The following is a 54119-nucleotide window of genomic DNA, read 5'->3' as shown; positions in this document are numbered from 1 at the left end:
TAGGCGGCGCCGGTGCGCACGCCATGGGCGACCGCATCGCCGTCCACGAACGCAGGCGAGATCGCCGAGGCGGTCTGGACGTAGCGGCGATAGGCGCTGGCCTGCTCGATCAGCTTGGGCGACAGGGCCACCGGCGGCGGCGCCGGGGGCGGGGTGATCACGGGCGGCGGCTCGGCGCAGCTGGCGAGCACGGCGGCCGCGGCGATCGCGGCCGCGGCGAGCGCGCGGCGAGCTTGGACGCCCAGTTGGACGAAGGACGGCATTGGGAGGCTCCCCCCTCTTACGAGTGGTCGAATCTTAGCACCTGCCCCCCGGCCAACGTGCCCTAACTTGGTAAACTCTTGCTGAGCAAGCGTCGCTGCAAGGGCAGGTTGTCTCAGTCGAAGAGTTTGGAGACGGACTCTTCGTTGGCGATGCGGCGGATCGCCTCGCCGATCAGGGCGGCGCAGCCCACCGTCCGGATCTTCTCGCAGGCGCCGACCTCGTCGGAAGCCTCGATGGAATCGGTGATCACCAGTTCCTTCAGCACCGAGTTCTTCACGCGCTCGGCGGCGATGCCCGACAGCACGCCGTGGGTGATGTAGGCGGACACCTCGGCCGCGCCGGCGTCCATCAGCGACTGCGCCGCCGAGCACAGCGTGCCGGCCGAATCGACGATGTCGTCGAAGATGACCAGCCGGCGGCCGGTGACGTCGCCGATGATGTTGGCGACTTCCGACTTGCCCGGGCCCGAGCGGCGCTTGTCGACGATGGCCAGGTCGGCGTTCAGCCGGCTGGCGACGGCCAGGGCGCGCACCACCCCGCCGACGTCGGGCGACACGATCAGCAGCTCGTCGGCCTTGGCGTAGTTGGCCTTGATGTCGGCGGCCATCAGCGGCGCCGACTGAAGGTTGTCGGTCGGGATGTCGAAGAAGCCCTGGATCTGGCCCGAGTGGAGATCCATGGTCAGCACCCGGTCGGCGCCCGCCCGGGTGATCAGGTTGGCCACCAGCTTGGCCGAGATCGGCGTCCGGCCGCCGGTCTTCCGGTCCTGCCGGGCGTAGCCGAAGTAGGGCATCACGGCCGTGATCCGCCGGGCCGACGCGCGCTTCAGCGCGTCGATGCAGATCAAGAGCTCCATCAGGTTGTCGTTGGCCGGGTAGCTGGTCGACTGGAGCACGAAGACGTCCTCGCCGCGGACGTTCTCGTCGATGGTGACCCACACCTCGTTGTCGGGGAATCGCTTCACCTGGGCCCGCGTCAGGGGCAGGTCGAGGTGGGAGGCCACCGCCTGCGCCAAGGTGCGGTTGGAGTTGCCGGCCAGCAGCTTCATCGGACCCCCAGATGCCTTGATGCGCGCGCTTGTAGCAGGGGCGGGCCGAGAGTCTAGCTACGCCAGCACGATCGCCGACAGGAGCCGTCCGTAGTCCGGCTCGCCCCGTTTGAAGGCGCGCCGGTTGGAGAAGAAGAGGTCCTCTTCGGCGCAGGTGTCGCGGCCGATCCACTCGCACCGGCGAACGCCGGCCGCCTTCAGCCTGGCCAGCACGAAGCCCGGCAGGTCGAACATGCGCTTGTCGTCCGTGAGCCCGGAATGGAAGAACTTCGCATAGGCGCTGTCGGCCTGCAGGAAGCGGTGGGCGAACTCCAGGCCGACCTCGTACGACTGAGGCCCGATGCAGGGGCCGACGGCGGCGCGGATGTTGTCGCGGCGGGCGCCCAGGCTCTCCATCCGGGCGATGGCGGCCTCGGCGACGCCGGTGAGCGCGCCCTTCCAGCCGGCGTGGGCGGCGGCGACCACGCGGGCGTCGGGGTCGGCCAGCAGGATCGGTGCGCAATCCGCCGAGAGCGCCCCGCAGATGACGCCCGGCGTGGCGCTGACCACGGCGTCCGCCTGAGGCGGGCCGGCCGGCCAGGGGCCGTCCGTCACGAGGGCGGTGGGCGAGTGCACCTGGTAGGCGGTCACCAGCGTCCCCTTCAGATGCTCGGCCGCGCGGCGGCGATTCTCCTGTACGGCGGCGGGATCGTCGCTCGAGCCCACGCCCACGTTCAGACCGGCGTAGATCCCCTCGGACACGCCGCCCTGGCGGGTGAAGAAGGCGTGGCGGATCCCCGGCAGGTCGAGCAGGGACGAGGTGAGGACGGGCAGCGCGCTCAAGTTCAATCCTCTTCGAACGCCGGCGGCGTCCAGCCGGGCGAATGGATGCAGCAGGCCTTGAACAGCTCGCCCATCTGGTCGGCGGCGACGAGGCGGTTCAGCTGACGACCGATGACGGGCGCCTTGTCCGGCCGGGCGCGGACCAGGGCCTCGGCGCGCTCGCCGATCCCGAGGCGGGCGAGGAGCGCGGCCTGGGTGAGGATCGCCGTCTCGGCGCCCTCCCGCCCCGCGGCGGTCATCACGGCCGGGAAGTCGGCGTGGACCGTGAGGTCGGCCTCGCCGGGACAGGCCAGGACGTCCACCCTCTCGTGCCGCTTCAGCGCCTGCAGCGTGTCGCCGAAGCCCGGCATGTCGCGACCGTAGTCGATCAGCAGGGCGGCCCCGCCGTCGCGGACGAGACGCGCGCCGAGTTCGGAGCCCAGCGCCTCCTGGGCGGCGGACTGCTCGAAGACGGACCCTTCTCGCGCGTCGGGCAGCAGGCCGGCGGCCGGCGTCTGCGAGAGGCCGAAGGCGAGGCCGCCGTCTTCCCCCAGGCCCACGAGCTGTTCGGCCCAGCCGGTGGCGGTGCGGACGAACTGGCGGACCGGCAGGCAGTCCAGCAGCTCGTTGGCGACCAGGATCAGCGGCGCGCCGCCGGGGACCTCGTCCAGCGACTTCGCCCAGCGGACCTGGTCCCCGAGCTTCGCCGCCTGGAGGTCCTGGAGCGGGCCGGAGGTCTCGACCAGCCAGACGTCTGCGGCGTCCAGGAAACCGGGCGCCATGCGGCCGGCCCGCAGGATGTCGCTCATCAGCGTGCCGTCGCCCGGGCCCATCTCGACGAGGCGGACCTCGGAGGGCCCGCCCCGGAGCTGCCAGGCGACCGCGGCCCAGACGCCGATCAGCTCGCCGAACATCTGGCTGACCAGGGGGGCGGTGACGAAATCGCCGCCTTCGCCCAGCGCCGGACGCGTGGCGTAGTAGCCGAACTCCGGGTCGTGCAGGCAGGCGGTCATGTACTGGGCGACCGTCAGCGGGCCGCCGGCGGCGATCTGCGCCGCCAGCTTGTCACGCAGGGGCATTGGCCTCGCGCGCGGTCGGCAGCGCCTCGCGCATCCCCCGCCAGATCAGCCACAGGCCGAACATCAGCATCGGGATCGACAGGTAGATGCCCATGGTCAGGCCGAGCGGCAGGTTCTCGAGGCCGGCGTCGGGCTGGCGCACGTTCTCCAGGCTGATGCGGAAGAGGGCGTAGAAGGTGACGAACAGGCCCATCACCACGCCGCGGCGGTTGAGCAGCTTCGCGCCGTGCGTCGCCCAGCGGAGGATGAGGAAGAGCACGACGCCTTCCAGGGCCGCCTCGTAGAGCTGGCTGGGGTGGCGCGGCTCCAGGCCGGCGGGGCACCAGCCCAGGGTCTCCTGGATGCGCTGGTTGCAGAAGACGACGGCCCAGGGGACGTCGGTGGTGCGGCCCCAGAGCTCGCCGTTGATGAAGTTGGCCACGCGGCCGAAGAACAGCCCGATCGGCACCACGGCCGCGACGACGTCGCCCAGCCGCCACAGGTCGATCCTGTTGCGGAGCGAGAAGAGGATGATCGCCAGGAAGACGCCCAGCGCGCCGCCGTGGAAGCTCATTCCGCCGTTCCACACCTGGAAAATCTCGAGCGGATCGGTCCAGATGAGCTGCGGCGTGTAGAAGAAGACGTGGCCCAGGCGGCCGCCGATGATGATGGCCAGCGTCACCCACAGGATGAAGTCGTCCACCTGCTCGACCGTGACCGGCGGCGGGCGGTGCGTCCACAGCTTCGGGTTCTTGACGATGGCGACGGCGTAGCGCCAGCCCAGCAGGATGCCGGCCACATAGGCCAGGGCGTACCAGCGGATGGCGATGGGGCCCAGCTGGACGAGAACAGGATCGAACTCGGGAAACGGCACGGTTTTGGCAGCTCCGGCGTTGGTACTGCGGGTGTTAGACGAGAAGCCCTTCGCTTTCGACCCCCGAAGGGCCATATAGAGGACGAGGGACGGCCTCCGCCGCCTCAGAACGACACAGAATGCAGACCCAGAACCCGATCCTCGACGAACTCGCGAAGCTGACCACCGCCGCCATGGGCATGGCCCAGGCCGCCGGAGACGAGGCCAAGGCGGCGTTCCGCAGCCAGGCCGACCGCATCGCCGCCGAGCTCGATCTCGTACGCCGCGAGGATTTCGACGCCCTGAAGGCCGAACTCGCGGCCCTCCGGCTGGAAGTGGAGGCGCTGCGCGCCGAGAAGGCCGCGCCCAAACGGGCGGCCAAGGGCGACGCAGCCTGACCCTTCCTGTGCACAACCCGCCCGTCGCGGCCGACCGTTGCAATATGAGCATGACGTCCGGCGCACGAAGCAGATTACTTTCAGTATCGCTGGCGATTCGGGGGCGGATCTCCGCTCCCCGCCCGCAGCGAAAGGGGTTCTGAATTGGACACCTCCCTGTCGGACGAAACCGTCCTGCTCTCCAACGATCCTCTCGATGTGGTCGAGCACGTGCTCACCGCCGAGAACCTGCCCTTCGACCGCACCGAGGACGGCGACCTCGCCTTCACCCTGGCCGGCGACTGGAAGGACTATGAGCTCTGGTTCGCGTGGCGGCCCGAGGGCGACACGCTGCAGCTCTGCCTCTCGATGGACCTCTCGGTCCCCACCGAGCGGCGGCAGGCGGCCCAGGAGCTGATCGCGGCGATCAATCCCCGCGTCTGGCTCGGCCACTACGAGCTCTGGGAAGACGGCGAGATCATCTTCCGGCACGGCATGGCGCTGATGACCGGCGAACAGCCCAGCCTGGCGCAGGCCGCGGCCATGATCGACGTGGCGGTGGAGGCGGGCGACCGCTTCTTCCCGGCGTTCGACTTCATGCTGCGCGGCGCCAAGAGCCCGCAGGAGGCCATCGCCGCCTGCATGTTCGAAACCGTCGGCGAGGCGTAAGACCGCTCGCGCATCGGGGACCGCGCCGCTAGGTTCGGGCCCGATGATCACACCTATCCTGATGCTGGGCGCCGGCCGCATGGGCGGCGCCATGCTGGACGGCTGGCGCGCCGCGGGCGCGTTCCAGGCCTCCGACCTGCTGATCCGCGATCCCAACTCCGGCCCGTCGGCGACCGCCGCGGCCGAGGCCGGCGCGATCCTCAACCCGCCGGACGCCGAACTGGCCCGCGCGCGGACGGTGGTGCTGGCGGTGAAGCCGCAGCTCTGGCGTGAGGCCGCGGCCGAGACGGCCTCATGGCTCGCCGAAGACGCGGTGATCGTGTCCATCGCCGCCGGCGTGAAGGCGGCCGACATCTCCCGCGAGTTCGGCGGCCGCCCGGTGGCGCGCGTGATGCCGACCACCGCCGCCGCCATCGGCCAGGGCACGGCCAGCCTCTACGCCGACGACCCCGCCGCGCTGGCCCGCGCCCATGCGCTTTTCGAGCCCCTCGGCGCCGTGGTCGACCTTGTCGACGAGGGGCAGATGCACGCGGCGACGGCGGTGTCCGGCTCGGCGCCCGCCTATCTCTACGCCTTCATCGAGGCCCTGGAGGGCGCGGGCGCGGCGGCGGGACTGTCGGCCGCCGACGCCCGGCGCCTGGCGCGGTCGACCCTCACGGGCGCCGCGGCCCTGCTGGCGAAGACCGGCGAGGACCCGGCGGAGCTGCGCCGGCAGGTCACCTCGCCGGGCGGCACCACCGAGGCGGCGCTGAACGTGCTGCTGCAGGCCAGGGGCGGGCTGCCCGACCTGCTGCGCGAGGCGGTCGGGGCGGCGGTGCGGCGCTCGAAGGCGCTCGGAAGCTAGCTGCGCTTCCAGGTCTGGGCCTGGCAGACCACCAAAACGCAGCCCTCCACCTTCAGCGTGCCGTCGGTGTTGATGCGCAGCTTGGAATCGTAGGTCTTGCCGCTCTGCGGGTCGTAGATCTTGCCGCCGGTCCACTTGCCGGGGCCCGCCGGCTTGAAGTTGTGGATCATCATCAGGCCGACGAGCGGCCGGCCGCGAAGCTGCGGGTCAGGGTTCTCGGCATCCTTCATGCCTGCGGTGCGCACCCAGGTGATGACCCCGCACATGCGGCCGTCGCGGCTGGGGCAGGGACCGATCTTGACCTTGGCCGTGCCGGCCTGGGTGAGCCATTCGCCTTCCACCGGATCGGCGGCGAAGGCGGGCGCGGCGGCAGCGATCGAGAGGGCGGCGGCGAGCAGGACGGGACGCATGAGGTTCCTCCGATTGTGGCCTAATCTACCCCGGCAGACGCACGACGGCGCGCAAGCCGCCCAGCGGCGATCGGTCGAGGGTGATGTCGCCGCCGTGGCCGCGGGCCACGTCGCGGGCGATGGCCAGGCCCAGGCCCACGCCCTTGGTGTTCTGGTTGCGGGACTCGTCGAGGCGGGAGAACGCCTTGAAGGCGTCCTCGTGCCGCTCGGGCGGGATTCCCGGGCCGTCGTCGTCCACCACGATCTCGAGACCGCCCTGCGCGCGGCGGCGGGCGGCGACCTCCACCCGCTGGCCGTGGGAGGCGGCGTTCATGACGAGGTTCGACAGCGCCCGCTTCAGGGCGTTGGGACGCACGCTGGCGGCGAGCTGCGGATCGGCGGTCACCGTGACCTGGGCGCCGGCCCGCACCGCCCCCTCGCTGACCTCGTCGATCAGCCGGCGCAGCGGCACTTCCTCCAGCGCCTCGCCGCCCTCGCCGCGGGCGAAGGCGAGATACTCGTCGATCATGTGCTCCATCTCGGCGAGGTCGCGCTTCATCTCGCCGGCGCCCTTCGTCTCTTCCAGGGCGAGCGCCAGCTTCAGGCGGGTCAGCGGCGTGCGCAGGTCGTGGCTGACCGAGGCGAGCAGGGCCGTACGCTGGTCGATGTGGCGCTGGATGCGGGCGCGCATGTCGAGGAAGGCTCGCGCCGCGCGGCGGACCTCCTTGGCGCCCTGGGGCTTGAAGCTGGGCTGGTCGACGCCGCGCCCGAAAGCCTCGGCCGCATTGGCCAACCGCTCGATGGCGCGGACCTGATTGCGGATGAAGAGGATGGCCAGCGCCGTCAGCAGCACCGTGGCCACGGTCATCCAGAGCACGAAGATGTGCCCCTGGGTCGCGAAGGCGCGGTCCCTCGGCGCCAGCACGCGCATGACGCCGCCCGGCACGCCGACGCGGATGTCCACGTAGGCAGGGTAGCGGGTGGTGTCGAACCAGAACGGATCGTCCAGGCGTTCGGAGAGCGCCCGTTCCAGCGACCGGTCGATCGGCGCGAAGAACGGCTCCCAGATGACCGGCGGCTCCCGCCGCCTGGCCGGCAGCGTACGGTCGGGCTGAAAGGCGATGGAGAGGCCCATCGACTCTTCCGCCCGGCGAGAAAGACGCGCGAAGACCTCCGGCCGCGGATCGTCCTTGTAGCTCTCGACCGCCCAGGCGATGTCGCCCGCCAGACCCTCGGAGAGGCGGCTGGTGACGGTCTGCCAGTGGGCGTCGAAGAAGACGTAGGTCACGGCGATCTGCATGATCGCGATGGGCAGCACGATGATGAGCAGGCTGCGCCCGAACAGCGTCGTCGGCAGCCGCCGCCTCAGCCAGCGCCCGATGCTCCGCGTGACAGGCGACGACGTCATCAGTCGGGGACGAGGCGGTAGCCGACGCCGCGCACGGTCTGCAGGTAGCGGGGAGCCTTGGGGTCTTCCTCGATCTTGCGCCGCAGGCGCGTGACCTGGACGTCGACGGCCCGACCCGACGGATCGACGCTGTCGCGGGCGAGCTCCAGGCGGTCGACGGGGTCGTGGGGCGTCCGGGCGAGCTGGCGCAGCAGGGCGATCTCGGCCTCGGTCAGGCGCACGGCCTCGCCGTCGCAGGTGAGCTCGCCGCGTTCCGGATCGAAGCGGCAGCGGCCGAGCGACAGCGTATCGCCGGGCGACGGCCGATCCTGGGCGCGGCGCAGGATGGCCTCGATGCGCAGCAGCAGCTCCTCGGGCTCGAACGGCTTGGGCAGGTAGTCGTCGGCGCCGAGCTTCAGGCCTTCGATGCGGTCTCCGGAGTCCGCGCGGGCGGTCAGCATCAGCACGGGGGTCTTGCCGGCGGCGCCCCGCTGGTCGCGCAGCCAGCGGGTCAGCGAGAAGCCGTCCTCGCCCGGCATCATCACGTCGAACACGGCGAGGTCGAAGTCGAGGGTTTCGAGCAGCCGCCGGGCGGGCGCCCCGCCCGAGGCCGCCGTGACCCGGAACCCGGCGCGGCTGAGGTAGGCCTTGAGCAGGTCGCGGATACGGTCGTCGTCGTCGACCACCAGCAGGTGGCGGCCGCGCGGATGGGACTGGCCGAGGCTCATGCTAGAGGCCTCCTCCGGCGTTGGGGCTGCGCGTGCGGCCGCCGGCGAGCGCCGCGAGGATCCGGCGGGCCGCGGCGACACCGTCCAGGCCGCCGACCCGGTAGGCGCGGGACAGCTGGGTGCGCAGGCGCTCGGCGATGGCGGCCTCGAAGGTGAGGCCCGCCGGGGTCAGGACCGCGGTGCGGCGACGGCCGTCCAGGTCGCCGGCGGCCTTCTCCACCAGCCCTTTGGCGGCGAGGTCGACGAGGATGCGGCTGGCGGCCTGTTTCGAAAGGCTGGTGAGATGCGCGAGCTCCTGGACGCCGATGCCGGGACGCCGGCGCAACAGGAAGGCGGCCCGCCAGTGCGAGCGGCCAAGGCCCAGGTCCTGGTCGGCGAGGCCCTGATCCACGGCGGCCCAGACCGCCGCCTCGGACAGCATCAGGAGCTCGAGACCCGCGTCGAGTTCGTCTTCGCGGAGGATCAGGCGCGGATCGGCGGGCGCGTTCACGCCGCCACCATAAGCCGCGCGCCCCCGTCGAGGCTAGGTCAGGCGAGCCAGGTGTCGGGCCGCGGGTAGGCCTCGTCCCGTGCAAGGTAGATCACCCCCACCACCAGGCGGATCGCGTACCAGACGCCGAGCAGCGCCCAAATCGCCCAGGCCAGGAACATCATCGGGAACCCGATGAGGATCAGCGACAGCGGGATGCCGACGACGAACAGCGCCGCGCCGATCAAGGCCCAGCCGATGCCCATCCAGAAGGTGCGGATGAGGAAGGCGTAGTGGGTGCGCATCTTGGGACCTGCGCTGTCCCGCTGCACATAGGCCAGGATGAGGCCGATGATCACCGTGACGCCGGTGGCGTAGGCCAGAAAGTAGAGCGCGTAGGTCACGGCCGGCATCGTCCGGTCTTCCGCGGCCCCGTAGTCCAGGCGATCCGTCATAGGTGAAGCCTCCCGTCCCGATGCTCCGATCATGCCTCAACCGCGGCGCGAGGGAAGGGGGCGCTTGAACAGCTCCTCCCCCGCTGCGCGGGGGAGGAGCGGGGTCATGGGCGCTCCAGTACGATCTCCACGCCGGCGCCGACGGCGTCGGGGGCGAGGGCCAGCGGCTTCTCGATGCGCACGCGGGCGCGGCGGACGCGCGCATCCTCCAGGCAGCGCTGGGCCACCCTGTGGGCGAAGGTCTCGACAAGGTCGATGTGACCCCCGGCGGCGACGTCCTGCGCCGCCTTCAGGATGGTCTCGTAGTTCACGGTGTCGGCCAGGCGGTCGCTGTCGGCGGTGGGTACGTCCAGCTCGACATCGACGATCAGAGGCTGCACGCGGCCGATCTCGTGCCGATAGACGCCGATCTCGGCCTGCACCTTCACGCCGGTGACGAAGACCCGGCTGGCCGCCAGCTTGAACCCGCTCATGACAGGTGCTGTCCCGAATCGACGGCGATCATCTGCCCGGTCACGGCCGAGGCGTCGATCAGGTAGCGCAGCGCCAGGCCGATCTCGTCCGGCGGCACCGGCCGCTTCAGCAGGGTGGCGGCCGCTTCGGCGTCGAAGGCCGCCTGGTCCTGGTGGATCGAGGGCAGCGTGGGCCCCGGACCGATCCCATTGACCCGGATGCGCGGCGCCAGGTCGATGGCCAGCATGCGGGTCGCCTCCCAAAGCGCCGCCTTGCTCAGGCTGTAGGAGAAGAACTCGGCGGTGGGGTTCAGCACCCGCTGGTCGAGGATGTTGACGATGAGGCCTTCGCGCTCGGCCGGCAGCCGGCGGGCGAAGGCCTGGGCCAGAACCAGGGGCGCGCGCAGGTTGGTCTCGAGGTGCAGGTCCCAGGAGGCGCGGTTGAAGTCCGAGAAGCGGTCTTCCTCGAAGACGCTGGCCGAGTTCACCAGCAGGGTGACGGGGCCCAACTCGGCCTCGGCCTCGCCGACCAGGGCGACGGTGGTCGATTCCTTGCGCAGGTCGCAGGCCAAGAGCGTGGCGCGGCGGCCCCGGGCGCGGACGTCGGCGGCCGCGGCCTCGGCGGCGTCGTCGATCGTGCGGACATGGATGGCGACGTCATAGCCGGCCTCGGCGGCCGTCGCCGCCAGCACCCGGCCGATCCGCCGGGCGCCGCCCGTCACCAGCGCGGCGCCGCGGCTGGCCATCTCAGGCCGTTCCTGAGCGCCTTAGTCCAGGCGGCCGAACTCGTAGATGTTCAGCGCGGCGATCACGACGAGGAAGGCGAGGATGCTGTAGATGCCGATCACGGTCAGGCTCCCGAATGTTCGTCCGCGGCTTTACCGAGCGCAGGGGCCGCCCGCAAGCCGACTTGTCCAACGGCCGAAGTCGCGCTCAAGGTTCAGGCGACAACCGCCGGAGGTCGCCGCATGCCCTCGCCGATGATCCCCGTCGACGCCTTCGAGAAGATCGCGCTCGGCATCGACAGACCCGAAGACGTGGTCGTGAGCCGCGACGGCCGCGTGTTCGCCTCCGACCACCAGTGCGCCGTGGCCGAGCTCCTGCCGGGCGGGGCGTTCCGCCGCCTCGGACCGAAGGGCGGGGCGCCCAACGGGATCAACATGGACGCCCAGGGCCGCATCGTGATCGCCAACTTCGGCATCTACGACCGCGAGGACGGGCCGCTGCAGCGCTTCGACCCCGCCACGGGGGAGCACGAGACCCTGCTGACCGAGGTCGAGGGCCGCCGGCTGACGTCGGCCAACTACCCGGTCGTCGACCGCGCGGGGAACATCTGGTGCGCCAACTCCACCCACGCCGAAACCTGGCCGCAGGCGCTGGACGGGCGTGCGGACGGCTTCATCTTCGTGCTGCGGCCCGACGGCTCGGCCGACGTCGTCGCCGACGGGCTGAAGTTTCCGAACGGGCTGGCGCTGTCGGCGGATGAGAAGGACCTGTTCTGCGCCCAGACCAGCGGCGCGGACGTCCTGCGTTTCCCCGTGCTGGCCGGCGCGCGGCTCGGACGCGGCGAGCGGTACGGACCGATCCTCGGCCGGCTGATGCGCCCCGGCGAGGACGTCGACGATCATGGCGGCGACCTCGGCTACACCGACGGCGTCGGCTTCGACGCCGATGGGAACCTCTGGGTCTGCCTGCCGGCTTCGAACAAGGTGGTGGCGATCACGCCGGCGGGCGCGGTGGAGACGGTGATCCACGATCCCGGCGGCAAGATCGTCAACCACCCGACCAACATCACCTGGGGCGGCGCCGACCTGAAGGACCTCTACATCGGCTCGATCCGGGCCGACTATGTCCTGAAGGCCAGGTCGCCGGTGGCGGGCCAGCCGCAGATTCACCAGCTGTGACGTAGCGTCGGGGGCTTCCCGCCTCCACGCCGATGATTAAAATGGTTGTTTGAACGGTCGGGGCTTCACGTCCCGCGACGAGAAAGAAAGTCCAGGAGGACCGCATGCGCGAGTACCTGAAGTTCTACATCGACGGCCAATGGGTCGACCCGGTCGAGCTGAAGACCCTCGATGTCGAGAACCCCGCGACCGAGCAGGTGGTCGGCAAGATCGCGCTGGGCTCGGCGGCCGACGTCGACAAGGCGGTGAAGGCGGCCCGCAAGGCGTTCGAGACCTGGTCGCAGACCAGCCGTGAGGAGCGCCTGGACGTGCTGCAGCGCATCCTGGCCGAGTACCAGAAGCGCTTCGGCGATCTGACGGCGGCCGTCACCGAGGAGATGGGCGCGCCCGCCTCCCTCGCCCAGCGCGCCCAGGTGCCGTCCGGCATGGGCCACCTGGCCACCGCGGCCAACATCCTGAAGGACTTCAAGTTCGAGGAAGACCGCGGCGAGACCCTGATCGTGAAGGAGCCGATCGGCGTCTGCTCGTTCATCACGCCCTGGAACTGGCCGCTGAACCAGATCGCCTGCAAGGTGGCTCCGGCCATCGCCACGGGCTGCACCATGGTGCTGAAGCCCTCGGAAGTGGCGCCGTTCTCGGGCCAAATCTTCGCCGAGATCATGCACGCGGCCGGCGTCCCGGCCGGCGTCTTCAACCTCGTCCACGGCGATGGCCTGGGCGTGGGCGTGCCGCTCTCGACGCACCCGGACGTGGACATGGTCTCGTTCACCGGCTCGACCCGCGCGGGTATCGAGGTGGCCAAGAACGCCGCGCCGACCGTCAAGCGCGTCCACCAGGAGCTGGGCGGCAAGAGCCCGAACATCGTGCTGGACGACGACGCCTTCTCAAAGAGCGTCGCCCGCGGCGTGATGCACGTGATGACCAACTCGGGCCAGAGCTGCAACGCGCCCACCCGGATGCTGGTCCCGTCCAAGCGCATGGACGAGGCGATGGCCGTCGCGAAGGCCACGGCGGACAACGTCACCGTCGGCGACCCGAACGGCAACTTCAACATGGGCCCGGTGGTCTCCAAGACCCAGTGGGAGAAGATCCAGGGCCTCATCCAGAAGGGCGTCGACGAAGGCGCGACCCTGGTCACGGGCGGCACGGGCCGTCCCGAGGGCCTGGAGAAGGGCCACTACGTGAAGCCCACCGTCTTCGGCAACGTCACCAGCGAGATGACGATCGCCAAGGAAGAGATCTTCGGCCCCGTGCTGTCGATCCTGGGCTACGAGAGCCTGGAGCAGGCGATCCGTATCGGCAACGACACCGAGTACGGCCTGGCCGGCTATGTGAACGGCGCCGACCTCGCCAAGGCGCGCGACGTGGCCCGGCAGATCCGGGCCGGCCAGGTGTCGATCAACGGCGCCTCGGACATGACGGCGCCCTTCGGCGGCTACAAGCAGAGCGGCAACGGGCGCGAGTGGGGCGACTTCGCCTTCCACGAGTTCCTGGAGACCAAGGCGATCATGGGCTACGCGCCCAAGGCCGCCGAGTAGGCGTCACCGTCTGCGAGACAGCGAAGGGCCGCCGCGAGGCGGCCCTTTTGCATTGGGGCCTAGTCCGCTCGCCGCCGGCTGTCGGACCAGGCCAGCACCGCCATGCCCCACAGGGCCGCGATGAGCGAGCCCGCCACCACCCCGATGCGGGCCTTGGCCTGGACCCCCGCCTCGGCGGGGAACGCGAGCCCGCCGATGTAGAGGCTGAGCGTGAAGCCGACGCCGCTCAGCGCCGCAATCCCGTAGAGGTCCAGCCACTTCGCGCCCATCGGCCGCCTCGCCCACTTCAGCCCGATCGCCAGGACCGCGGCGCCGAACACGCCGAGCTGTTTGCCGAGCGCTAGGGCGAGACCGAGACCCAGGGCGACGGGCGCGGTCGGGGTGTCGGGCGGCAGGCCCCGCAGCGGGAAGCCCGCCGCGGTCAGGATGAAGAGCGGCAGGATCAGGAAGGCGACGTAGGGGTGCAGCGCCGCCAGGAGCTGGTCCAGCACGCCCGGGCCGCCGGGCCGCTTCGGCTGCAGCGGGACGAAGACGGCGGCCAGGACGCCGGCCAGCGAGGCGTCGAGCCCGGACTTCACGACGAAGCCCCACAGCAGCAGGTAGCCCGCCGCCCAGAACGCATAGGGCGCGGCGCGCCAGCGCGACATCGCCGCCAGCACCAGCCACGTCGCCAGCGCGCCGCCGAGCATCGCCGGCCGAAGAGTCTCGCTGAAGACCAGGGCGATCAGGACCACGCTGATCAGGTCCTGCACGATGGCGATCGTCAGCAGCAGCACGCGCAGCGGCGGCGGCAGGCGTGGGGCGGCGATGGCTACCAGCGCCAGGGCGATGGCCGCGTCCGTGGGGGCCGCGGCGGGCCAGGCCTGGGCCACGCCGTCCTCCCCGAGGTTCACGGCCAGGAAGACCGCGGCCGAGGCGGCCACCCCGCCCACCGCGCAGAGGACCGGCAGCAGGAGGCGCCGCGGGTTGGAAAGCTCGCCGCGGACGATCTCCTGTTTGATCTTCAGGCCCACGACCAGGAAGAAGATCGGCATCAGCGCCGTGCGCACCCAGCCCGCGAAGGTCAGGGTTTCGGCGAAGGGGCCGATCCGCATCGGGACGGCGTGGCCGACGAGGGCGGCGTACTCGGAGGCCCAGGGCGAGTTCGCCCAGAGGATCGCCGCGGCCGCGATGCCGGCCAGCAGCAACCCCGATCCGGTCTCGGTGCGCAGGAATTCGAGGGTGGACCGCGAGGCCATGCCGCTGCCTAACAAGCGCGGCCGCCCGGCTCCAGCGCAATCGAAGGTGGAAGCCCGGCGGCGTCCGATCGGCTAAGCTGCGCCCGGGCGGCGCCGAAGACCGTCAGGAGGGATGTTCATGAGACTGAGCCAGCCGCGCTTTGCACCCCTGTCGGACACCGAGCTGACGCCCGAGCAGGAGGCGGCGCTCGCACCGGTCCGGGCGGGCACGATGGGCGTGCTCAACATCTTCCGCACCCTGGCCCGGGCTCCGAAGGCGCTAACCCGTTTCAACGAGTGGGGCTCGTATGTCCTCTCGCGCCGCAACGACCTTCCCGCGCGGGAGCGTGAGATCGTCATCCTGCGGGTCGGCTACCTCTGCCGCTCAGGGTACGAATTCGTCCAGCACACCCGCATCGGGCTGGACTGCGGCCTGACCGAGGACGAGATCCAGCGGATCAAGCAGGGCGCCGGGGCCGGCTGGAGCGCCGCCGATGCGGCCCTGATCCGCGCCACCGACGAGCTGCACGCCGACCAGTTCATCACCGACCCGACCTGGACCGAACTCGGACGCCACTTCAGCGACAAGCAGCGCATGGACCTCGTGTTCACCGCCGCCCAGTACACCCAGGTCTCGATGATCCTGAACACCTTCGGGGTGCAGCTGGACGAAGGCCAGACGCTCGATCCCGACCTTAAGGCCTACTGAGCTTCAGCAGCGGGGTTGCTCCTGGTTTCGTGAGGCAGGGTCCGGCCGATTGGCGTTGGCGGGGCGGCCAAGCGTCGGTATGCAGGGCCCATGTCGCCCACGACCCGACGCTCCGCGCGCCCGGCCTCGGCCTTCCGCAAATTCTTCAACCAGGAAGCGTCGGGCGGCTACGTTCTGATGGCGGCCGCCGCGGTGGCGCTGATCGTCGCCAACTCGCCGCTGGCCGGGCCCTACTTCGCGCTGCTCGAGACCAAGCTCGGCTTTGCACTCGGTCCGGTGCACCTGACCGAGACGGTGCTCCACTGGATCAACGACGGGCTCATGGCCCTGTTTTTCCTGCTCGTGGGCCTGGAAATCAAACGGGAGGTGCTGGACGGGGAGCTGTCTCGGCCCTCCCGCGTGATCCTGCCCGGTCTTGCGGCGCTGGGCGGCGTGATGGCGCCGGCGCTGATCTACACGGCGTTCAACGCCGGCGACCCGCTGGCTTCCCGCGGGTGGGCGATCCCGGCGGCCACCGACATCGCCTTCGCGTTGGGCGTGCTGGCCCTCGCCGGCGACCGCGTCCCCAGCTCGCTCAAGATCTTCCTGACGGCGCTGGCGGTGCTGGACGACCTGGCGGCGATCCTGATCATCGCGGTCTTCTACACCGAGGACCTGCAGCTCGCCGCGCTCGGCGGCGCGGCCGCCATGCTGGCGCTGCTGATCGCCTTCAACCGCTTCAAGGTCCGCCGTCTATGGCCGTACTTGCTGACCGGCCTGGTGCTCTGGTGGTTCGTCCTGGAATCGGGCGTCCACGCCACCCTGGCCGGCGTGGCGCTGGCCATGACGATCCCGCTCGATCGCACGCCCGGAAAACGCGACCACGACAGCCATAAGACTTCGCCGCTGCACCGGCTGGAGCATCTGCTGCACAAGCCCGTGGCCTTTGCGGTCGTGCCGATCTTCGGCTTCGCCAACGCCGGCCTCTCGCTCGCCGGGATCACGCCGGCCATGTTGACCGACAACGTGATGCTGGGCATCGCGCTCGGTCTCTTCCTTGGCAAGCAGGTCGGCGTCTTCCTGACCGCGCTCCTGGTGGTGCGCATGGGGTGGGCCGACATGCCCCGGCACGCCACCTTGGGTCAGCTCTACGGCGTGTCGCTGCTCTGCGGCGTCGGCTTCACCATGAGCCTCTTCGTCGGCAACCTGGCCTTCACGACCCCTGACCTTCTTACCGAGACGAAGGCCGGCGTGTTCGCGGGCTCCCTGGTCTCGGCCCTGCTAGGTCTGCTGCTGCTCAAGATCTTCAAACCCGAGCCGCCGCCGCCCCGCATGCAGGCCTAGGCCGGAACGGCTCCACCGCAGCGGCGTTAGCGCCCCGGCACGGAGGAGTTGCAGATGAACAGCATCATCTATCTCGTGGGCCTGGTCGTGATCGTCCTGGCCGTCCTGGGCTTCCTCGGCATCCGCTAGCGGTTGCCGGGGGCCACCCCCGGGCGCTACCTGCCCCGATGCCGGTTTCCCCAGCCTACCGACCCGACCCGAAGTTCCCGGAGCTGGGGGCCGAGTTCGCCGACCCGGTGGCGGCGGCGGATTTCCCGAAGACCATCCTGCGCTACCGCAACGACCGGGCCGCCGCGACCGTCGGCCTCGATGCCCTGACCGACGCCGAGTGGATCGCCCACTTCGGACGCTTCCAGCCGCTGCCCCGCAACATCGATCCGCCGCTGGCCCAGCGCTACCACGGCCATCAGTTCCGGGTTTACAACCCCGACCTGGGCGACGGTCGCGGCTTCACTTTCGCCCAGCTCCGTGAGCTCGGCACGGATCGCCTGCTCGACCTCGGCACGAAGGGCTCGGGTCAGACGCCGTGGTCCCGCTCCGGCGACGGGCGCCTGACGCTGAAGGGCGGCGTCCGCGAGGTGCTGGCCACCGCCATGCTGGAGGCGCTGGGCGTGCCGACCTCCCGCTCGTTCTCGCTGATCGAGACGGGCGAGGAGCTGATCCGCGGCGACGAGCCCAGCCCGACGCGGTCCTCCGTCCTGGTGCGGCTGTCGCACAGCCACATCCGGTTCGGCACCTTCCAGCGCCACGCCTTCCACGAGGAAGCCGGCCGCATCCGCACGCTCGTCGATCATGTGATCGCCAACTACTACCCGGAGCTGGAGGGGGCGAACGACCGGCCCGCCGCCCTGCTGGCCGCTGTGGGCGACCGGGCCGCCCGGCTCGCGGCGAGCTGGATGGCCGCGGGCTTCGTCCACGGCGTGCTCAACACCGACAACATGAACATCACCGGCGAGAGCTTCGACTACGGTCCCTATCGCTTCCTGCCGAAGTCGGACCCGAACTTCACGGCCGCCTACTTCGACCACGCCGGCCTCTACGCCTTCGGACGACAGCCGGAGGCGGTGTTCTGGAACCTGCAGCAGCTCGCCGGCTGCCTGACCTTCGTCACCGAGACCGATCCGCTGGTCGAGGCCCTGAACGGCTTCGGCCCCGCCTATCGTCGGGAGCTGGTGGCGGCGGTGGTCCGCCGGCTTGGACTGAAGCCGCGGGGCGAGGAGCTGGACGCGGTGCTGGTCCAGGCGGCCTTCAAGGGGCTCGCCGAGGGGGGTGAGCGGCTGCGCTGGGAGCCGTTCTTCTTCGACTGGTTCGCGAGGCGCGAGCTCACGGGACCCCGTCTCGACATCTACGAGGGCGAGGCCTTCGCGGACTTCCGGAACGTGGTCGCCCCCTATGAGCCGGATCGGCCGGAGCGGCTGGATCACCCCTACTTCCAGGGTCCCGAGCCCGAGGAACTGCTCTACGACGAGATCGAGGCCATCTGGGCGCCGATCGCCGACGCAGACGACTGGGGCCCCTTCGCCGCTAAGCTGGGGCGCATCGAGACCGCCCGCCAGGCCTGGGGCTTCGCCTAGGCGGCGAACCCCAGCTCGCGGCGCAGGTCCTGGGCCGTCACGCCTCGGTTGCGCAGGTCTTGCAGCGTCTCCGCACGATCCCGCTTGGCGAAGCGCCTGCCATCGGGGCCGGTCAGCAGTCGGTGGTGACGATAGACCGGCGTCGGCAGGCCGAGCAGGGCCTGCAGCAGCCGCTGGACGTGGGTCGCCTCGGCCAGGTCCTCGCCGCGGATCACGTGGGTCACGCCTTGCAAGGCGTCGTCGAACACGACGGCCAGATGGTAGGCGACGCCCACGTCCTTCCGCGCCAGGACGACGTCGCCGCCCAGCTCGGGCCGGGCCTGGATCGTGCGTGCTGCGCCATCGCCTTCCTCCACGAAGGTGAGCTCGTCGAAGCCGCCCAGCTTCCTCTCCGCCTCATCCAGCGAAAGCCGCCAGGCGAACGGCTCGCCGGCGGCCAGGCGGCGTGCTTCCTCTTCGGCCGGCAGGGGCGCGCCGCGGAAGACCTCCATCGCCCCGTGCGGCGCCCGGGCGATCTCCTCCGCCACCTCGCGGCGGGTCCGAAAGCAGCGGTAGAGCAGGCCGGCGGCGGCGAGCCGGTCGAGGGCGGCCTGATAGTCGTTCAGGTGCTCGGACTGGCGGCGGACGGGCTCCTCCCAGCTCAGCCCCAGCCAGGCGAGGTCCTCGTAGATGGCGGCCTCGTACTCCGGCCGACAGCGGGTGGCGTCGATGTCTTCGACGCGCAGCAGGAAGCGACCAGCGGCCTCGCGCGCGGCCTCGTGGGCGGTGAGGGCCGAGAAGGCGTGGCCCCTGTGCAGGTAGCCGGTCGGCGACGGCGCGAAGCGGGTGACGAACACCCGATCTGGTCTAGTCCCGCGGGACGTGGGGGAACAGGCCCATGTGCTGCAGCACGGCGGCGAGGAAGGCGTGCTCGCCGCCCAGCGCCTCTTTCAAATGGCCGAACTGCTTGAACCCGGCCATCTCCGCAAGGCCATGGGCGGCGCACCACGAGGCGATGGTGGCGAGTTCCAGGTCGGTCTCGGCGGCGGGATCGGCGCCATGTTCGACCATGGTGTTGCGCACCATGCAGTAGGCGCTGTCCTCGTCGGGGTTGGCCGTGTCCATGGGCAGGGCCTCCTTGTCGCGCGCCGCGTCGTACATCACGCGGTACAGCGCCGGATGCTCCCGGGCGAAGCAGACATAGGCGAGGCCCAGCGCCGTAAGCTGCTGGCGGCCCTGCTCGCGCGCCTTGGCCTCGGCCATGCGGGCGTTGAGGATTTCCCAGCCTTCATGAGCGACCGCGTCGAGCAGCTCGGCCTTGTCCTTGAAGTGATGATAGGGCGCGGCCGGGCTGACCCCGGCCTCGCGCGCCACGGCGCGGAGCGAGAGCGCGCTGGGACCTTCCGCCTCGAGCAGCCGGCGGGCGGCGTCGACCAGGGCGCGGCCAAGGTCGCCGTGGTGGTAGGGCCGGGACTCGGCGCTGTGAGCGTCTCTCATCACCTCAACCATAAAACTGCATCTGATCGCCGTAAAGATATCTTGACGCCGCTCAGATCGGTGTTATCTTAGCGTCGTTCAAATGACAAACGTCGCTGCTCCCCCAAGGGTTCAAAGGGGTTCAGGCGGCGGGTCGAAAACTGAAAGGTGTGTGTCATGTCTCTCGCCAAGTTCGAGCGGTTCTTCGACCGCTTCGCTCCCGTCTTCCTCCTGTTCCTCGGCTTCACCGCGGCAGGCGCGACGGCGGCGCTCGGCGCCTAAGGTCTCCCCACCTTACGCTGCTGCTTAGGAGGGCCCCTTCGCGGGGCCCTTCTTCGTTGCGCCTTCGGGCGCCGGGGACGCGTCCCGACCAATGCAAAATCGCATAGCCGTGCGGCGCAAAAACTTATCTAGGCAATGTTCAGATGGTGCTATCTAAGCATCGTCCAGATGGACGCGGCGCCGGACAGCCGGGGCCGCCAGACACCAAAAGGAGAAATGCGATGACGATCCTGATGAACCGGATCCTCGACGTGGTGGTCTCGTTCGCGGTCGTGGGCCTGGCCCTGACCACCGCCGGCGCCACCGTCGCCCTCGGCGCCTGACCCGGATGCGCCGCGAATAGGCCTCGCCCGCACCGACGCGGCGGGCGAGGCCCAAGGCGCCCGGCGCGATGCGCTCCGTCGTAGAGATGTCGTCGAATCGGGCCTATAGTTTTCAAAGCCAGCTTCCAAGACGAGGGTCGTGTCTTCAGTCCCAAGTCGAATGACATAGCTCCGCTCAACGGCTCGTTGGGACGTTCACGGAGGGTCCGCCATGCAGGTGCTTAGGCATCCGCCCAACGGCTGGCCCTGTCTGGTCCTGAACGCCGATTTCAGGCCGCTCAGCTACTATCCCCTGTCATTGTGGCCCTGGCAGGAAGTCATCAAGGCGGTCTTCCTCGACCGCGTGGACGTGGTCTCCACCTACGACCAGGTCATCCACTCCCCCTCCTTCGAGATGAAGCTGCCGAGCGTGGTGTCGCTGAAGCACTACGTGGCCCAGGACCGGCCTCCGGCCTTCACCCGCTTCAACCTCTTCCTCCGCGACAGCTTCACCTGCCAGTACTGCACGTCGACGGACGAACTGACGTTCGACCACGTCATCCCCCGCTCGCGCGGCGGCCGCACGACGTGGGAGAACATCGTCACCGCCTGCGCGCCCTGCAATCTGACGAAGGGCGGCCGCACCCCGCACGAGGCGCACATGCATCCGCGCATGAAGCCGCGCCGGCCCAGCGCCTTCGAACTGCAGGAGCGCGGACGCCGCTTCCCGCCGCACCACCTGCACGAAAGCTGGCTCGACTACCTCTACTGGGACATCGAACTCGAGGCGTGACGCCGTTCGCCGAGCTGCGCTAGGCTCGGACCATGAGGTCGTGGATTCCGCTTGCCGTTCTGATGGCCGCCTCGCCGCTCGCGGCGCGCGCCGCCGACGACACGCCGAGCCCGGCGGAACTCTCGGAGGCGCTGGACCACGTGCGCGGCAAGACGCAGCCGGTGCGCAACGTCCGCTGCGCCAAGAATTCGCCCGGCTACGTGCGCTGCACCTACCATCAGCCGACGCCGAAGGGATACACCCGCTGGGCAGTGCTGGTTTCCGAGGCGCAGAACGGCCGCTGGAGCGTGTCGGAAGGCCCGGTGCGGGATCGCGCCGGCAGCGTGCGGCGCAAGCGCTAGGCGCTACTTCGGACCGAAGCGGTCGCTGACCACGCCCGCCAGGATCAGCCCGACCAGCCGGCTTTCCTCGTCGGCCGACGCCGCGATCGCCTCGGCCTCTGCGCGGCTCTCGGCGATGTCGCGGCCGACGAACATCAGCCGCCGGAAGGCGTCGGAGATCGCGTCGGCCGCATTGCCGCCGGGCTGGATCTGCGACGTCTCCGCGCTAAAGGGCGCCACCGACGTGAGGAAGGGAAAGGCGACGCAGGCGCGCAGCCGCCCGGCGTGGACCAGCCGGCGCAGCGCGATGTCATAGGGCAGGTCGAGCGGGCCCAGCCCGTCCAGCGCCGCAAGCACGCGATCCTTGGAGCGGCCGTTCACGACGTACGCCGCCGCACCCGCGAAGCCGACGCCCGCCAGGTCGATTACCCGGATGCGGCCCGTGCGCGCCAGCTCCGGCCGGCTCTTGGCCAGCCGGATCCATGTGCCCGGATCGGCCAGGATGGTGTCGGTGAACAGCAGGTCCCAGTCGTCGCCGGGCGGCAGGGCCGGCGCGCCGAAGGCTTCGCCTGAGAGCAGGACATCGTCCTCGAGCACGAAGAGCGGCGTCTCGCCGTCGTGGTGCGCGGCGATGGCGCTCCGGTGGCTGAGGAAGCAGGCCTTCTCGGGCGCGCGGATCTCGCCGGGCAGGGCCGCAGCCGTGGCGGGGTCGACCGCCTGAAAGCGTTCCAGGGCCACGCCCTCAGGGGCGATCCTGGCGAACTCGGCTTCCATGTGGGCCCGGCGCCGGCCGGCCTGGGCCAGGTTGATGTAGACGCAGCGCACCGCCGCTTCAGCGGAAGATCCAGATCCCGCCGGTGACGCCGGAGGGCGCCTCGGCGAGGCCGCGGATCTCGAGCCGGGCGCACCTCGCGCCGCACAGGCAGCGCAGCCGCTCTTCCAGGTCGTCGACGTGCTGTCGGCCAAGCCCCTGCGCCAGCCAGGGCCTAGGGTCGACCGCGGCTTCGCGTCCGCAGGTGCAGCGCGCCCAGAGGCTGGAGCGCGGCGCCGTCGCCCGCGACAACCGAGGCTCGCCGGCGAAGGCGGTCTCCAGCGCCTGATGGAACATCCCGTCCGCCATGTCCGCCTCCTCGTGTGGATGGCGAACAAAAACAGAACTAACGGCTTCCGTCGACTCCGCCATGGCTGTGGCCCCACGTTCCCTCAACCCCGCGTAGGAATGCTGCGGGGCAAGAGGGATGAGGCCGCCGATTCCGGGGCCGGCTCAACGATCGGAAGGTCGCGGATTCACACCTTTTCGCTGATCTTGATCGCCGCGCGGCAGCCGGTGCGGATCACCGCCGCCAGCAGGTTGTAGCCGGGCGCTTCCCGGGCGCCTTCCTCCACGGCGAGATCGCGGTGGGCCAGCTCCTCGTCGCGGAACCTGGACAGCTCGGCGGCGAGGTCGGGATCGCGGTCGGCGAGTTCGGCGATCTGGCCGGCGTAGTGCTCCTCGATCACCGTCTCGACCGCCTCGGTGCAGGCATGCGCCGCCTTCTCACCCAGCAGGGCCGTGCCGGCGCCCAGGGCGAAACCCGCCAGCCGCCAGACCGGCGTCATGGCGGTGGGCCGCACGCGGTGTTCGGTGAGCAGGCGGTCGAAGCGGGCGAGGTGCTCGGCCTCGTGCCCCTCCATCTCGGCGAGCTGGCCGGCGATGCGCTCGCGGCCGGGGGCGGCGCCCAGCACCGCGCGCTGGCCGCGGTAGATATGCACGGCGCCCAGTTCGCCCGCGTGATCGACGCGCAGGATCTCGGCCAGTCGTGCGGCGGTCGCGCCGCGTCCGGGGCGGGGCGGGATCGGCTTGTCGCTCATCGCTTGGACCTCTCACGCAGCGCGGCCAGCACGCTCAGGGCCACAAGGCCCATCGAGATCAGGGCGTTCCATCCGGCCATCGACAGTCCGGCGAAGACCCAGGGGGCCTCGTCGCAGGCGGGCGGACGGACCTTCTCGCCAGCCAGGAAGTCGTTCAGCGCCGCGGCGTTCACTCCGGCGCCCGACGAGGCGCAGGCTTCGGGGCCGGGCCAGAACTTCCACTCGGCGCCGGCGTGATAGACGGCGAGCCCGACGCTGACGGCGAACACCAGGCCCAGCACCCAGCAGGTGAGCTCGCGCCAGCGCGGCCCGCCGGGCAGGCGGACCAGGACCATGAAGCCCAGCGCCAGGCCCAGCGCCGTCCAGTAGACCTCGCGCTGCCGCAGGCAGAGCGTGCAGGGCGCGTAGCCGCCGAAGGTCTGGAAGGCGTGGGCGATCGACAGCATGGCGACGGCGGCGAGCAGCGCGCAGAGCCGCCAGCGGTCGAGGAAGGGTCTGAGAAGCGTCATCGGCGCCGATATGAGCCTAAAGCGGCGCTCACATGAAGACCTTGAGCGCGACGAAGCCGCCGATCAGCAGCGCGAGCAGCAGGATGGAATAGAGCGTCATGCGCCGCTCGAACTCGGCGAGCATGGCCGGGCCCGCGTATTTCAGGATGCCCGCGACGATGAAGAACCGCGCGCCCCGGGTCACCACCGAGGCCCAGATGAAGGTGAAGAGGTCGAAGCGGGCGAAGCCGGCGGTGATCGTCACCAGCTTGTAGGGGATCGGCGTGAGGCCCTTGATGAGGATGACGCCCAGCCCCCAGTGATCGAACCAGCGCTGGAACTCCTCACGTCCCTCGGGATGGCCGAACACCTTCAGGATGAACATGCCGACGGGCTCGAGGAAGACGCCGATCGCATAGCCGAGCAAACCGCCCAGCACCGAGGCGACCGTGCAGATCGCGGCATACACGAAGGCCTTGTCGCGATTGGCCAGCACCATCGGCGCCAGCATCACGTCCGGCGGCACCGGGAAGAACGAGCTCTCCGCGAACGAGACGATGGCCAGGGACCGAGGGGCGTGGCGGGAGGCGGCCAGCCGCATCACCCAGTCGTAGAGCTTGCGGATCATTCCGTGTCCGATTTCGGGGGGCCGAGGAGGAGGTTCGAGCGTTCTGGCTAGCAGGCCCGCCGAGGCTTGTCGCGGCCTTGCTTCGACCCTCTTGCAAAGTCGTTGCAGATGATACCATCTCCCGATCGACAGGAGACTTCCGCCATGAACGTCCAGACGAGCCTTCAGACCCGCGACCTCTTCGAGAACCCGCTCGGCACCGACGGCTTCGAGTTCGTCGAGTTCACCTCGCCCGAGCCCGAGCGGCTGAAGAACCTCTTCGAGCTGATGGGCTTCACCGCGGTGTCGCGGCACCGCTCGAAGAACGTGCTGCGGTTCCGGCAGGGCGACATCAACTTCATCCTCAACATGGAGCCCACGGGCCAGGCCGCCGACTTCCGCGCCGTCCACGGGCCGTCGGCCAATGCCATGGCCTTCCGCGTGAAGGACGCCGCCAAGGCGTTCCAGATGGCGGTTGAGCGGGGCGCGACGCCGGTCCGGGGCCCGGTCGGTCCCATGGAGCTGAACATCCCGGCGATCGAGGGGATCGGCGGCTCGAACCTCTATCTCGTCGACCGCTATGGCGCGCAGGAGATCTACGACGTCGACTTCACGCCGATCCCCGGCGCGGAGGAGGCGATGTCGAAGAACGGCGTCGGCCTGACCTACCTCGACCACCTGACGCACAACGTCCACCGCGGCAACATGAAGACCTGGGCGGACTTCTACGAGCGGATCTTCAACTTCCGCGAGATCCGCTACTTCGACATCGAGGGCAAGCAGACGGCGCTGGTGTCCAAGGCGATGACCAGCCCGTGCGGCAAGATCCGCATCCCGCTCAACGAGAGCCAGGACGAGCACTCGCAGATCGAGGAGTTCCTGAAGGACTACAAGGGCGAGGGCATCCAGCACGTCGCCCTGGGCACCGACGACATCTACTACGCGGTCGAGACGATGCGCGAGCGCGGCGTCCAGTTCCAGGACACCATCGACACCTACTTCGAGGGCATCGACGCCCGGGTGCCCGGCCATGGCGAGGACGTCGCCCGCCTGCACCGCAACAAGATCCTCATCGACGGCGCGCCGACCGAGGGCCAGGGCCTGCTGCTGCAGATCTTCACCGAGAACATGATCGGCCCGATCTTCTTCGAGCTGATCCAGCGCAAGGGCAACGAGGGCTTCGGCGAAGGCAACTTCAAGGCCTTGTTCGAAAGCATCGAACTCGATCAGATCAGGCGAGGGGTTCTCCCGGCGAAGGAAGGCTGATGCGGTCGAAGGTTCTCGGTGCGGTTCTGGCGGCGGTGATGGTGACGATGGCGGGTCAGGCGGCCGCAAAGCCGAAGTGGGCGATCGTGGTGCACGGCGGCGCCGGCGTGATCGAACGCCAGGACCTCAGCCCGGAACAGGACAAGGCCTATCGCGACGCGATGGCCAAGGTCGCAGGGGTCGGCGGCGAGGTGCTGAAGAACGGCGGCTCGGCCATCGACGCCATCGAGGCCTCGATCAAGATCCTCGAGGACGATCCGCTGTTCAACGCCGGCCGCGGCGCGGTCTTCACCGCCGAGGGCCGCAACGAGCTCGACAGCTGGATCATGGACGGCAAGACCCTGAAGGCCGGCGCGGTGGCGGGCGTCACCCGCACGCGCCACCCGATCAGCCTGGCGCGCGCCGTGATGGAGAAGTCGCCGCACGTGATGCTGATGGGCGAGGGCGCCGAACGCTTCTCGGCCAGTCAGAAGCTGGACCAGGTCGATCCCGCCTACTTCTTCACCGAGCGCCGCTGGGAGGCGCTGGAGAAGGCGCTGAAGAGCCAGGGCCTCCCCGTGCCGCCTCGGCCGAAAGGCGCGCCCAGCGTGCCCGAACTGCGCTCCTCTCTGCAGCATGACGAAGGCCAGGAGCGTGGCCTGCTGGCGCAGATCGACAAGAAGTACGGCACCGTGGGCGTCGTAGCCCTCGACAGCGCCGGCAACGTTGCGGCCGGCACGTCCACCGGCGGCACCACGGCCAAGCGCTGGGGTCGCGTGGGCGATTCCCCCATCATCGGCGCCGGCACCTACGCCTCGAACGCCTCCTGCGCCGTCTCGGCCACGGGCACGGGCGAGTACTTCATCCGACTGACCGTCGCGCGCGAGATCTGCGCCCTGGTGCAATACAAGGGGCTCTCGCTTCAGGCCGCGGCCGACGAGGTGATCCAGAAGCAGCTCACCGCCATGGGCGGCGACGGCGGCGTCATCGCGGTGGCCCCCGACGGCCAGATGGCCTGGAGCTTCAACACCTCGGGCATGTACCGGGCGCGGATGGCCGACGGCCAGCCGCTGAGCGTGGGCATCTACAAGGACGATCCGTGATGGCGAAGGGCGACTGGATCCCGGTCCGGGCCGCGCAGGGGGTTCACTCCCGCCAGGCCCACGCCGACCTCCCCGAAGGCACCTACGAGCGCGAGATCTCGAAGGAAGGCTTCTTCGGGCCGGCCGCCTTCCTGCACCATCGCCGCCCGCCGACGGGCTGGACGAACTTCGAGGGGCCGCTGCGCCCGCGCGCCTTCGACCTCGCCCGGCTGAACGCCGCCGAGCCGTCGCCGTGGTCGTCCCACGTGGTGCTGCTCAACGCCGCCTGCGAGGTGCGCTTCTGGAAGCTGGACGCAGCCATGCCGGCGCTGGCCCGCAACGCCGACGGCGACCAGCTCCTCTTCGTCCATGAGGGCGAGGGCGAACTCCTCTGCGACTACGGCCGCCTGCGTTTCCGCTCGGGCGACTACCTCTACCTGCCGCGCGGGACCATGTGGCGGCTGAAGCCGGCCGGCCCCGCCGCGATCCTGATGATCCAGGCCACCAACGCCCACTTCAAGCTGCCCGACCGCGGCCTGATGGGCGGCCATGCGCAGTTCGACCCGGCGATCCTCGAGACGCCGGCCATCGACGAGGCCTTCAAGGCCCACCAGGACGAGCCCGGCGAGTTCCGCGTCGAGATCAAGAAGCGCGGCCAGGTCTCGGTCGTCACCTATCCCTACAATCCGCTGGATGCGGTGGGCTGGCACGGCGACCTCGCGCCGGTGCGCCTGAACGTGCGCGACATCCGGCCGGTGATGAGCCACCGCTACCACCTGCCGCCCAGCGTGCACTCCACCTTCGTCAGCGACCGCTTCGTGGTCTGCACCTTCGCCCCGCGCCCGTTCGAGACGGACCCCGGCGCGCTGAAGGTGCCGTTCTTCCACAACAACGACGACTACGACGAGGTGCTGTTCTACCACGCGGGCGACTTCTTCAGCCGCGACCACATCGAAGCCGGGATGATGACCTTCCATCCCTCGGGCTTCACGCACGGGCCGCATCCCAAGGCGCTGAAGAACATGCTGGCCCAGCCCAAGCCGGCGACCGACGAGTACGCGGTGATGATCGATACGCGCGACCCCCTGGAAGTCGGCGACGCGGCGGGTACGGTGGAGAACCCTGCGTACGTGGACAGCTGGAAGACCGCATGAGCCTAGAGGCGGACCTGACCGCCGCCGCCCGGGACGAGCTGGACCGGGCCTGCACCCTCGGCTGGCGCCAGCTCGCCGAGCACCTGCCCTGGGGCGACACCTTCGAGGGCTTCACCCCTGACGGCCGCGAGGTCTGTTTCGAGCGCGCCTACCTGTGGGACGGCGAGCCCGGCGGCGACATCCGCGTGGAGGTCATGGTCTACCAACCCCAGGCTTACGAAGCGGGCGTGAAGCTGACCGGCGCGATCCCGCGTGAACCCTTCGACATCCGGAGTCACTGAATGAAGCTTGCGTCCCTGAAGGGCGGCCGCGACGGGCGGCTGGTGGTCGTGTCGAACGACGTGGCCTGGTACTCGCCGGCCGACCGCATCGCGCTGACCCTGCAGGCGGCGCTCGACGACTGGGAGCGTTGCGAGCCTGAACTGCGCGGACTGGCCGAAAGCCTCGAGCACGGCTCGGTGCCCAAGGCGCGCTTCCACGAGCACGACGCGGCGAGCCCGCTCCCGCGGGCGTATCAGTGGGCCGACGGCTCGGCCTATGTGAACCACGTGGCCCTGGTCCGGCAGGCCCGCGCCGCCGACATGCCCGAGAGCTTCTGGACCGATCCCTTGATGTACCAAGGCGGCTCGGACGGGTTCCTGGGCCCGCGCGACCCCATCCCGCTGAAGGACGAGGCCTGGGGCTGCGACCTGGAAGGCGAAATCGCCGTCGTCGTGGGCGACGTGCCGATGGGCGCGAGCCGGGAGGAGGCGCTGGCCGCCATCCGCCTCGTCATGCTGTGCAACGACGTCTCGCTGCGGAACCTGATCCCCGGCGAACTCGCCAAGGGCTTCGGCTTCTTCCAGTCCAAGCCCGCCTCGGCCTTCTCGCCGGTGGCGGTGACGCCGGACGCCCTGCCGGGCTGGAAGGACGGCCGGCTACACGGCGCGCTGGAAGTCGAGCTGAACGGCAAGCCGCTGGGCGCGGCGGACGCCGGCGTCGACATGACCTTCGACTTCGGCACACTGGTAGCCCACGCCGCCAGGACCCGCGCGCTCAGCGCCGGCACGATCATCGGCTCGGGCACCGTCTCCAACCGCGGCGAGGACGGCGGCCCAGGCAAGCCGATCGCCGACGGCGGGGTGGGCTATTCGTGCCTGGCCGAGGTGCGCACCATCGAGACCATCCGCGACGGCAAGCCTTCGACGCCGTTCCTGAAGGCGGGCGACACGGTGCGGATCGAAATGGTCGATGCGAAGCGCCACACCATCTTCGGCGCCATCGAACAGCAGGTGGTCCAGGCCTGATGGCGCAGGAGGCGTCCGAGGGCGTCGGGCTGAAGCTCGACGCCTATCTGCCCTACCGTCTTTCGGTGGCGTCGAACGCCGTCTCGGGCCTGATCGCGCGCGCCTACCAGGACCGCTTCGGCCTGACCGTGCCGCAATGGCGGCTGGTCTGCGTCCTGGCGGAGGACGGCGGCCTGACGCAGGGCCAGATCGTCGCCCGCACGGTGATGGACAAGGTGACGGTGAGCCGCGCCGCGCAGGGGCTGGTCAAGCGCCGGCTGGTCAGTCGGGCCGACCACCACGCCGACGGACGAAGCCACGTGCTGGAGCTGACCGCGGAGGGCCGACGGCTCTATGCCGAGATCGCGCCGCTGGCGCTGGCCTACGAGGCCGCCCTCATCGCCGGCCTCTCGCCCGACGAGGTGGGCCTGCTGAAGCGCCTCCTCGTCCGCCTGCAGACGGCGGCCGGACAGCTCGCGGGCGAGACGTCGGCCTAGTGCAGGTAGGCGGGCTCCGGCCGCACGCCCCAGCGGTGCGAGCCCTCGCCGAACGGCAGGTGGAAGCCGAAGGCGGCGCGCTTGCGCTCGTCGCGCCAGTACTCCTCGAACGAGCCGATGAGCGCGACCTGCAGCTCCTCCGGGATCTGCCGGACGTCGTGGCCCAGGCTGCGGGCCACCTGTTCGATCACCAGCGTCCGGTGCGCTTCGCCGCCGAACGACAGGAGAACCTCACGGACGCGCTTCGCCAGGGAATCCTTCCGGGCGAACGGCTTTTTGCCGGGCGTCGCGTCGTGGGTGTTTTCAAGCGTCTTCTGCATGACGACGCCACATTGGCGCCGCCTCGTTTATCGGCCGGTTAAACGCTAGGGCGAATGGATGGTTAATTTTTCGCGTCGGGGTTGCTGCCGAATTTCCCCACAGCCGAGGCGCGGTCTAGCCCCAGCCCAGCGCGACGGCCGCGTGATAGACGGCGAACGACGCCAGGTAGGCGAGCGTCAGCATGTAGACGAACATCACGCCCATCCAGGCCCAGGAGTTGGTCTCGCGCTTCACGACGCCGAGCGTCGCCACGCACTGGGGCGCGAAGATGTACCAGGCGAGGAACGACAGGCCGGTGGCCAGCGACCAGCTCTCGGCCAGCCGTGCGCCCAGAGCCCCGACGTTGGCTTCGGCATCGCCCACCGCATAGACGGTGCCCAGCGCCGCCACCGCGACCTCGCGCGCGGCGAAGCCGGGGATCAGGGCCACCACCATCTGCCAGTTGAATCCGATGGGGGCGAACAGCGGCTGGATCGTGTGCCCGATCATGCCGGCGAAGCTGTAGTCGATGGCCGGGCCCGTCGCGCCCGCCGGCGGCGCCGGAAAGGTCGACAGGAACCACACCAGGATCATCAGCGGCAGGATGATCCGCCCCGCCCGGCCCATGAAGATCTGGGCGCGCAGCAGCAGGTTGCGGGCGACGTTCTCGGGCGACGGCCACTTGTACGTCGGCAGCTCCATCAGGAACGGCTCGACCGCGCCACGCCAGAACACCTTGCGGATCACGAACGAGACGGCCAGCGCGCTGACGATGCCCGCCGCGTAGAGGCCGAACATCACGAGCCCCTGCAGGTTGAGGCCCGGTCCCACCGTCCGGTCGGGGATGAAGGCCCCGATGATCAGGGTGTAGACCGGAATGCGCGCCGAACAGGTCATCAGCGGCGCCACCAGGATCGTGGTCATCCGGTCGCGCTTCTGGTCGATCACCCGGGCGGCCATGATCCCGGGGATCGCGCAGGCGAAGCTCGACAGCAGCGGGATGAAGGCCCGGCCGTGCAGGCCGGCGCCGCCCATGATCTTGTCCATCAGGAAGGCGGCCCGGGCCATGTAGCCGAAGTCTTCCAGGAGGATGATGAAGAAGAACAGGATCAGGATCTGCGGGAGGAAGACCACCACGCTGCCGACGCCGGCGATCAGGCCGTCGACGATCAGGCTCTGGGCCAGGCCGTCGGGGAGCGCCTGGGCGATGAGCCCGCCCAGCAAGGCGAAGCTCGCCTCGATCAGGTCCTGGACCGGTCCGGCCCAGCTGAACACCGCCTGGAACATGACGAACAGCAGACCCAGCAGGATGGCGAGGCCCGCCGCCGGGTGCAGCAGTACCGCGTCGATGCGGCCGGTCAGGGTGTCGGGATGCTCGGGCGGCCGGACATAGGCCTTGAGGATCCGCTGCGCCTCGCGGTGGGCGTCGCGGATCTCGCCGGCGGTGGGCGCGCGCCAGCGGTTCTCGTGCTCGGGCACGGCGCCGGCGCTGACCATGGCGTCGACCTGGGCCACCAGGTCGTCGATGCCGCGCTTGCGGGTCGCGACCGTCGTGACGATCGGCACGCCCAGCTCCGCCCGAAGCCCGTCCAGGTCGATGCGCAGGCCCTGGCGCTGGGCGATGTCGTACATGTTGAGCGCCAGCACCATCGGCCGGCCGACCGCCTTCAGCTCCAGGATCAGCCGCAGGACGAGCCGCAGGTTCGTGGCGTCGGCGACGGCGACCACCACGTCGGGCGCCTCCTCGCCGGCCAGTTGGCCCAGCACCGCGTCGCGCGTGACCGCCTCGTCCGGGCTGCGCGCGCGCAGCGAATAGGTGCCCGGCAGGTCCAGCACCGACAGGGTGCGGCCGCCGGCCGTCGTGACGAAGCCCTCCTTCCGCTCGACGGTGACGCCGGCGTAGTTGGCGACCTTCTGGCGGCTGCCGGTCAGGGCGTTGAAGAGGGCGGTCTTGCCCGTATTCGGGTTGCCGACCAGCGCCACGCGGGCGGGTCGGATCACGGCGTCACTCATCTGGCGTCCAGACGCACCCAGACGTCCGCGGCGTCGCGGCGGCGCAGCGCCACCCGCATGTCGTCGACCTTGAGCGCGATCGGGTCCTGTCCGAAGAGACCCTGGTGCAGCACCTCGACGGCCGCACCTTCCACGAAGCCGAATTCCAGCAGACGGCGCTCCAGCTCCTGGACGTCCACGCCGTGACCGCTGGCGTGGTCGGCGCGCACCTCGATGATCACGCCACGGTCGCCCGGCCGCACCTGGCTGAGCGGCGTCAGGCCTTCGGCCACCGGCTGGACGATCGTCTGGTGCATCAAGCGGATCCCGGCGCCCGCAGAACTTTGCGAACGATTATCAGTTACTGCGCGGGCCGCCGCTTATCAAGCTTCAGGTGGACGAAAGGCGTCTCAAATCCCGTTCGCCCGCGGCCCAAGCGCCGTCTTGGCCAACGGCCCGGGGGAAGCTAGATAGGTCGCCGCTGCGGGCGTGGTGAAATTGGTAGACGCGCCGGACTCAAAAGCCAGGAGCGTCTATCTTTCGCTGCAAAAACAGCAGCTTAATAGGCCTTCGGACTTACACATGTCCTGCACACCTGCTCAGCAGGAGCCGAAGACATGCCCGCCGAACGCCATACCCTTCTCGACGGCCGAGTTCACGTTTACAGGCGCGAAAACAGCCGCTTCTGGCAATGCGCCATCTACCTCAGCGGCCGGAACCATCGAGCGTCGACCCACCAGGACCGGCTCGACGCGGCGCTGACCGTCGCTCGTGAGTGGGCGCTCGACCGCATCGCCGAAGATCGGTTGGGCTCTCGCAGCCTTGGGCTCAACCGGGCGGTCGCGACCGTCCCGCCACTGCCCTCTTCCCCGACGGCCAAGACCTTCAAGCAGGCCGCGGAAGCGTTCATGGCTGAGTACCGCGTCCTGACCGCCGGTGAGCGGAATGCGCGCTACGTCGAGAACAAGGAACGGCACCTCAAGCTCTATCTTCTCCCGTTCTTCGGCAAACGCCCGGTCAGCGAGGTGACAGCGGGTCTGATCCAGCAATATCGCGTCGCGCGGCTCGGCAACGCGGGCGGCAAGCGCCCGGCGCGGAGCACCTTGCATCAGGAGACGGTCACGCTTCGCCAGGTGCTCAAGTCGGCGAACCGCCATGGATGGATCGCCGCCGTTCCAGACATGTCGGCGCCGTACAAGACGTCGGGGAAGATCTCGCACCGCGCGTGGTTCTCGCCTGAGGAGTACGAACGGCTACGCGCAGCGACCGAAGAACGCGCCCGCAGCCCGAAGCGCGACCGTTGGCGGAGTGAGTGCGAGCTCTTCCACGACTTCGTGGAGTTCATGGCGAACACTGGGCTCCGCCCCGACGAGGCCCAGCGCCTCGAATTCCGAGACGTGAAGGTCGTGACAGACGCCGCCACGCGGCAACGCATTCTGGAGATCGACGTCCGCGGCAAACGCGGTGTCGGCTTCTGCAAGAGCACGCCCGACGCGGTCGCCCCCTTCGAGCGGCTGCTGAAGCGGCGCGGCGTGTGCAAGCCGACAGCTCCCGTGTTCGGGAAGATCCAGCGGCAGCTCATGAACGCAGTGCTCGACGAGCTAGGGCTGAAGGAGGATCGCGACGGCAACCCGCGCACCGCCTACAGCCTGCGTCACACGTACATCTGCCTGCGCCTGCTCGAAGGCGCCGACATCTACCAGGTGGCCAAGAACTGCCGGACGAGCGTGGAGATGATCGAGAAATTCTACGCGTCCCACATCAAGACGCGCGTGGATGCAGCAGCGCTTAACGGCCGTTCCAAAACGCGGAAGGTCCCTTCCGCGGGAAAGGCGCTGGCGAACGCCTAGCGCCTTCTTGGCGAACGCCTCCTCGGAAGCTAGATAGGTCTCCGCCGCGGGCGTGGCGAAACTGGTAGACGCACGGCACTCAAAATGCCGCGACCTCGGTCATGTCGGTTCGATTCCGACCGCCCGCACCAAACAATCTCCGACAATGCCGGGCTGCTATCGGGACTCAGCCGACGCAGTCTGGGCACACGCCGTGGACTTCCAGAACGAGACGGTTGGGCTTGAAGCCTCGTGCAGAAGCGGCCGCGAATGCGGTCTGATCGATTTCGAGTTCACATTCCTGGGCCCTGCCGCAGCAGTCGCAGATCAGGAATTCGATCGCTGAGCGGCCGTGATGGCGGTCGCAGGCCACGAATGCATTCAAGCTCTCGATCCGGTGTGCGAGGCCGACGCGAACCAAGAACTCCAGAGCCCGGTAAACCGTCGGTGGCTTGGCTGCGTAGCTTGGCCTCGAGAGCGCCTGCAACAGCTCATAGGCGCCGATCGGCCTCTCCGCGCGAACCAACAAGTCGTAGATGCGTGCTCGCCCTGGAGTCCAGGTTTGGCCCACCCGAGCACAGTGGTCGGAGGCTTCGGCGAGCCGCCGTTCGACCGCATTGTCGGCAAGCTCGCCCTTCGTTCGGTGGCTACACGCCATGCCCGGCGGCTCGAACTGGTGGCCCATCAGCTCGCCGGCGCTGGAGAAACGTAGAGGATCTCGCCCGCCTCATCCTGCACGGTAGCGCGGAAGTAGACGCGCGCGCCCGGCCGAAGGCGTGCGATATCGCTTTGCCGGACACGAAAGTTCATCACCATGCTCGGCCAGTCGTTGCGGGATTGATGCGTGTGACGAAGCGAGACCGTCAACCTGCTCGGATCGATTGCGACCACCTCTCCAAGTCCTTCCTCGGTGCCGAACTGCGAGATCAGCGGGCGTACTGGTCGGCCGTGTTCCGGGTCCAACCGCTTGAGCCTCAAATGGCTCATCTCCTCTGGCGTCAGCTCCACGGTCGGCTCCCGCTCGCAGCCGATCAACAGGATGGCGAGCAGGAGCATCAGGGCGGCGCCAGCAAACGGCCTCACGGGAGCGCTCGGGAGGTCGAGTGATCCGTGACGCAAAGGGCGTGATCGGCCAAAGTTTCGATGACGCGGCAGTCGCCGGCGAGGCCACGGCAGCTGGTCGCAACCATGCGCTTCAACTCGGACCGCAACGCCTGCAACTGGGCAATCTTCGTCTCGATTGAGGTCAGCTGTTCTGCTGCGAGGGCGTTTGCGTCGTCACAGGCGTAATCCGGATGATCGGCTAGGTCGAGCAAGGTGCGGATCGCGTCGACGGAAAAGCCAAGCTGGCGCGCGTGCTTGATGAACGCCAACCGACGCACGGCCCGATCATCGTAAATGCGGCGATCGCTCTCGGTGCGGTCCGGTTTGAGCAGAAGCCCGATCTGCTCGTAGAAGCGGATCGTCGGGACCTTCACGTCGGTCGCCTTGGCGAGTTTGCCGATTGTGAGCGCTGGCATGCGGCCTCCTGTCGTGCCGTCAAAATAGGTGCTTGATCCTCTAGCCACTAGAGGGTGCAGGGTGGTTGCATGTCCAGTTGTTCAACCTCCGAGAGGCCGGCTGCCGCGGGATGTGGCTGCGGGAGCGCCGTCGCGTTCGACGGCGCGTCTCCGGCCTACAAGCGCGCCCTCACCGCCGTCATCGCTATCAACATCGTTGGCTTTGTCGTCGTCGCCATCGGCAGCTGGCTCGCCGACTCGGCTGCGCTGGCGGCCAACACACTCGACTTCGCAGCCGATGCGGCCACCTACGCCTTGAGCTTGTGGGTGATCGGCAAGAGCGTCCAGTTGCGTTCCGGCGCCGCATTCATCAAAAGCGCCAGCCTCGCCGTGATGGCGACCGGCATCCTCGGCCTGGCCATCTGGCGGGCGCTCACCGGGGCCTCGCCGGAGGGCGGCGCTATCTCCGGCCTGGGCCTGTTCGGCGCAGCCGCCAACCTCCTGGCGGCCCTGCTTCTGGTGCGCTTCCGCGAGGGCGACGCCAACGTCCGGTCCGTCTGGCTCTGCACGCGCAATGACCTCATCCAATGCCTTGCCGTGGCAGCCACCGGCGTGGCTGTCACTGTGGCAGGGTCGCGCTGGCCGGACGTGATCGTGGGCGTGCTGCTGGCAGCGGTCTTTTTCCGCTCCGCTTGGCAGATCACCGCTCAGGCCCGTGAAGAGCGTCGCGCGGCGAAAGCCGAACGTGATTTTGTAACGCATTCCCAGCGCTCGTCAGTCTCGATATAGGGACGGGCGATGGAATGGACCTCACCCTGGTGGCGGAAGGTCGGCATGGTGCTCGCTGCGCTCGTGCTGACCGTGCTCACGCTCGGGCCGGGTCTCGACGGCCTCATCTGCCGCGACGAAGGCAGCCTGAGCGCCGTTGCGGCTGAACTGCCTGTCGCCGCCGCCCCCGCCGACGATGCTGGTCCACCGCCTCTCGACGAGGGACGCGGCATCTGCATCCACGGACATTGCCATCACAGCGCGCCCTACGTACCGGCCACGCTAGCCGCCGGCGAGCTGTCCGCTCCGCTGCTGGCGGTTGCCCACCCGTTCGTGCGCAACCGGGTGCCGATCTCCGATCCCAAGTTCGGGCTGATCCGACCTCCCAGAGCCTGACGGCTCGCGCGCTGACGCGCTCATTCCGTCACGTTCAAGAGGGACACCATGAAACCCGACTTCCGCAGCTCGCCTTTGGCGGGACTGCTCTTGCTGGTCAGCCTCGGCGCAGCGGGCGCCGCTATGGCCGAACCTGCGCCGCCCTTCGCCGCACTGCTGGCCCAGGCGCAGGCCACCGCCCCCCGTCTCGCCGAGGCGCGCGCCAACATCGCTCGGGCCGAAGGGCTCGCAAGGCAGGCAGGCGCGATCCCCAACCCGAGCGTGGGACTCGAGATCGAAAACTTCTCCGGTTCCGGTCCCTTCCGCGGGACGAGCCTGTCGGAGACCACCGCGACGATCGGTCAGACTGTCGAGCTTGGCGGCAAGCGCTCGGCGCGGGTCGCGGCTGGGCGTGCGGAAGTCGAGGCGGCTCGCGCCCAGGCCCGCCGGATCGAAGCGGAATACGCCTTCGATTTGGCGGCCGCCTATGCTGATGCCGAGGCGGCCGAACGGAGACTGAAACTCGCCCATGACTCGCGAAGCCTCGCGGAAGAGGATGCGCGCATCGCCACAGCCCTGGTCGCGGCGGGACGGGAGGCCGACCTGCGGCGTCTCCAGGCTCAGGCGGCGGTGCAAGCCGCCCGTGCGGCGGTGGACGAAGCCCAGGCTGCGCGTGCGACTGCCTTCGGCAATCTGACAGCCCTCGCCGGGGCGTCGGCGCCAATCACCTCGATCCCGGTCAGCCTACTCGAGGCGAAAGCTCCACTCTTCTCCGGAGCCAATCCCGCAGCGAACGCGACGACGGCCTTCCTCGCTGCACAGGCTGAGCGAGAAGCGGCGGCGCGACGCCTTAGCGTTGAACGACGTCGAGCCATTCCGGATGTGACCCTCTCCGTCGGCCTGCGCCGTTTCCAAGAGGACGACGCCACCGCGCTCGTCGCGGGCGTCTCTGTGCCCCTGCCGCTGTTCGATCAGAACCGCGGCAATATCGCCGCCGCTCGGGCTGAACAGACAGCCGCCGAGGCCCGGCTGAACGCGGCCAGGCTCGACGCCGAAGCCGCCGTCCGCACCAGCACGGCGCGCATCTCAGCGGCCGAAACCCGGCTCGCGGCAGCCCGCGAGGGCGAGAGCACCGCCGAAGAAGCCTATCGTCTCGCCCGCATCGGGTACGAGGCCGGCAAACTCCCGCTCGCCGAACTGGTCGCCGCCCGCCGCGCCCTGACTGAAGCGCGCGCCCAAACCATTGCAGCCGCCGTCGAGCGGATCAGCGCCCAGGCCGCGCAAGCTCGGCTCAGCGGCGTCGCCACCCCCGGAGTACAATGATGACAATGAAGAGGGACAATGCGCGCCTATATGGCGCGGTCGCGGCCGCAGTGATGCTGGCCGGCGGGGGCGGGTTCGTCCTGTCGAACATGATGAGCAAGCCCGCGGCTCCCGCCGCTGGCGAGGAGCACGCGGAAGAAGGCGCGGAGGAAGAAGGCCACAGCGAAGAGGGCGCCGCAGCGCCCGAAGGAGTCGTTGCGCTCACGCCGACGCAGATCCGCGCTTCCGGAATTCAGCTGGTCGCGGTCACCCGTGGCAGCGGCGGCGAAGTCCGGCTTTCGGGGCGTGTCGAGCCGATGATCGATGCCCGGGCCAGCGTTGGAGCGGCTGTGGCCGGCCGCGTGGAACGGGTTCTCGTAGCCGCCGGGCAATCGGTCCGCGCCGGCCAGGGCCTTGCGGTCCTGGTAAGCGGCGAAGCCGCTACCTTCCGAGCCGACGCCGACGCTGCAGCCGCAGCGGCCGACGCCGCGCGACGCGCCTATCAACGTGACCAGAGCCTTGGCTCCCAGGGGATCGTTGCACGGCAAGAGGTCGAGACGTCGCGAGCTCAAGCGCTCAGCGCCGAGGCGGCGGCGCGGGCCGCCCGTGCGCGGGCGTCGGCGTCGGGGGGGCCGAACGCTGCGGGCCGGTTGACCGTCACCAGCCCGATTTCCGGCGTCGTCACCTCTGTCGCGATCGGGCCTGGCGGCTTCGTCACGCAGGGCGGCGTCGTCGCCGAAGTGACCAACCCCGACCGGGTCGAACTGGTCTTCAATGCACCGCCGAGTGTCGCCACCGGCGTTCGCGCAGGATCCCGGATTCGGGTCCAAGGGCCCACGGGCGAATTTGACGCCGTGATCGTCGGAGTTGCGACGGCTGCCGGCGAGCAGACGGGTGCGACGGTCATCCGCGCACGCGCGGCTGGAGGCGTGCTCCCCCCGGCAGGCTCGGCGGTGACGGGCGCGGTCATCACCGGCGCTGAGGCAGGCGGGCTGACAGTGCCAAGCGATGCCGTTCAGAGCATCGAGGGCTCGAGCGTCGTGTTCGTGGCGGTGAACGGAGGCTTCCGTGCCACACCGGTGCTGGTTGGGCGCCAAGCCGGCGGCCGCACCGAGATCCTCCGCGGGCTGGGCGGCGAGGAGCGGGTCGCCGCGGCCAACGCCTTCCTCCTGAAAGCCGAACTCGCCAAGGGCGAAGCCGAGCACGGACACTAGGACTTCCTATGTTTAAAGCCTTGATCGAAGCGTCCGTACGCTTCCGCTGGTTCGTGATCCTCGCTGTCGCCGTTGTGGCTGGCCTCGGGCTTTTCGAACTCACCCGGCTGCCGATCGATGCAGTCCCGGACATCACCAACCGTCAGGTCCAGATCACGACCGTCGCGCCTTCGCTCGCCCCCGAGCAGATCGAACGGCAGGTCACCTATCCGCTGGAGACCGCCCTTGCGGGGATCCCAGGGTTGACGAGCACCCGCTCACTCTCGCGCAACGGCTTCAGCCAGATCACCGCCGTCTTCACCGACCAGACTGATATCTATTTCGCTCGTCAGCAGGTCGCCGAGCGGATGAGAGAAGCACAGGAGAACCTGCCCGACGGTGTCGAGCCGGCGCTGTCCCCCGTGACCACCGGGCTCGGCGAAGTCCTGATGTGGACAGTCGACTACGCGGCCTTCGACCAGGCGAAGGCGCGGGCTGGGCGGCCGGGTTGGCAGCCGGATGGCGTCTACCTCACGCCCGAGGGAGAGCGGCTGGCGACTCCGCAGCAGAGGGCGACCTACCTGCGCACGGTGCAGGACTGGATCATCGCGCCGCAGATGCGCTCCACCCCGGGGCTGGCGGGCGTGGATACCGTCGGTGGTTATGTAAAGGAGTACGCAGTCCGCCCGGACGCCGCCCGACTGTCAGCCTACAAGCTCAGTCTGGGCGATCTTGTGCAGGCGCTCGAGCGCGCAAACACCCAGGCTGGCGCAGGCTTCGTTCAGCGGGCGGGCGAGGCCCTGGTCGTGCGGAGCGACGCCCTCGCCGGGTCCATTCAGGACCTGGCGCAGGCTCCGGTGGTGAACCGGGATGGTCTGGTCGTGAGGGTCGCAGACGTCGCGACCGTGGAGATCGGACAGGGCCTGCGGCTCGGCGCCGCCAGTCGCGACGGCCACGAGGCCGTTCTCGGCACCGCGCTGATGATCGCCGGGGGCAACAGTCGCACCGTCGCTCAAGCCGCGGCGGAACGGCTGGCAGAAGTGGATGATTCACTTCCGCCCGACGTGGTCGCGATTCCGGTGCTCAACCGAAGCGAGCTGGTCAACTCGACCATCAAGACCGTTGCGCGCAACCTGACCGAAGGCGCGCTTCTCGTCATCGTCATCCTCTTCCTGCTGCTCGGCAACATTCGCGCGGCGACGATCACGGCGCTGATGATCCCGCTCTCCTTCCTGTTCGCGGTGATCGGGATGAACCGGTTCGGGATCAGCGGAAACCTGATGAGCCTCGGTGCCCTCGACTTCGGATTGATGGTCGATGGCGGCGTCGTCGTGATCGAGAATACGCTGCTACTGCTCAGCCAGCGCCGTGCCGAGTTGGGTCGGGTGCTGACCCGACACGAGCGTCTCGGCGCGGCGGTTGAGGCCGCCCGGCAGATGGTCAAGCCCGCCGCCTTTGGTCAGCTCATCATCCTGCTCGTGTTCGCCCCGTTGCTCACCCTCGAAGGCGTCGAAGGCAAGACCTTCCAGCCCATGGGCGCGACGGTCATGCTTGCCCTGGTCGGCGCGTTCATCCTGTCCTTCACCTTCGTGCCTGCCATGGCCGCCTTGCTCGTGCGGGATCCTAAGTCGGTGCACTCGGGCCCAGACGGAAGGGTGGAGGAGCACGAGACTCGCATCCTTCGCTGGGCGCGCCAGCGCATCCAGCCGGCGATCGGAGCGGCGGTGTCGCGACCAAGGATGGTGCTCATGGCGGCGGGCATGGCGCTGCTCGTTGGCGTGATCTCGTTCTTCACACTCGGCCGCGAATTCATCCCGACCCTGGACGAAGGCGATATCGCGATGCAGGCCCTGCGTGTGCCGTCGGCCTCTCTGGAGCAATCCATCGCCATGCAGATGGCGCTTGAGCGCGCCATCAAGGCTCAGCCGGAAGTGGAGACCATGTTCTCCCGCACAGGCACCGCAGAAGCGGCGGTGGATCCCATGCCGCCCAACATCTCCGACAGCGTCATCGTACTGAAGGATCGCAAGGCCTGGCCGGACCCGAGACTTCAGAAAGAGGAACTGATCGAACGAATCGAGAAGGCGGCGGGCCAACAGATCGGCAATAATTTCGAGTTCAGCCAGCCGATCGAACTTCGCTTCAACGAATTGATCTCGGGTGTCCGCACGGACCTGGCTGTGATGGTCTATGGGGACGACTTCGGAACGTTGCAGCGAACAGCCGATCAGGTCGCCGCCGCCCTGCGGCAGACCCCCGGCGCGGCGGACGTGCGGGTCGAGCAGGCCTCCGGCCTGCCCACCCTGACCATCAAAGTCGATCGGTTCGCTGCGGCCAGTTACGGCCTTTCGGCGGCGGACGTGAGTGAGGCCGTCTCGGCGGGCATTGGGGGCGCTGAGGCGGGTCAGATCTTCGAGGGCGACCGCCGTTTCGATGTCGTCGTGCGCTTGCCGGAAGCGGCGCGCAACGATCCCGCCGCCCTTGCAGCTCTGCCAGTCGTGTCGACCTCCGGCGCCGTGGTGCCTCTGGCGTCCGTGGCTCGCATCGACACAGCAGAAGGCCCCAACCAGATCAGCCGGCAGAACGGGAGCCGGCGGATGGTGGTGCAGGCCAACGTTCGAGGCCGCGACCTCGGCGGATTTGTGAGCGACGCCCAGCAGCGCGTCGCGAAAGTCGCCCTGCCCACCGGGGTCTACCTCGACTGGGGCGGTCAGTTCGAGAACCTGCAGCGTGCCGAACAACGGCTAGGACTGGTGATCCCGGTGGTCTTCGTGCTCATCGGCATTCTGCTCTTCATGGCGCTTGGCTCGTTTGCGGAGGCGGCCCTCGTCTTCGCCTGCGTTCCCCTCGCCCTCGTCGGCGGCGCCGTCGCCTTGCTCCTGCGGGGCATGCCCTTCTCCGTCTCCGCGGCTGTGGGGTTCATCGCGGTGTCGGGCGTGGCGACACTGAACGGGCTCGTCCTGATGCAGGCGATCCGCGAGCGCCTGACAGCAGGGCTGCTCCCGAAGGATGCAGCCATCGAAGGTGCGTCTAGCCGGCTACGCGCTGTCCTGACGACCGCTCTTGTCGCCATTGTCGGCTTCATCCCCATGGCCATCGCACACGGCGCAGGCGCTGAGGTGCAAAAGCCTCTCGCCACAGTCGTCATCGGAGGTCTGCTCACAGCAACCGCTCTGACCCTGTTGGTGTTGCCGACGTTTGCCGCCCAGGCGGTCCGACATCGGAGCGCCGAAGGGATTGAGGACTGACACCATGAGCGGAATGGAACGAGGCCCGTTGAAGGTCCGGAGCGGCCGGGTGCGAGGCGCGCCACGGCCGGGCCCCCGGGCTGCCCAGCGGTTCTGCCGTGTAGCGACTCTCGCCACGGGCTTGATCGCTGCGGCGTCCGGCGCGGCCTTGGCCGAGCCGACCCCAGCCGTCGAGCTCGTCGAAGGAGGCCCGCTAAAGATCCTCACCGGCTATCTGCGGGTCGGCGAACATCCGGCCGTGGTCCGCGGCTTGGTGCGCCGCCGCCCAACGTCCAGGCTCCCCACTGGGGGCCACCTGGATGTCGCCGCCTTCGACCGGCAGGGCGGCCTGCTGGCGTTGAAGCACGTCCGATGGCGCGGCTCCCTCGTGGGCCGGCATCCGGCAGCAGCGGCCTATACCGCTCGCCTCGGAGTGCCCGCGGACCTCATCGGTCGCATCCGGGTCAACTACGCACCCGCGGGCGCGCACCCCATCGGCCCCGAGCAATGAGGGAGGTCTCCGAAGTCAACTGCCAAGGAGACATGGCCGCATTGAGCGACGTCGACCGTGCGCAACGGCAGACCTTGCTTTGGGTGTTCGTGCTCAACGCAGCGCTGTTCGTCAGCCTTGGCCTAGCCGGTCTGCTCGCCGACTCGAGCGCGCTGATCGCCAACGCCGTTGACAACGCATCAGACGCCGCCGTCTACGCGATCAGCTTCTTGGCCGTCGGCCGCGCCGCCGTCTGGAAACGCCGAGCGGCGGGGGTCTCCGGTATCATGCTGCTGATCTTCGCGGGCGGCGTGCTTCTGGACGTGATCCGCCGCTGGTGGCTCGGAACCGAGCCCGTCGGTTGGACCATGATGGCCCTGGCGCTCGTCGCTGCGGGCGTGAACCTCGTTTGCTTATTCCTCCTGCGCCGTGCGCAAAGCGACGACGTGAACATGCGCGCGGCAGAGACCTTCAGCCTCAATGACTTCGCGTCCAACGGCGGCATCCTCGTCGCCGGGGCCTTGATCATGTGGCTGAACCAGGCCTGGCCGGACTTGGTCGTGGGCGTGCTGGTGGCCCTGATCGCGGCGAAGGGCGGGCTGGAAATTCTACGGGACGCGGCCGAGAGCCGCGCAGAGCCCGCGACGGAAAGTTGAAAGGACGCGCTGTGGCTGAAGACAAGCTTCGTCTCGAGATCCCGGTCCTGCTGCCGGCCGCCGCGGAGGCTTGCGAGCGCTGTGTGCAGCAACTCGCGGAGGTCCTTGCCTCAAGGCCCGGGGTCGCCGAAGCGCATGTGCAGGGCCGCGAGGACGCGGTGCTCTGCGTGCACTTCGATCCAGCCCAAATCTCTGCGTCCCAGGTTCGCGCCCTGGCCGTGCAGCAGGGCGCCCGCCTCGCAAGCGCCTCCGGCCACGCCAACTTTCGCCTGAGCCAGCCGCTGCATGCCCGCGCCGCCCGGACCCTGGCGGACGACCTCCGAGGCCGTCCGGGGGTGCTCCACGCCGATGTGGGCGTGACCGGCGCGGTCCTGGTCGAGTTCGACCCCGCGAAGGTCGAGCCCGTCGCCCTGGAGGCCTACCTGCTGGAGCGCGCGGCCGCCCTTGGGCAGTCAAACGCGGAAGCCGCACGACGCAAGTCCTCCGCGAAGGAGGGCGAGCACGGGGGCCACGAGCACAAGCCGGGAGAGGGACGCGAGCACAAGCACGGTGGCCCGTTCGGCGAGCGGACGGAACTGGTCTTCGCCGGGCTGTCCGCCGTGGTGTTGCTGATCGGCTGGCTTGCGTCCTTCCGCCTTGAGGGCGCTATCCCGCTGGCCTTCTATCTCCTGGCGTACGGGTTCGGCGGCTACTTCACGCTGCGCGAAGCGCTCGAAAATCTCCGTAAGCGCCGCTTCGAGATCGACACGCTGATGCTGGTCGCCGCGGCGGGTGCGGCGGCGTTGGGCGAGTGGGCCGAAGGCGCCCTGCTGCTCGTGCTCTTCAGCCTAGGCCATGCACTGGAACACTACGCGATGGGGCGGGCTCGCAAGGCCATCGAGGCGCTGGCCGAACTGGCGCCGGAGCGCGCAAGCCGCAAGCGTGGCGACACCTTCGAAGATGTCCCCGTCGAGGCGCTCGAGATCGGCGACATCGTCATGGTTCGGCCCAACGAACGGCTGCCGGCCGACGGGGTCGTCGTCGTAGGCGAGAGTTCGGTCAATCAGGCCCCCGTCACCGGCGAGAGCATGCCGGTCGACAAGCGCGCGGCGGGCCACGACATCGCATTCGAAACGGCCGATGCCGCGCAAAAGGTGTTCGCGGGCACCATCAATGGGGTTGGAGCCCTGGAGGTGCGCGTGGCGCGCCTCTCCGGTGAGTCGACCCTAGCTCGTGTGGTCACCATGGTCGCCGAGGCCGAGGCGCAGCGCTCGCCCACCCAGCGCTTCACCGACAAGTTCGAACGGATCTTCGTCCCGGCCGTCCTCCTGGGTGTCTTCGCCCTGATGTTCGCCTGGGTCGTAGTCGATGAGCCGTTCAGCGTGAGCTTCTACCGGGCGATGGCGGTCCTGGTCGCCGCCAGCCCCTGCGCCTTGGCGATCTCCGTCCCGAGCGCCGTCCTCAGCGGCGTGGCTCGCGCAGGACGCGGCGGCGTCCTCGTGAAGGGGGGCGGGCCGCTGGAGAACCTTGGGAGGCTGCAGGCTCTGGCGTTCGACAAGACCGGCACCCTGACGGAGGGACGCCCCCGCGTCACCGACGTCGTGCCTGCCGTGGGGGTCGACGAAGCGCGGCTCCTTGAGACGGCGGCGGCGGTCGAGGGGCTGAGCGACCATCCGCTTGCGGCAGCGGTGGTCACGGCGGCCACTGAAAGGCTGCCTGGCCCGCCCGGACGCGCCGAAGCGGTGGAGAGCATCACCGGACAAGGTGTCCGCGGGCGCTTTGGCGGTGAAGACGTCTTCATCGGGAAGCTCAAGCTCTTCGAGACCGTTCCGGGGGCGCCCGTGCCCGAGCAGGTGCGCAGTGAAGTCGAGCGGCTCTCCAGCTCAGGGCGGACCGTCATGGTAGTTCGGAGCGGCGAGACCTACCTCGGCGTGATCGGCCTACAGGACACGCCGCGCGAGGGCGCCGCAGAGGTCATCGCCGCCCTCCGCCGGCTGGGCGTCAAGCGCATGATCATGCTGTCGGGCGACAATCAGGGCGTTGCTGACGCCATCGCCGCCAAGCTCGGTCTGACCGACGCCCGCGGCGGACTGATGCCGGAGGACAAGGTCGCCTTCATCAAGGCCCTTCGCGAGCAAGCAGGCGGCGTCGCGATGGTCGGGGACGGCGTCAACGATGCGCCGGCCATGGCGAACGCGACCGTGGGGATCGCGATGGGCGCAGCCGGATCCGACGTGGCGCTCGAGACCGCAGACGTCGCCCTAATGGCGGACGACCTGCGGCGACTGCCCTTCGCGGTCAGCCTAAGCCGTCAGACCAGCGCCATCATCAAGCAGAACCTGCTCGTGAGCCTTGGGATGGTCGCCTTCCTGATCCCGGCCACCATTTTCGGCCTAAAGATCGGCGCCGCCGTTGTTTTCCACGAAGGGTCGACGCTCCTCGTAGTGTTCAACGCCCTGCGCCTGCTGGGCCATCGGGACAAGCCCTGAAATTGCTGTGCTTCAGCAAGCACTGCTACAGTCCTGCCAGCGATTGCAGTGGCTCGCACGTCGCGACGTTGGGCTGCGCAGTCCCTTTGCGGCGGCGCTGGACCGAGCGCGCTTCCCTGAAGCTCTGTCAGCGGGCCGCCGGCGCAGGCCGATCCGCTCGCGCGCTCGAGCGGCGCCAGATCGGGCTTGATCCTCTAGCAGCTAGAGGTGGCAGGCTGAGCAGCAAAAGGAGCCTCGATGCACAGGACGCTTGGACTCACCCTTAGCCTCGGCGTGCTCGCGGCCGATCAGGCCACCAAGCTCATAGCGCGCGCCCACCTCACGGAGCCCGCGACCCTGGGGCCGTCTCTGAACCTGCAGCTCGGGTCCAATACCGGCGTCACGTTCGGACTCTTCGCCGGCTCAGGCGAACTTGGGCGCTGGCTGCTGGTCGCCGGCACGGCGGCAGTCGCGCTGTGGCTCATGGCATGGATGTGGCGCGAGCGCCGTCTCGCCGTGGCGGCGCCGCTCGCGCTGATTGTCGGTGGCGCCCTAGGGAACATCGTCGACCGGGTCCGCCTCGGCGCAGTGACCGACTTCATCGACGCCCACATCGGCGATTTCCATTGGCCGACCTTCAATCTCGCAGACACCGCGATCACCGTCGGTGTCGCATGGCTGCTGCTCACCTCGCTTGGCCGGCAGGCCTCCGCCACCGCCCCATCCAGTCCGCCAGCGAAAGGGCATCCATGACCGCCCGCCACCAGCCGCCGCATGACGCCACTCTAGCCCTAGTGACTGACCCCTATCGCTTCATCTCCAAACAGTGCGATCGGATCGGCGCAGACGGCTTCGAAACGCATGTCCTCTTCAAGGACACGATCTGCCTGAAAGGACCGGAAGCCGCGGCCCTCTTCTACGACGTGGACCGGTTCAAGCGAGAAGGCGCCATGCCGTCGCCAATCCGCAAGACCCTGCTCGGCGATGGGGGCGTTCAGGGGCTCGACGGTGACGCACATCGCCGCCGCAAGCAGCTGTTCATGGACCTGATGGCGCCTGAGCGCATCAGGGTGCTTGGAGAGCTTTTCGAAGCGGAACTAATGCGTGCCGCGGCGGGCTGGGCCTCGGACGGCCGCGAGATCACCTTCTACGATGAACTGCATCCGATGCTCACGCGTGCGGTGTGCGCGTGGGCAGGCGTGCCGATCGAAGCGGCCGAGGTCCAGCGCCGCGCGCGAGAACTCCGAGCCCTGTTCGATGCGGCCGGCGCGCGCGGCCCTCGACACCTCTGGTCCCGCTACGCACGCCGCAAGGTCGATCATTGGCTCTCGCGGGTTGTGGAGACGATCCGGGACGGTGGCCAGACACCGGATGAGGACACTGCCGCCTTCCGGATCGCGCATGCGCGGGAGCTCAACGGCGAGCTGCTCGCGGCGAACATCGCCGCCGTCGAGCTCGCCAACGTGCTGCGCCCCACCGTCGCGACCGCTGTCTACGTGGTCTTGCTCGCCCACGCCCTGCACACCCATCCGGAAGCGGCACAGGTCGCGCGTGAGGGACCGGTGCAACGCAACGCCTTCATCCAGGAGGTGCGCCGCTTCTACCCGTTCTTCCCGTCGCTCATCGCGCGCGTGCGGCAGCCCTTCACCTGGCGCGGCCTCAGCTTCCCGGCGGACCGGCAGGTGATTCTGGACCTGTACGGCACCAACCACGATCCGTCCGCCTGGGCCGATCCGGACGCCTTTCGGCCCGGACGGTTCGCCGCCCATCCGCCCGGTCCGTTCGACTTCGTGCCGCAAGGAGGCGGTGACCATCTGGCCGGCCACCGCTGCCCGGGCGAGTGGATCGTAGTTGAGATCATGGAGCGCGCCTTCGAGGTGCTGACCCGAAGGATTCGCTACGAGGTCCCCCAGCAGGACCTCGGGCTCGACTTCGGGCGATTGCCGGCCTTGCCGCGCAGCCGTTTCGTCATGCGCGGCGTTAGCCTGAACTGATGGCGCCGGACGGCGCTTTGACCGGTCGATGGATCGGACTGTGGAATCGCTCATGAGCCGGCCTGCCAGGGGCAAGGAGAAGCCGGGCTGGGCCGGCGCGCTGGAGCTGGGGGCGACATGGGCGGTCTGGCGCGGCGCGGTGGGCGACGCCGCCGTCCACCGTCACTTCGCCGCACGGGCTGTCCTGAGCACCGAGCCGCTCACGGTGCACGATGCCGAGGGACGCAGCGCCTCCGCTCACTGCGTCCTGATCGATCCCCTGACGCCCCATCGCCTCGTGGCGTCCCCTTCGGCCGAGCTCATCTTCCTGGAACCCTCGCGCTATGTGGCGGCGGAGTTGGAAGCCAAGCTGCAGCAAGTCCGGCAAATGCGGTCTCTTGCCGTGTTGAGGGGCGCGCCGGGGGAAGAGTTTTGGGCGAGGTGGCTGTCGTCGCCCACGCCTGCGCCCCGGCCCCTGGATCCGCGCCTCCAGGCGGCGATGCTTGTGCTCGAGGAGGATCTATCGGAGGGGCCTACGCCCCTCAAGCGGGCGGCCGCCGTCGCGGGCTTGTCTCCTGAGCGCTTCCGCCACCTCTTCGCAGAGGAGGTCGGTTTGCCCTATCGGCGCTTCCTGCTCTGGCGGCGGCTTCGCCTGGCCGCCGAGCATCTCCTGGCTGGCCGTGACGCCACGGTCGCCGCGCATGCTGCGGGTTTCGCCGACGCCGCGCACCTCGCCCGCACCCTCAAGGCCACGTTCGGGGTAACCGCCAGCCAACTCCACCTCGCGACGCCCAGCGCCTAGGCCGGCGAGCGCCTGGTCTCAGCTGATTTTCCGAAACGGGGCCGCCAGCTGGGCGACATAGTCCGTCGGATAGTTCGGCTGATCGCCGATGCCGATGTCGTCGGAGCTGAGGCGCTTGCTGCGATCGTAGTACGCCGTGCGCAAAAGATAATCCCAGAGACAGGTGAACAGTCCAAAGTTCACGTCGCCGACGCCGGGCCACTTCTGGTGATGGAAGCGATGCACGGGCGCCCAGGCCATCACGTAGCGCAGCGGTCCGAGCCGCATGTCGACATTGGCATGCTGCAGCAGGAGCTGGATCGCGACCGCGAAACCGAGAAGGACGCCGATCTGGAGCGGCATGCCCATCAGGATCAGGGGCGCAGTCCCGGCGAGCGTCTCCACGGCTTGGTGCACAGGATGCTTCATGAGGCCGTTGAAGCCGTACATCCGCTTCACTGAGTGATGGACGGCGTGGAAGCGCCAGAGCCATTGGAACTTGTGGCTGAAGTAATGGCAAAGGGTGATCCCGAGGTCCGCCACGAGGATCGCAAGCACCAGCTGAGCCCAGATCGGCCAGGCGGCCGGCCAGAGGCCCGCGGCCGGCGACAGCAGGGTCAGCACAGGGATCAGTGCTGCGCCGGCGTAGACGCTGGCTTCGTTGACCAGCGCGTGCAGGACATCGCGGCGGCTATCCCCGCGCGGTCTGTTCCAGATCGGTTCGTAGGGAATGACCCGCTCCACGAGGAACGAAACCGCGATAGCGGCGCCGAGCAGCGGAGCAAGCCAGGCCAAGGACCGACCGCTCGCGACGAGCCCCAGCCCCGCGCCGATGAACCCGAACATGAACCCCGGGGCATAGGCCACCCTCAAAACCCAAAGCATGAAAGCTCCCTCGCTTGCGGGCGAAAGCTAGGCGACCTTGCAAGCCCGGGCTTGAACAAGGCGGCTGCGCCAGCCGGCCTCCCAACAGCCGCTCCGTTCAAGCCAAGGATCTGAGGCGACGTCCCTCTGGGCAGCCCACGCCGCAACCGCTCCCGCCCCTCGCGGCTTTGCTCCGGGTGACAGCGGAGGTGAGCACCCGTGACCTCGAACTTCTATGCCATTCACACGCAAGGCTTGGTGCGTGTGGCCGTCTGCACGCCGCGCGTAGCGGTCGGCGACCCCGGCTTCAACGCCGACGAAACCTTAGCCCTTGCGAAAGATGGCCATGCCCGCGCCGTCGACCTCATGCTCTTCCCGGAGCTGGGACTGTCGGCCTACGCCATCGACGATCTGTTGCTGCAGGACACCCTGGTGCGCCGCGTGGAACTTGAGCTCGCACGTTTGGTCGAGGCGAGCACCGCGCTCTCCCCAGTGCTGATCGTCGGCGCCCCGGTCGCCCACAATGGCCGGCTCTACAACTGCGCGATTGCAATTTCTCGCGGGCGGATCTTGGGCGTCGTGCCGAAGAGCTTCCTGCCGAACTATAGGGAGTATTACGAAAACCGCTGGTTTGCTCCCGGCGCAGGCGTTGTCGGGCTGCAGACGCAGATCGCCGGGCAATCCGTTCCATTCGGAACGGACCTTCTCTTCACGGCGGCCGATCTGCCGGATTTCGTCTTCCACATGGAGATGTGTGAGGACTTCTGGGCCGCGACGCCGCCGTCCACTCAGGCCGCACTCGCGGGCGCGCTGATCCTCTGCAATCTGTCCGCCTCCAACATCGTGGTCGGCAAAGCCGACGACCGGGCATTGCTTTGTGCGTCCCAGTCGCTGCGCTGCCAGGCGGCCTATCTCTATTCGGCGGCCGGACCGGGCGAGAGCACAACGGACCTCGCCTGGGACGGTCAGGCGACCATTCACGAGCTTGGCGTGCTGCTCGCCCAGACGGATCGCTTCCCCGCCAAGGCGCAGATGGCCGTGGCGGACGTCGACGTGGAACGCCTGCGGCTCGAGCGCATGCGCACACCCACTTTCAACAACGCCGCTGTGGCGTCCGGGCGTCCTGAGACCTGCTTCCGCCGGGTCGAATTCCACCACAAGCCAAGTTTCCAGGACGTCGGTCTGCTACGCGCGATTGACCGGTTCCCGTTTGTACCGGACGACCTCGCGCGCCTCGACAAGGATTGCTACGAGGCCTTCAATATCCAGGTCCAGGGACTCGCCAAACGTCTCGACGCCACCAAGTCCAGGCACATCGTGGTCGGCGTGTCCGGCGGCCTGGATTCCACCCACGCTCTCATTGTCGCGGCCAAGGCCTTCGACGCGCTCGGCAAGCCCCGCTCCGACATTCTCGGCTTCACCATGCCGGGCTTCGCAACCAGCGAGGGCACGAAGTCGAACGCCTGGCGACTGATGCGGGCGCTCGGCGTCACCGGGGAAGAGATCGACATCAAGCCGGCCGCACGCCAGCTTCTCACCGACCTCGGTCATCCCTTCGCCGCGGGGGAACCGTTGTACGACGTCACCTTCGAAAATGTTCAGGCTGGGCTGCGGACGGATTACCTGTTCCGGCTCGCCAACCAGCGCGGCGGCTTCGTGCTCGGGACGGGCGACCTGTCGGAGCTGGCGCTCGGCTGGTGCACCTACGGCGTGGGTGACCAGATGAGCCACTACAATGTCAATGGCTCGGTGGCGAAGACGCTGATCCAGCACCTGATCCGCTGGGTCGCGACCACGGGCCAGTTCGACGCCGACGCCTCCCAGACGCTGCTTTCGGTGCTGAGCACGGAGATCTCGCCGGAGTTGGTGCCGGCCGACGCCTCGGGGGCGATCCAGAGCACCCAGGCCAAGGTCGGGCCCTACGAGCTGCAGGACTTCAACCTCTACTACATTACCCGCTACGGCCTGCGGCCCTCGAAAGTCGCCTTCCTCGCCTGGCACGCCTGGAAGGACCGCGATGCTGGGCATTGGCCGGCGCATTTCCCCGCCGAGGCGCGCAACGCTTACGACTTGGCGGCCATAAAGTACTGGCTAGGCGTGTTCCTGTTCCGCTTCTTCGAGATCAGCCAGTTCAAGCGCTCAGCGATGCCGAACGGCCCCAAGGTGATCTCGGGCGGCAACCTCTCCCCGCGCGGCGACTGGCGCGCCCCGTCGGACGGCTCCGCCCGTATCTGGCTCGATGAACTCGATGCGAATGTGCCCTAGACCCGCGCCTCGGCCTGGGCGCGCCGGCCCGCCGCCCAGAACCCGACCACCACGACGGTCAGCGTGAGCAGCTGAGCCAGGAGCCCTTCCCAGGTCGGGAACACGCCGAGCACCTCAATTCGCGGCAGCGCCGCCAGGGGTCTGACATCGAGCATCCCCGCTTCCTGCAAACCCGCCACGCCTTTCCCGGCGAGCACCACGGCCAATACGGCGATGAGGATCGAGCTGTAGGAGAAGAACTGCGCGATGGGCAGGCGCTTGCTGTAGCTCAGCAGCGCCCAGGCGATCACCGCCAGGCAGATGACCGCCAAGCCCGCGCCGGACACCATCGCGAGCTGCCCCCCCTGACTCCAGAGGGCGGCGTAGAACAGGATGGTCTCGAACACTTCCCGGTAGACGACGACGAAGGCCAACAGGAACAGGAACCAGGCCGACCGCTTTGACAGCGCCGTCGACAGCTTGTCGCGAATATACGCCTGCCACGCGCCCGCCTGGGCCTTCCCATGCATCCACACCCCCACAGAGATCAGCACGACTGCGGAGACCAAGGACCCGAACCCTTCGGTCAGTTCGCGGCTCGCTCCGCTGATGGAGATGAGGTAGGTCGCCGCCGCCCAGGTCAGCCCCCCCGCCAGAAGGGCGGCGATCCAGCCGCCGTGGACGTAGGGCAGTACGTCCTGGCGTTCGGCCTTCCGTAGGAAGGCGATCATCGCGATCACGATCAGAAGCGCCTCGACTCCCTCCCGCAGCAGAATGGTGAAGGCGCCGAGGAAGGTTGAGGCGGCGCTGGCCTGCTCCGGCGCGAGCACCCGCGCAGCTTCATCGAACAACCCATCCAGCCCTCGGACCTGCGCGGCCACTTCGGCCGACGGCGCGCCGCGGGCAAGGCTGGCCCGGAGCTCGCCCATGGACGCCTCGACCCTCGCCATCAGGGCGCCGTCTCGCGCGCGCAGCAGAGGTTCGACAGGCTCGAACCCGTCAAGATACGCCGATAGCGCGAGCTCCTCAGCCCGCTTTCGATCGCCCGCGTCGTAGGCGTTCAGGCTTTCCGCGAGTTTGCGGCGGGCGACGTCCAGCCCGCCATCCGACCTCGGCGCTACAGCCTCCGGATGGCGGCGCAGATAAGCCATGATTTGGGTGGCCTGCGGCTCGCCTACGCGGGCCGCCAGAGCTGCGGGGGTCGTTTGGGTCAGGACCTGTAGGTCGGGGACGACGGCGTGCAGCTGCGACCCCGCGCGCCACGCCTGCTCGCCGGCGCGCTCGGCCTCTCGGGAATAGGCGAAGGTCCCAACATAGTACGCCAGCGCCCAGCGATCGTCGGACGACAGGTGGGCGAAGCTGGGCATGGCCGTGCCGTCGAGCCCCTGGCCAATCACCTGATACAGACCGAAGAGGCTCCGCTCGTTGGCGCGCGCCACGTCGGTGAAGGCGATCGGCGGCGGGTCCAGCCCTTTGGCGTTGGGGCCGTCCCCCCTGCCGACGGCGCCGTGGCAGGACGCGCACTGCTCGGCGTAAAGGGCCGCACCCCGGACCAGGTTTGGGGCCTGCTGCGGCGCGAGCGGCACGGGGTACGCTTTTAGCAAATCGGCCGCGAGGGTTCGGGCCCGGCGCGCCACGTCGGCAGGCTCGGCACGATGATCCACGGATCCGACGAGTGCGTTCGCCTCTGCAAGGAGCTGCGGTTTGGCGGAACTCGCCGGCAGGGCGGCGATGCGGCTGCGCACCGACGCGGAGAATTCCCGCATCTCCGCATACTCGGCCTCGCTTACGATCCGGCCGTCGGCGACAGCGCCGGGGTAATCCACCGCAATATAGTCCAGCAGGCGCCAGGCGACGGCGGCGGAGGGCGGCGCGTCCTGGGCAACGGCGGTGGCGGGAAGTTGGGCGGCCACGAGAAGGGCGACCGCAAGGAAGAGGCGTGCGAGCGCCGGCATCGAAGCGTCCTGAGTGCGACTGCGAATAGGTCTTAACAGCACGATACATGCTCAAGTCGCTAGAGGATCAAGAGCCGGCTTGGCGAGGCTCCGGAGAGCCGCCGCAACGGCTTGATCCTCAAGCCGCTAGAGCAATTAGAGTGGCCACATCGGGAGAAAACACATGTCGAACACGACAGCCGCCGCAGAGTCACTCCGGTACCGTGTGACCGGCATGGATTGCTCCAGCTGCGCGGAAAAGATCCAGTCGGCGGTGGCCAAGCTGCCTGGTGTCCAGGAAGCGCGTGTCTCCATCGCGTCTTCGATGATGACGTTGAAGGTCGACGATGCCGCGAAGCTTGTGCCGACCGTAGAGGCCACGGTCACCGACCTTGGCTATCATCTCGACCGCGATGAGCCTTCGGCGACGGCGGATGACGATGAGCTCCCGAAGAACCTCAGCCATATCACGCCCGCCTACCGGCGGGCGCTCTGGATCGTGGTGCTGATCAATGCCGGCTACGGCCTGGTGGAGATCGTCGCCGGCTTCGTCGCCGGCTCGCAGGCGCTGAAGGCGGACGCCCTCGACTTCATGGGCGACGGGCTCATCACGTTCCTGGGCCTACTGGCGATCGGCTGGTCCCTCGTCTGGCGCGCGCGCTCGGCGCTCATCCAAGGCTTGTTCCTGGCGGCGCTCGGCGTCGGGGTGCTTCTGAACACGGCCTATCGCGTGCTGGTGCTGAATCAGCCCGAGGCCGAGCTCATGGGCGTATTCGGGGCGATCGCGCTGGTGGCGAACGTTGCGGCGGCGCTCATCCTGATCCCCCACCGTGCCGGCGACGCCA

Annotated in this window: 58 protein-coding genes and 1 tRNA gene (2 of these 59 cut by a window edge); 31 read left to right on the top strand and 28 right to left on the bottom strand. The window is 69.0% G+C overall.

Annotation, left to right across the window (positions count from 1 at the left end):
- The 5 genes from ACO2Q0_RS19070 to lgt all read right to left on the bottom strand — a co-directional run.
- Positions 1–263, bottom strand: partial view of a hypothetical protein gene (locus ACO2Q0_RS19070; protein ID WP_423353092.1) — the 5' portion only. Its footprint begins 769 nt before the window's first position; the window shows 263 of its 1032 coding nt (coding positions 1–263); it begins with the start codon at positions 261–263; the stop codon falls past the left edge of the window.
- A gap of 113 nt (positions 264–376) precedes the next feature.
- Positions 377–1312, bottom strand: coding sequence for a ribose-phosphate pyrophosphokinase (locus ACO2Q0_RS19065; protein ID WP_423353091.1), 936 nt, complete (start codon positions 1310–1312; stop codon positions 377–379).
- 57 nt (positions 1313–1369) lie between these two features.
- Entirely contained in the window at positions 1370–2134 is a 765-nt protein-coding gene (gene pgeF, locus ACO2Q0_RS19060) for a peptidoglycan editing factor PgeF (RefSeq protein WP_423353090.1), read from the bottom strand.
- 2 nt (positions 2135–2136) lie between these two features.
- Entirely contained in the window at positions 2137–3192 is a 1056-nt protein-coding gene (locus tag ACO2Q0_RS19055) for a class I SAM-dependent methyltransferase (RefSeq protein ID WP_423353089.1), read from the bottom strand.
- Entirely contained in the window at positions 3179–4045 is an 867-nt protein-coding gene (gene lgt / locus ACO2Q0_RS19050) for a prolipoprotein diacylglyceryl transferase (protein WP_423353088.1), read from the bottom strand. The genes ACO2Q0_RS19055 and lgt overlap by 14 nt, the downstream gene beginning before the upstream one ends.
- A gap of 119 nt (positions 4046–4164) precedes the next feature.
- Here lgt and ACO2Q0_RS19045 point away from each other — a divergent pair, with 119 nt between their 5' ends.
- The 3 genes from ACO2Q0_RS19045 to proC all read left to right on the top strand — a co-directional run bounded on the left by ACO2Q0_RS19045 (position 4165) and on the right by proC (position 5914).
- Positions 4165–4422: an accessory factor UbiK family protein gene (locus ACO2Q0_RS19045; protein ID WP_423353087.1), complete on the top strand. Its 258-nt coding sequence runs from the start codon at positions 4165–4167 to the stop codon at positions 4420–4422.
- A gap of 144 nt (positions 4423–4566) precedes the next feature.
- Positions 4567–5070: a YbjN domain-containing protein gene (locus ACO2Q0_RS19040; protein WP_423353086.1), complete on the top strand. Its 504-nt coding sequence runs from the start codon at positions 4567–4569 to the stop codon at positions 5068–5070.
- A 46-nt stretch (positions 5071–5116) separates the two neighbouring features.
- A complete protein-coding gene (gene proC / locus ACO2Q0_RS19035) occupies positions 5117–5914 on the top strand; it encodes a pyrroline-5-carboxylate reductase (RefSeq protein ID WP_423353357.1) in 798 nt (265 codons plus the stop codon).
- Here the strand turns inward: proC and ACO2Q0_RS19030 are convergent.
- From ACO2Q0_RS19030 to ACO2Q0_RS19000, 7 genes are all read right to left on the bottom strand, one after another.
- Complete coding sequence (locus ACO2Q0_RS19030) at positions 5911–6324, bottom strand: DUF2147 domain-containing protein (RefSeq protein WP_423353085.1); 414 nt, start codon at positions 6322–6324, stop codon at positions 5911–5913. The genes proC and ACO2Q0_RS19030 overlap by 4 nt on opposite strands.
- 25 nt (positions 6325–6349) lie before the next feature.
- Complete coding sequence (locus ACO2Q0_RS19025) at positions 6350–7711, bottom strand: ATP-binding protein (RefSeq protein ID WP_423353084.1); 1362 nt, start codon at positions 7709–7711, stop codon at positions 6350–6352.
- A complete protein-coding gene (locus ACO2Q0_RS19020; RefSeq protein ID WP_423353083.1) occupies positions 7711–8418 on the bottom strand; it encodes a response regulator in 708 nt (235 codons plus the stop codon). Before ACO2Q0_RS19020 ends, ACO2Q0_RS19025 begins: the two co-directional genes overlap by 1 nt.
- Position 8419: 1 nt before the next feature.
- Positions 8420–8908 carry a MarR family winged helix-turn-helix transcriptional regulator gene (locus tag ACO2Q0_RS19015; protein ID WP_423353082.1) on the bottom strand — a complete coding sequence of 163 codons (489 nt, stop codon included), beginning with the start codon at positions 8906–8908 and terminating at the stop codon, positions 8420–8422.
- 38 nt (positions 8909–8946) lie between these two features.
- Positions 8947–9342 carry a DUF4870 family protein gene (locus ACO2Q0_RS19010; RefSeq protein ID WP_423353081.1) on the bottom strand — a complete coding sequence of 132 codons (396 nt, stop codon included), beginning with the start codon at positions 9340–9342 and terminating at the stop codon, positions 8947–8949.
- A gap of 104 nt (positions 9343–9446) precedes the next feature.
- Positions 9447–9815 carry a dihydroneopterin aldolase gene (folB, locus tag ACO2Q0_RS19005; protein ID WP_423353080.1) on the bottom strand — a complete coding sequence of 123 codons (369 nt, stop codon included), beginning with the start codon at positions 9813–9815 and terminating at the stop codon, positions 9447–9449.
- Positions 9812–10540 (bottom strand): SDR family oxidoreductase, encoded by a 729-nt coding sequence (locus tag ACO2Q0_RS19000; protein WP_423353079.1) that lies wholly within the window; start codon positions 10538–10540, stop codon positions 9812–9814. Before ACO2Q0_RS19000 ends, folB begins: the two co-directional genes overlap by 4 nt.
- Positions 10541–10762: 222 nt before the next feature.
- Here ACO2Q0_RS19000 and ACO2Q0_RS18995 point away from each other — a divergent pair, with 222 nt between their 5' ends.
- On the top strand, positions 10763–11698 hold the full coding sequence (locus ACO2Q0_RS18995; RefSeq protein ID WP_423353078.1) for an SMP-30/gluconolactonase/LRE family protein: 936 nt from the start codon (positions 10763–10765) through the stop codon (positions 11696–11698).
- Between the two features lie 104 nt (positions 11699–11802).
- Positions 11803–13236 carry an aldehyde dehydrogenase family protein gene (locus ACO2Q0_RS18990; RefSeq protein WP_423353077.1) on the top strand — a complete coding sequence of 478 codons (1434 nt, stop codon included), beginning with the start codon at positions 11803–11805 and terminating at the stop codon, positions 13234–13236.
- A gap of 59 nt (positions 13237–13295) precedes the next feature.
- Here ACO2Q0_RS18990 and nhaA (ACO2Q0_RS18985) read toward each other — a convergent pair whose 3' ends face one another.
- Positions 13296–14474, bottom strand: a complete 1179-nt coding sequence (gene nhaA, locus ACO2Q0_RS18985; RefSeq protein ID WP_423353076.1) for a Na+/H+ antiporter NhaA — start codon at positions 14472–14474, stop codon at positions 13296–13298.
- A 118-nt stretch (positions 14475–14592) separates the two neighbouring features.
- On the opposite strand from nhaA (ACO2Q0_RS18985), the gene ACO2Q0_RS18980 reads away from it, so the two are divergent.
- The 3 genes from ACO2Q0_RS18980 to ACO2Q0_RS18970 all read left to right on the top strand — a co-directional run bounded on the left by ACO2Q0_RS18980 (position 14593) and on the right by ACO2Q0_RS18970 (position 18059).
- Complete coding sequence (locus ACO2Q0_RS18980; RefSeq protein WP_423353075.1) at positions 14593–15162, top strand: carboxymuconolactone decarboxylase family protein; 570 nt, start codon at positions 14593–14595, stop codon at positions 15160–15162.
- A 90-nt stretch (positions 15163–15252) separates the two neighbouring features.
- Positions 15253–16485 (top strand): Na+/H+ antiporter NhaA, encoded by a 1233-nt coding sequence (nhaA, locus tag ACO2Q0_RS18975; protein ID WP_423353074.1) that lies wholly within the window; start codon positions 15253–15255, stop codon positions 16483–16485.
- Positions 16486–16652: 167 nt separating this feature from the next.
- Entirely contained in the window at positions 16653–18059 is a 1407-nt protein-coding gene (locus ACO2Q0_RS18970; RefSeq protein ID WP_423353073.1) for a protein adenylyltransferase SelO, read from the top strand.
- On the opposite strand, the gene gluQRS is transcribed toward ACO2Q0_RS18970, so the two are convergent.
- Entirely contained in the window at positions 18056–18895 is an 840-nt protein-coding gene (gene gluQRS / locus ACO2Q0_RS18965) for a tRNA glutamyl-Q(34) synthetase GluQRS (RefSeq protein WP_423353072.1), read from the bottom strand. The two genes, ACO2Q0_RS18970 and gluQRS, sit on opposite strands and share 4 nt — an antisense overlap.
- Positions 18896–18905: 10 nt before the next feature.
- Complete coding sequence (locus ACO2Q0_RS18960) at positions 18906–19535, bottom strand: TetR/AcrR family transcriptional regulator (protein WP_423353071.1); 630 nt, start codon at positions 19533–19535, stop codon at positions 18906–18908.
- A 795-nt stretch (positions 19536–20330) separates the two neighbouring features.
- Here ACO2Q0_RS18960 and ACO2Q0_RS18955 point away from each other — a divergent pair.
- Together ACO2Q0_RS18955 and ACO2Q0_RS18950 are read left to right on the top strand one after the other, a co-directional pair.
- Positions 20331–20891, top strand: coding sequence for an HNH endonuclease (locus ACO2Q0_RS18955; protein ID WP_423353070.1), 561 nt, complete (start codon positions 20331–20333; stop codon positions 20889–20891).
- A gap of 32 nt (positions 20892–20923) precedes the next feature.
- Positions 20924–21232, top strand: coding sequence for a hypothetical protein (locus ACO2Q0_RS18950; RefSeq protein ID WP_423353069.1), 309 nt, complete (start codon positions 20924–20926; stop codon positions 21230–21232).
- A 3-nt stretch (positions 21233–21235) separates the two neighbouring features.
- Here ACO2Q0_RS18950 and ACO2Q0_RS18945 read toward each other — a convergent pair whose 3' ends face one another.
- From ACO2Q0_RS18945 to ACO2Q0_RS18925, 5 genes are all read right to left on the bottom strand, one after another.
- Positions 21236–22036, bottom strand: a complete 801-nt coding sequence (locus ACO2Q0_RS18945; RefSeq protein ID WP_423353068.1) for a glycosyltransferase family 25 protein — start codon at positions 22034–22036, stop codon at positions 21236–21238.
- Positions 22037–22043: 7 nt separating this feature from the next.
- Entirely contained in the window at positions 22044–22331 is a 288-nt protein-coding gene (locus ACO2Q0_RS18940; protein WP_423353067.1) for a hypothetical protein, read from the bottom strand.
- Positions 22332–22498: 167 nt separating this feature from the next.
- The gene (locus tag ACO2Q0_RS18935) at positions 22499–23062 is read right to left on the bottom strand and encodes a demethoxyubiquinone hydroxylase family protein (RefSeq protein WP_423353066.1); all 564 of its coding nucleotides are present in this window, start codon (positions 23060–23062) and stop codon (positions 22499–22501) included.
- Positions 23059–23571, bottom strand: a complete 513-nt coding sequence (locus ACO2Q0_RS18930; RefSeq protein WP_423353065.1) for a disulfide bond formation protein B — start codon at positions 23569–23571, stop codon at positions 23059–23061. Before ACO2Q0_RS18930 ends, ACO2Q0_RS18935 begins: the two co-directional genes overlap by 4 nt.
- A 28-nt stretch (positions 23572–23599) precedes the next feature.
- Positions 23600–24178: a YqaA family protein gene (locus ACO2Q0_RS18925; protein ID WP_423353064.1), complete on the bottom strand. Its 579-nt coding sequence runs from the start codon at positions 24176–24178 to the stop codon at positions 23600–23602.
- Positions 24179–24322: 144 nt separating this feature from the next.
- Here ACO2Q0_RS18925 and hppD point away from each other — a divergent pair, with 144 nt between their 5' ends.
- From hppD to ACO2Q0_RS18895, 6 genes are read left to right on the top strand one after another with little or no spacing between them, the layout of a single operon-like run.
- Positions 24323–25423, top strand: a complete 1101-nt coding sequence (gene hppD / locus ACO2Q0_RS18920) for a 4-hydroxyphenylpyruvate dioxygenase (protein ID WP_423353063.1) — start codon at positions 24323–24325, stop codon at positions 25421–25423.
- Entirely contained in the window at positions 25423–26505 is a 1083-nt protein-coding gene (locus ACO2Q0_RS18915) for an isoaspartyl peptidase/L-asparaginase family protein (protein WP_423353062.1), read from the top strand. Before hppD ends, ACO2Q0_RS18915 begins: the two co-directional genes overlap by 1 nt.
- Positions 26505–27638, top strand: a complete 1134-nt coding sequence (locus tag ACO2Q0_RS18910; RefSeq protein ID WP_423353061.1) for a homogentisate 1,2-dioxygenase — start codon at positions 26505–26507, stop codon at positions 27636–27638. The genes ACO2Q0_RS18915 and ACO2Q0_RS18910 overlap by 1 nt, the downstream gene beginning before the upstream one ends.
- Positions 27635–27919 carry a hypothetical protein gene (locus ACO2Q0_RS18905; protein WP_423353060.1) on the top strand — a complete coding sequence of 95 codons (285 nt, stop codon included), beginning with the start codon at positions 27635–27637 and terminating at the stop codon, positions 27917–27919. The genes ACO2Q0_RS18910 and ACO2Q0_RS18905 overlap by 4 nt, the downstream gene beginning before the upstream one ends.
- A complete protein-coding gene (locus ACO2Q0_RS18900) occupies positions 27920–28924 on the top strand; it encodes a fumarylacetoacetate hydrolase family protein (RefSeq protein ID WP_423353059.1) in 1005 nt (334 codons plus the stop codon). It begins immediately after the preceding gene.
- Complete coding sequence (locus tag ACO2Q0_RS18895; protein WP_423353058.1) at positions 28924–29400, top strand: MarR family winged helix-turn-helix transcriptional regulator; 477 nt, start codon at positions 28924–28926, stop codon at positions 29398–29400. The genes ACO2Q0_RS18900 and ACO2Q0_RS18895 overlap by 1 nt, the downstream gene beginning before the upstream one ends.
- On the opposite strand, the gene ACO2Q0_RS18890 is transcribed toward ACO2Q0_RS18895, so the two are convergent.
- The 3 genes from ACO2Q0_RS18890 to ACO2Q0_RS18880 all read right to left on the bottom strand — a co-directional run bounded on the left by ACO2Q0_RS18890 (position 29397) and on the right by ACO2Q0_RS18880 (position 32009).
- Positions 29397–29720, bottom strand: coding sequence for a hypothetical protein (locus ACO2Q0_RS18890; protein WP_423353057.1), 324 nt, complete (start codon positions 29718–29720; stop codon positions 29397–29399). The genes ACO2Q0_RS18895 and ACO2Q0_RS18890 overlap by 4 nt on opposite strands.
- Before the next feature lie 115 nt (positions 29721–29835).
- Positions 29836–31713, bottom strand: a complete 1878-nt coding sequence (gene feoB / locus ACO2Q0_RS18885; protein ID WP_423353056.1) for a ferrous iron transporter B — start codon at positions 31711–31713, stop codon at positions 29836–29838.
- Positions 31710–32009 carry a FeoA family protein gene (locus ACO2Q0_RS18880; RefSeq protein WP_423353055.1) on the bottom strand — a complete coding sequence of 100 codons (300 nt, stop codon included), beginning with the start codon at positions 32007–32009 and terminating at the stop codon, positions 31710–31712. Before ACO2Q0_RS18880 ends, feoB begins: the two co-directional genes overlap by 4 nt.
- A gap of 300 nt (positions 32010–32309) precedes the next feature.
- Here ACO2Q0_RS18880 and ACO2Q0_RS18875 point away from each other — a divergent pair, with 300 nt between their 5' ends.
- Both ACO2Q0_RS18875 and ACO2Q0_RS18870 read left to right on the top strand, forming a co-directional pair.
- A complete protein-coding gene (locus ACO2Q0_RS18875) occupies positions 32310–33542 on the top strand; it encodes a tyrosine-type recombinase/integrase (protein ID WP_257835917.1) in 1233 nt (410 codons plus the stop codon).
- 46 nt (positions 33543–33588) lie between these two features.
- Positions 33589–33673 (top strand) — tRNA-Leu (locus ACO2Q0_RS18870).
- A gap of 35 nt (positions 33674–33708) precedes the next feature.
- Here ACO2Q0_RS18870 and ACO2Q0_RS18865 read toward each other — a convergent pair.
- From ACO2Q0_RS18865 to ACO2Q0_RS18855, 3 genes are read right to left on the bottom strand one after another with little or no spacing between them, the layout of a single operon-like run.
- On the bottom strand, positions 33709–34206 hold the full coding sequence (locus ACO2Q0_RS18865; RefSeq protein ID WP_293382874.1) for a Fur family transcriptional regulator: 498 nt from the start codon (positions 34204–34206) through the stop codon (positions 33709–33711).
- A complete protein-coding gene (locus ACO2Q0_RS18860; RefSeq protein WP_257835916.1) occupies positions 34206–34577 on the bottom strand; it encodes a copper-binding protein in 372 nt (123 codons plus the stop codon). The genes ACO2Q0_RS18865 and ACO2Q0_RS18860 overlap by 1 nt, the downstream gene beginning before the upstream one ends.
- 23 nt (positions 34578–34600) lie before the next feature.
- Positions 34601–35041 (bottom strand): MerR family transcriptional regulator, encoded by a 441-nt coding sequence (locus tag ACO2Q0_RS18855; RefSeq protein ID WP_257835915.1) that lies wholly within the window; start codon positions 35039–35041, stop codon positions 34601–34603.
- A gap of 69 nt (positions 35042–35110) precedes the next feature.
- On the opposite strand from ACO2Q0_RS18855, the gene ACO2Q0_RS18850 reads away from it, so the two are divergent.
- From ACO2Q0_RS18850 to ACO2Q0_RS18800, 11 genes are all read left to right on the top strand, one after another.
- Complete coding sequence (locus ACO2Q0_RS18850) at positions 35111–35809, top strand: cation transporter (protein ID WP_293382878.1); 699 nt, start codon at positions 35111–35113, stop codon at positions 35807–35809.
- A 9-nt stretch (positions 35810–35818) separates the two neighbouring features.
- A complete protein-coding gene (locus tag ACO2Q0_RS18845; protein ID WP_423353054.1) occupies positions 35819–36184 on the top strand; it encodes a hypothetical protein in 366 nt (121 codons plus the stop codon).
- A 48-nt stretch (positions 36185–36232) separates the two neighbouring features.
- Positions 36233–37486: a TolC family protein gene (locus ACO2Q0_RS18840; protein WP_374470389.1), complete on the top strand. Its 1254-nt coding sequence runs from the start codon at positions 36233–36235 to the stop codon at positions 37484–37486.
- A complete protein-coding gene (locus tag ACO2Q0_RS18835) occupies positions 37483–38679 on the top strand; it encodes an efflux RND transporter periplasmic adaptor subunit (protein WP_293382881.1) in 1197 nt (398 codons plus the stop codon). Before ACO2Q0_RS18840 ends, ACO2Q0_RS18835 begins: the two co-directional genes overlap by 4 nt.
- Before the next feature lie 8 nt (positions 38680–38687).
- Positions 38688–41906 (top strand): efflux RND transporter permease subunit, encoded by a 3219-nt coding sequence (locus ACO2Q0_RS18830; RefSeq protein WP_293382884.1) that lies wholly within the window; start codon positions 38688–38690, stop codon positions 41904–41906.
- Between the two features lie 121 nt (positions 41907–42027).
- Complete coding sequence (locus ACO2Q0_RS18825; protein WP_423353053.1) at positions 42028–42396, top strand: hypothetical protein; 369 nt, start codon at positions 42028–42030, stop codon at positions 42394–42396.
- A gap of 32 nt (positions 42397–42428) precedes the next feature.
- Positions 42429–43031: a cation transporter gene (locus ACO2Q0_RS18820; RefSeq protein WP_423353052.1), complete on the top strand. Its 603-nt coding sequence runs from the start codon at positions 42429–42431 to the stop codon at positions 43029–43031.
- Between the two features lie 11 nt (positions 43032–43042).
- Positions 43043–45499 carry a heavy metal translocating P-type ATPase gene (locus tag ACO2Q0_RS18815; protein WP_423353051.1) on the top strand — a complete coding sequence of 819 codons (2457 nt, stop codon included), beginning with the start codon at positions 43043–43045 and terminating at the stop codon, positions 45497–45499.
- A gap of 237 nt (positions 45500–45736) precedes the next feature.
- Positions 45737–46231 carry a signal peptidase II gene (gene lspA, locus ACO2Q0_RS18810; RefSeq protein WP_374470387.1) on the top strand — a complete coding sequence of 165 codons (495 nt, stop codon included), beginning with the start codon at positions 45737–45739 and terminating at the stop codon, positions 46229–46231.
- Complete coding sequence (locus tag ACO2Q0_RS18805) at positions 46228–47472, top strand: cytochrome P450 (RefSeq protein WP_423353050.1); 1245 nt, start codon at positions 46228–46230, stop codon at positions 47470–47472. Before lspA ends, ACO2Q0_RS18805 begins: the two co-directional genes overlap by 4 nt.
- A gap of 52 nt (positions 47473–47524) precedes the next feature.
- A complete protein-coding gene (locus ACO2Q0_RS18800) occupies positions 47525–48253 on the top strand; it encodes a helix-turn-helix domain-containing protein (RefSeq protein ID WP_423353049.1) in 729 nt (242 codons plus the stop codon).
- Positions 48254–48271: 18 nt separating this feature from the next.
- Here the strand turns inward: ACO2Q0_RS18800 and ACO2Q0_RS18795 are convergent, their stop codons facing one another.
- A complete protein-coding gene (locus ACO2Q0_RS18795; protein WP_423353048.1) occupies positions 48272–49078 on the bottom strand; it encodes a sterol desaturase family protein in 807 nt (268 codons plus the stop codon).
- Positions 49079–49315: 237 nt separating this feature from the next.
- Between ACO2Q0_RS18795 and ACO2Q0_RS18790 the strand changes: the two genes are divergently transcribed.
- Positions 49316–51361: an NAD(+) synthase gene (locus ACO2Q0_RS18790; protein WP_423353047.1), complete on the top strand. Its 2046-nt coding sequence runs from the start codon at positions 49316–49318 to the stop codon at positions 51359–51361.
- Here ACO2Q0_RS18790 and ACO2Q0_RS18785 read toward each other — a convergent pair.
- Positions 51358–53295, bottom strand: coding sequence for an FTR1 family protein (locus ACO2Q0_RS18785; protein ID WP_423353046.1), 1938 nt, complete (start codon positions 53293–53295; stop codon positions 51358–51360). The two genes, ACO2Q0_RS18790 and ACO2Q0_RS18785, sit on opposite strands and share 4 nt — an antisense overlap.
- Before the next feature lie 163 nt (positions 53296–53458).
- Between ACO2Q0_RS18785 and ACO2Q0_RS18780 the strand changes: the two genes are divergently transcribed.
- Positions 53459–54119 carry the 5' portion of a cation transporter gene (locus ACO2Q0_RS18780; RefSeq protein ID WP_423353045.1) on the top strand. 212 nt of this gene lie beyond the right edge of the window, so the window shows 661 of its 873 coding nt (coding positions 1–661); it begins with the start codon at positions 53459–53461; its stop codon lies off the right edge, out of view.

This window comes from Phenylobacterium sp. VNQ135 (genome assembly GCF_049445735.1).
Taxonomy (GTDB): Bacteria; Pseudomonadota; Alphaproteobacteria; order Caulobacterales; family Caulobacteraceae; genus Phenylobacterium.
Note: the sequence above shows the minus strand (reverse complement) of the source record. Positions and strands in the feature narration are given on the sequence as shown.

Coding starts and splice junctions, on each gene's coding strand:
- ACO2Q0_RS19055 (WP_423353089.1), bottom strand. CDS start 3,192: ATGCCCCTGCGTGACAAGCTGGCGGCGCAGATCGCCGCCGGCGGCCCG.
- ACO2Q0_RS19065 (WP_423353091.1), bottom strand. CDS start 1,312: ATGAAGCTGCTGGCCGGCAACTCCAACCGCACCTTGGCGCAGGCGGTG.
- ACO2Q0_RS18880 (WP_423353055.1), bottom strand. CDS start 32,009: ATGCACCAGACGATCGTCCAGCCGGTGGCCGAAGGCCTGACGCCGCTC.
- ACO2Q0_RS18940 (WP_423353067.1), bottom strand. CDS start 22,331: ATGGCGGACGGGATGTTCCATCAGGCGCTGGAGACCGCCTTCGCCGGC.
- lspA (WP_374470387.1), top strand. CDS start 45,737: ATGCACAGGACGCTTGGACTCACCCTTAGCCTCGGCGTGCTCGCGGCC.
- ACO2Q0_RS18875 (WP_257835917.1), top strand. CDS start 32,310: ATGCCCGCCGAACGCCATACCCTTCTCGACGGCCGAGTTCACGTTTAC.
- ACO2Q0_RS18925 (WP_423353064.1), bottom strand. CDS start 24,178: ATGATCCGCAAGCTCTACGACTGGGTGATGCGGCTGGCCGCCTCCCGC.
- ACO2Q0_RS18950 (WP_423353069.1), top strand. CDS start 20,924: ATGAGGTCGTGGATTCCGCTTGCCGTTCTGATGGCCGCCTCGCCGCTC.
- ACO2Q0_RS18795 (WP_423353048.1), bottom strand. CDS start 49,078: ATGTTCGGGTTCATCGGCGCGGGGCTGGGGCTCGTCGCGAGCGGTCGG.
- ACO2Q0_RS19045 (WP_423353087.1), top strand. CDS start 4,165: ATGCAGACCCAGAACCCGATCCTCGACGAACTCGCGAAGCTGACCACC.
- ACO2Q0_RS18970 (WP_423353073.1), top strand. CDS start 16,653: ATGCCGGTTTCCCCAGCCTACCGACCCGACCCGAAGTTCCCGGAGCTG.
- ACO2Q0_RS19025 (WP_423353084.1), bottom strand. CDS start 7,711: ATGACGTCGTCGCCTGTCACGCGGAGCATCGGGCGCTGGCTGAGGCGG.
- ACO2Q0_RS18980 (WP_423353075.1), top strand. CDS start 14,593: ATGAGACTGAGCCAGCCGCGCTTTGCACCCCTGTCGGACACCGAGCTG.
- ACO2Q0_RS18805 (WP_423353050.1), top strand. CDS start 46,228: ATGACCGCCCGCCACCAGCCGCCGCATGACGCCACTCTAGCCCTAGTG.
- ACO2Q0_RS18865 (WP_293382874.1), bottom strand. CDS start 34,206: ATGGGCCACCAGTTCGAGCCGCCGGGCATGGCGTGTAGCCACCGAACG.
- ACO2Q0_RS18955 (WP_423353070.1), top strand. CDS start 20,331: ATGCAGGTGCTTAGGCATCCGCCCAACGGCTGGCCCTGTCTGGTCCTG.
- ACO2Q0_RS18890 (WP_423353057.1), bottom strand. CDS start 29,720: ATGCAGAAGACGCTTGAAAACACCCACGACGCGACGCCCGGCAAAAAG.
- ACO2Q0_RS18900 (WP_423353059.1), top strand. CDS start 27,920: ATGAAGCTTGCGTCCCTGAAGGGCGGCCGCGACGGGCGGCTGGTGGTC.
- ACO2Q0_RS19030 (WP_423353085.1), bottom strand. CDS start 6,324: ATGCGTCCCGTCCTGCTCGCCGCCGCCCTCTCGATCGCTGCCGCCGCG.
- ACO2Q0_RS18840 (WP_374470389.1), top strand. CDS start 36,233: ATGAAACCCGACTTCCGCAGCTCGCCTTTGGCGGGACTGCTCTTGCTG.
- nhaA (WP_423353074.1), top strand. CDS start 15,253: ATGTCGCCCACGACCCGACGCTCCGCGCGCCCGGCCTCGGCCTTCCGC.
- ACO2Q0_RS18830 (WP_293382884.1), top strand. CDS start 38,688: ATGTTTAAAGCCTTGATCGAAGCGTCCGTACGCTTCCGCTGGTTCGTG.
- ACO2Q0_RS18935 (WP_423353066.1), bottom strand. CDS start 23,062: ATGAGCGACAAGCCGATCCCGCCCCGCCCCGGACGCGGCGCGACCGCC.
- ACO2Q0_RS18855 (WP_257835915.1), bottom strand. CDS start 35,041: ATGCCAGCGCTCACAATCGGCAAACTCGCCAAGGCGACCGACGTGAAG.
- ACO2Q0_RS18995 (WP_423353078.1), top strand. CDS start 10,763: ATGCCCTCGCCGATGATCCCCGTCGACGCCTTCGAGAAGATCGCGCTC.
- ACO2Q0_RS18850 (WP_293382878.1), top strand. CDS start 35,111: ATGTCCAGTTGTTCAACCTCCGAGAGGCCGGCTGCCGCGGGATGTGGC.
- ACO2Q0_RS19010 (WP_423353081.1), bottom strand. CDS start 9,342: ATGACGGATCGCCTGGACTACGGGGCCGCGGAAGACCGGACGATGCCG.
- ACO2Q0_RS19020 (WP_423353083.1), bottom strand. CDS start 8,418: ATGAGCCTCGGCCAGTCCCATCCGCGCGGCCGCCACCTGCTGGTGGTC.
- ACO2Q0_RS18860 (WP_257835916.1), bottom strand. CDS start 34,577: ATGCTCCTGCTCGCCATCCTGTTGATCGGCTGCGAGCGGGAGCCGACC.
- ACO2Q0_RS18785 (WP_423353046.1), bottom strand. CDS start 53,295: ATGCCGGCGCTCGCACGCCTCTTCCTTGCGGTCGCCCTTCTCGTGGCC.
- ACO2Q0_RS18915 (WP_423353062.1), top strand. CDS start 25,423: ATGCGGTCGAAGGTTCTCGGTGCGGTTCTGGCGGCGGTGATGGTGACG.
- folB (WP_423353080.1), bottom strand. CDS start 9,815: ATGAGCGGGTTCAAGCTGGCGGCCAGCCGGGTCTTCGTCACCGGCGTG.
- ACO2Q0_RS18990 (WP_423353077.1), top strand. CDS start 11,803: ATGCGCGAGTACCTGAAGTTCTACATCGACGGCCAATGGGTCGACCCG.
- ACO2Q0_RS19000 (WP_423353079.1), bottom strand. CDS start 10,540: ATGGCCAGCCGCGGCGCCGCGCTGGTGACGGGCGGCGCCCGGCGGATC.
- ACO2Q0_RS18910 (WP_423353061.1), top strand. CDS start 26,505: ATGGCGAAGGGCGACTGGATCCCGGTCCGGGCCGCGCAGGGGGTTCAC.
- ACO2Q0_RS18905 (WP_423353060.1), top strand. CDS start 27,635: ATGAGCCTAGAGGCGGACCTGACCGCCGCCGCCCGGGACGAGCTGGAC.
- feoB (WP_423353056.1), bottom strand. CDS start 31,713: ATGAGTGACGCCGTGATCCGACCCGCCCGCGTGGCGCTGGTCGGCAAC.
- ACO2Q0_RS18845 (WP_423353054.1), top strand. CDS start 35,819: ATGGAATGGACCTCACCCTGGTGGCGGAAGGTCGGCATGGTGCTCGCT.
- ACO2Q0_RS18895 (WP_423353058.1), top strand. CDS start 28,924: ATGGCGCAGGAGGCGTCCGAGGGCGTCGGGCTGAAGCTCGACGCCTAT.
- ACO2Q0_RS18800 (WP_423353049.1), top strand. CDS start 47,525: ATGAGCCGGCCTGCCAGGGGCAAGGAGAAGCCGGGCTGGGCCGGCGCG.
- ACO2Q0_RS18820 (WP_423353052.1), top strand. CDS start 42,429: ATGGCCGCATTGAGCGACGTCGACCGTGCGCAACGGCAGACCTTGCTT.
- ACO2Q0_RS18930 (WP_423353065.1), bottom strand. CDS start 23,571: ATGACGCTTCTCAGACCCTTCCTCGACCGCTGGCGGCTCTGCGCGCTG.
- ACO2Q0_RS18960 (WP_423353071.1), bottom strand. CDS start 19,535: ATGAGAGACGCTCACAGCGCCGAGTCCCGGCCCTACCACCACGGCGAC.
- nhaA (WP_423353076.1), bottom strand. CDS start 14,474: ATGGCCTCGCGGTCCACCCTCGAATTCCTGCGCACCGAGACCGGATCG.
- ACO2Q0_RS18835 (WP_293382881.1), top strand. CDS start 37,483: ATGATGACAATGAAGAGGGACAATGCGCGCCTATATGGCGCGGTCGCG.
- hppD (WP_423353063.1), top strand. CDS start 24,323: ATGAACGTCCAGACGAGCCTTCAGACCCGCGACCTCTTCGAGAACCCG.